Origin of the sequence: Streptomyces sp. JH002 (genome assembly GCF_050916115.1) — a bacterium.
GTDB lineage: Bacteria > Actinomycetota > Actinomycetes > Streptomycetales > Streptomycetaceae > Streptomyces > Streptomyces xiamenensis.
Map to the genome: position 1 here is coordinate 5,328,011 of NZ_CP087989.1, position 56,029 is coordinate 5,384,039.

The 56,029-nt window shown below is 71.8% G+C and carries 52 protein-coding genes and 2 pseudogenes (2 of these 54 cut by a window edge); 30 read left to right on the forward strand and 24 right to left on the reverse strand.

Annotated features, from left to right (window positions below):
* The 4 genes from araD to H7827_RS24435 form a co-directional block, all read left to right on the forward strand.
* Window positions 1-623, forward strand: the 3' portion of a protein-coding gene (araD, locus tag H7827_RS24420; RefSeq protein ID WP_432747351.1) for an L-arabinonate dehydratase. Its footprint begins 1,129 nt before the window's first position; only the last 623 of its 1,752 coding nucleotides appear in the window; the start codon falls outside the window, past its left edge; its stop codon occupies window positions 621-623.
* 10 nt (window positions 624-633) lie between these two features.
* On the forward strand, window positions 634-1,788 hold the full coding sequence (locus H7827_RS24425; RefSeq protein ID WP_386535176.1) for a Gfo/Idh/MocA family protein: 1,155 nt from the start codon (window positions 634-636) through the stop codon (window positions 1,786-1,788).
* Between the two features lie 89 nt (window positions 1,789-1,877).
* A complete protein-coding gene (locus tag H7827_RS24430) occupies window positions 1,878-3,209 on the forward strand; it encodes a pectate lyase family protein (protein ID WP_432747352.1) in 1,332 nt (443 codons plus the stop codon).
* A 100-nt stretch (window positions 3,210-3,309) separates the two neighbouring features.
* Window positions 3,310-4,455 (forward strand): serine hydrolase domain-containing protein, encoded by a 1,146-nt coding sequence (locus H7827_RS24435; RefSeq protein ID WP_432747353.1) that lies wholly within the window; start codon window positions 3,310-3,312, stop codon window positions 4,453-4,455.
* A gap of 267 nt (window positions 4,456-4,722) precedes the next feature.
* On the opposite strand, the gene H7827_RS24440 is transcribed toward H7827_RS24435, so the two are convergent.
* Window positions 4,723-5,406 carry an HAD family hydrolase gene (locus H7827_RS24440; protein WP_386535185.1) on the reverse strand — a complete coding sequence of 228 codons (684 nt, stop codon included), beginning with the start codon at window positions 5,404-5,406 and terminating at the stop codon, window positions 4,723-4,725.
* A 107-nt stretch (window positions 5,407-5,513) separates the two neighbouring features.
* On the opposite strand from H7827_RS24440, the gene H7827_RS24445 reads away from it, so the two are divergent.
* The 4 genes from H7827_RS24445 to H7827_RS24460 all read left to right on the forward strand — a co-directional run bounded on the left by H7827_RS24445 (window position 5,514) and on the right by H7827_RS24460 (window position 8,582).
* Complete coding sequence (locus H7827_RS24445; protein WP_432747354.1) at window positions 5,514-6,722, forward strand: helix-turn-helix domain-containing protein; 1,209 nt, start codon at window positions 5,514-5,516, stop codon at window positions 6,720-6,722.
* A 429-nt stretch (window positions 6,723-7,151) separates the two neighbouring features.
* Window positions 7,152-7,691: a hypothetical protein gene (locus H7827_RS24450; RefSeq protein WP_432747355.1), complete on the forward strand. Its 540-nt coding sequence runs from the start codon at window positions 7,152-7,154 to the stop codon at window positions 7,689-7,691.
* Entirely contained in the window at window positions 7,688-7,897 is a 210-nt protein-coding gene (locus H7827_RS24455) for a hypothetical protein (protein ID WP_386535192.1), read from the forward strand. Before H7827_RS24450 ends, H7827_RS24455 begins: the two co-directional genes overlap by 4 nt.
* A 415-nt stretch (window positions 7,898-8,312) precedes the next feature.
* Complete coding sequence (locus H7827_RS24460; RefSeq protein ID WP_432747356.1) at window positions 8,313-8,582, forward strand: hypothetical protein; 270 nt, start codon at window positions 8,313-8,315, stop codon at window positions 8,580-8,582.
* Window positions 8,583-8,750: 168 nt separating this feature from the next.
* On the opposite strand, the gene H7827_RS24465 is transcribed toward H7827_RS24460, so the two are convergent.
* Entirely contained in the window at window positions 8,751-9,620 is an 870-nt protein-coding gene (locus tag H7827_RS24465) for an NAD-dependent epimerase/dehydratase family protein (RefSeq protein WP_432747357.1), read from the reverse strand.
* 172 nt (window positions 9,621-9,792) lie between these two features.
* On the opposite strand from H7827_RS24465, the gene H7827_RS24470 reads away from it, so the two are divergent.
* The 3 genes from H7827_RS24470 to H7827_RS24480 all read left to right on the forward strand — a co-directional run bounded on the left by H7827_RS24470 (window position 9,793) and on the right by H7827_RS24480 (window position 13,454).
* Window positions 9,793-10,722: a 5-dehydro-4-deoxyglucarate dehydratase gene (locus tag H7827_RS24470; protein ID WP_432747358.1), complete on the forward strand. Its 930-nt coding sequence runs from the start codon at window positions 9,793-9,795 to the stop codon at window positions 10,720-10,722.
* Between the two features lie 10 nt (window positions 10,723-10,732).
* Window positions 10,733-11,905: a hypothetical protein gene (locus H7827_RS24475; protein WP_432748053.1), complete on the forward strand. Its 1,173-nt coding sequence runs from the start codon at window positions 10,733-10,735 to the stop codon at window positions 11,903-11,905.
* A 136-nt stretch (window positions 11,906-12,041) separates the two neighbouring features.
* Window positions 12,042-13,454 carry an NCS2 family permease gene (locus H7827_RS24480; RefSeq protein WP_386535202.1) on the forward strand — a complete coding sequence of 471 codons (1,413 nt, stop codon included), beginning with the start codon at window positions 12,042-12,044 and terminating at the stop codon, window positions 13,452-13,454.
* 77 nt (window positions 13,455-13,531) lie between these two features.
* On the opposite strand, the gene H7827_RS24485 is transcribed toward H7827_RS24480, so the two are convergent.
* The gene (locus tag H7827_RS24485) at window positions 13,532-14,302 is read right to left on the reverse strand and encodes an IclR family transcriptional regulator (protein WP_432747359.1); all 771 of its coding nucleotides are present in this window, start codon (window positions 14,300-14,302) and stop codon (window positions 13,532-13,534) included.
* A 123-nt stretch (window positions 14,303-14,425) separates the two neighbouring features.
* Here H7827_RS24485 and H7827_RS24490 point away from each other — a divergent pair.
* Window positions 14,426-15,947 (forward strand): annotated as a pseudogene (locus H7827_RS24490) (aldehyde dehydrogenase (NADP(+))).
* Window positions 15,948-16,339: 392 nt separating this feature from the next.
* Here H7827_RS24490 and H7827_RS24495 read toward each other — a convergent pair.
* Window positions 16,340-16,828, reverse strand: coding sequence for an Ig-like domain-containing protein (locus H7827_RS24495; RefSeq protein WP_432747360.1), 489 nt, complete (start codon window positions 16,826-16,828; stop codon window positions 16,340-16,342).
* Window positions 16,829-17,430: 602 nt separating this feature from the next.
* On the opposite strand from H7827_RS24495, the gene H7827_RS24500 reads away from it, so the two are divergent.
* From H7827_RS24500 to H7827_RS24510, 3 genes are all read left to right on the forward strand, one after another.
* Window positions 17,431-18,228, forward strand: coding sequence for an IPT/TIG domain-containing protein (locus H7827_RS24500; RefSeq protein WP_386535212.1), 798 nt, complete (start codon window positions 17,431-17,433; stop codon window positions 18,226-18,228).
* 128 nt (window positions 18,229-18,356) lie between these two features.
* The gene (locus H7827_RS24505) at window positions 18,357-20,324 is read left to right on the forward strand and encodes an IPT/TIG domain-containing protein (RefSeq protein WP_432747361.1); all 1,968 of its coding nucleotides are present in this window, start codon (window positions 18,357-18,359) and stop codon (window positions 20,322-20,324) included.
* A gap of 365 nt (window positions 20,325-20,689) precedes the next feature.
* Window positions 20,690-22,633: a PhoX family protein gene (locus H7827_RS24510; protein WP_432747362.1), complete on the forward strand. Its 1,944-nt coding sequence runs from the start codon at window positions 20,690-20,692 to the stop codon at window positions 22,631-22,633.
* A gap of 96 nt (window positions 22,634-22,729) precedes the next feature.
* Here the strand turns inward: H7827_RS24510 and H7827_RS24515 are convergent, their stop codons facing one another.
* Genes H7827_RS24515 through H7827_RS24535 form a run of 5 tightly spaced genes read right to left on the reverse strand, consistent with a single transcriptional unit; the run spans window position 22,730 to window position 27,442 of the window.
* Window positions 22,730-23,326, reverse strand: coding sequence for a DJ-1/PfpI family protein (locus H7827_RS24515; protein WP_432747363.1), 597 nt, complete (start codon window positions 23,324-23,326; stop codon window positions 22,730-22,732).
* A 12-nt stretch (window positions 23,327-23,338) separates the two neighbouring features.
* The gene (locus H7827_RS24520) at window positions 23,339-24,370 is read right to left on the reverse strand and encodes a LacI family DNA-binding transcriptional regulator (protein ID WP_432747364.1); all 1,032 of its coding nucleotides are present in this window, start codon (window positions 24,368-24,370) and stop codon (window positions 23,339-23,341) included.
* A complete protein-coding gene (locus H7827_RS24525) occupies window positions 24,367-25,227 on the reverse strand; it encodes a carbohydrate ABC transporter permease (protein ID WP_030733877.1) in 861 nt (286 codons plus the stop codon). Before H7827_RS24525 ends, H7827_RS24520 begins: the two co-directional genes overlap by 4 nt.
* Window positions 25,224-26,147 (reverse strand): carbohydrate ABC transporter permease, encoded by a 924-nt coding sequence (locus H7827_RS24530; RefSeq protein ID WP_030733875.1) that lies wholly within the window; start codon window positions 26,145-26,147, stop codon window positions 25,224-25,226. The genes H7827_RS24525 and H7827_RS24530 overlap by 4 nt, the downstream gene beginning before the upstream one ends.
* Window positions 26,144-27,442, reverse strand: coding sequence for an ABC transporter substrate-binding protein (locus tag H7827_RS24535; RefSeq protein ID WP_386535227.1), 1,299 nt, complete (start codon window positions 27,440-27,442; stop codon window positions 26,144-26,146). Before H7827_RS24535 ends, H7827_RS24530 begins: the two co-directional genes overlap by 4 nt.
* A gap of 142 nt (window positions 27,443-27,584) precedes the next feature.
* On the opposite strand from H7827_RS24535, the gene H7827_RS24540 reads away from it, so the two are divergent.
* Complete coding sequence (locus H7827_RS24540) at window positions 27,585-29,606, forward strand: beta-galactosidase (protein ID WP_432747365.1); 2,022 nt, start codon at window positions 27,585-27,587, stop codon at window positions 29,604-29,606.
* 215 nt (window positions 29,607-29,821) lie between these two features.
* A pseudogene (locus H7827_RS24545) lies at window positions 29,822-30,844 on the forward strand (glycoside hydrolase family 53 protein); the annotation flags it as partial.
* A gap of 83 nt (window positions 30,845-30,927) precedes the next feature.
* Here H7827_RS24545 and thpD read toward each other — a convergent pair.
* From thpD to H7827_RS24575, 6 genes are all read right to left on the reverse strand, one after another.
* Window positions 30,928-31,827 (reverse strand): ectoine hydroxylase, encoded by a 900-nt coding sequence (gene thpD, locus H7827_RS24550; RefSeq protein WP_386535235.1) that lies wholly within the window; start codon window positions 31,825-31,827, stop codon window positions 30,928-30,930.
* Between the two features lie 58 nt (window positions 31,828-31,885).
* Complete coding sequence (locus H7827_RS24555; protein WP_030733865.1) at window positions 31,886-32,290, reverse strand: ectoine synthase; 405 nt, start codon at window positions 32,288-32,290, stop codon at window positions 31,886-31,888.
* 110 nt (window positions 32,291-32,400) lie between these two features.
* The gene (gene ectB, locus H7827_RS24560) at window positions 32,401-33,669 is read right to left on the reverse strand and encodes a diaminobutyrate--2-oxoglutarate transaminase (protein ID WP_432747366.1); all 1,269 of its coding nucleotides are present in this window, start codon (window positions 33,667-33,669) and stop codon (window positions 32,401-32,403) included.
* 69 nt (window positions 33,670-33,738) lie between these two features.
* Window positions 33,739-34,299 (reverse strand): diaminobutyrate acetyltransferase, encoded by a 561-nt coding sequence (gene ectA / locus H7827_RS24565; protein ID WP_046722969.1) that lies wholly within the window; start codon window positions 34,297-34,299, stop codon window positions 33,739-33,741.
* Window positions 34,300-34,651: 352 nt separating this feature from the next.
* Window positions 34,652-35,347, reverse strand: coding sequence for a hypothetical protein (locus tag H7827_RS24570; RefSeq protein ID WP_432747367.1), 696 nt, complete (start codon window positions 35,345-35,347; stop codon window positions 34,652-34,654).
* Window positions 35,347-36,003 carry a SigE family RNA polymerase sigma factor gene (locus H7827_RS24575; protein WP_432747369.1) on the reverse strand — a complete coding sequence of 219 codons (657 nt, stop codon included), beginning with the start codon at window positions 36,001-36,003 and terminating at the stop codon, window positions 35,347-35,349. Before H7827_RS24575 ends, H7827_RS24570 begins: the two co-directional genes overlap by 1 nt.
* Before the next feature lie 64 nt (window positions 36,004-36,067).
* On the opposite strand from H7827_RS24575, the gene H7827_RS24580 reads away from it, so the two are divergent.
* Both H7827_RS24580 and H7827_RS24585 read left to right on the forward strand, forming a co-directional pair.
* Window positions 36,068-37,189, forward strand: a complete 1,122-nt coding sequence (locus tag H7827_RS24580; RefSeq protein ID WP_386535246.1) for an amidohydrolase family protein — start codon at window positions 36,068-36,070, stop codon at window positions 37,187-37,189.
* A 164-nt stretch (window positions 37,190-37,353) separates the two neighbouring features.
* Window positions 37,354-38,415, forward strand: coding sequence for an SCO1860 family LAETG-anchored protein (locus tag H7827_RS24585; protein ID WP_432747371.1), 1,062 nt, complete (start codon window positions 37,354-37,356; stop codon window positions 38,413-38,415).
* A 95-nt stretch (window positions 38,416-38,510) separates the two neighbouring features.
* Here the strand turns inward: H7827_RS24585 and H7827_RS24590 are convergent, their stop codons facing one another.
* Window positions 38,511-38,747, reverse strand: coding sequence for a hypothetical protein (locus H7827_RS24590; protein ID WP_200368056.1), 237 nt, complete (start codon window positions 38,745-38,747; stop codon window positions 38,511-38,513).
* Between the two features lie 10 nt (window positions 38,748-38,757).
* Window positions 38,758-40,032, reverse strand: coding sequence for an inorganic phosphate transporter (locus tag H7827_RS24595; protein ID WP_432747372.1), 1,275 nt, complete (start codon window positions 40,030-40,032; stop codon window positions 38,758-38,760).
* Between the two features lie 218 nt (window positions 40,033-40,250).
* On the opposite strand from H7827_RS24595, the gene H7827_RS24600 reads away from it, so the two are divergent.
* The 5 genes from H7827_RS24600 to H7827_RS24620 all read left to right on the forward strand — a co-directional run bounded on the left by H7827_RS24600 (window position 40,251) and on the right by H7827_RS24620 (window position 46,025).
* Window positions 40,251-41,399, forward strand: a complete 1,149-nt coding sequence (locus tag H7827_RS24600) for an alpha/beta hydrolase (protein WP_432747373.1) — start codon at window positions 40,251-40,253, stop codon at window positions 41,397-41,399.
* 53 nt (window positions 41,400-41,452) lie between these two features.
* Window positions 41,453-42,865 (forward strand): hypothetical protein, encoded by a 1,413-nt coding sequence (locus tag H7827_RS24605; RefSeq protein ID WP_432747374.1) that lies wholly within the window; start codon window positions 41,453-41,455, stop codon window positions 42,863-42,865.
* Between the two features lie 158 nt (window positions 42,866-43,023).
* The gene (gene abc-f, locus H7827_RS24610) at window positions 43,024-44,622 is read left to right on the forward strand and encodes a ribosomal protection-like ABC-F family protein (protein WP_200368059.1); all 1,599 of its coding nucleotides are present in this window, start codon (window positions 43,024-43,026) and stop codon (window positions 44,620-44,622) included.
* Between the two features lie 361 nt (window positions 44,623-44,983).
* Window positions 44,984-45,205: a helix-turn-helix domain-containing protein gene (locus H7827_RS24615; protein WP_030733842.1), complete on the forward strand. Its 222-nt coding sequence runs from the start codon at window positions 44,984-44,986 to the stop codon at window positions 45,203-45,205.
* Window positions 45,206-45,239: 34 nt separating this feature from the next.
* On the forward strand, window positions 45,240-46,025 hold the full coding sequence (locus H7827_RS24620) for an enoyl-CoA hydratase/isomerase family protein (protein WP_364244206.1): 786 nt from the start codon (window positions 45,240-45,242) through the stop codon (window positions 46,023-46,025).
* Window positions 46,026-46,116: 91 nt separating this feature from the next.
* Here H7827_RS24620 and H7827_RS24625 read toward each other — a convergent pair whose 3' ends face one another.
* Entirely contained in the window at window positions 46,117-46,842 is a 726-nt protein-coding gene (locus H7827_RS24625; RefSeq protein ID WP_432747375.1) for a hypothetical protein, read from the reverse strand.
* Window positions 46,843-47,016: 174 nt separating this feature from the next.
* Here H7827_RS24625 and H7827_RS24630 point away from each other — a divergent pair, with 174 nt between their 5' ends.
* The 5 genes from H7827_RS24630 (at window position 47,017) to amaP (ending at window position 49,446) form a co-directional block, all read left to right on the forward strand.
* Window positions 47,017-47,451, forward strand: a complete 435-nt coding sequence (locus tag H7827_RS24630) for an Asp23/Gls24 family envelope stress response protein (protein WP_046725418.1) — start codon at window positions 47,017-47,019, stop codon at window positions 47,449-47,451.
* 165 nt (window positions 47,452-47,616) lie between these two features.
* Window positions 47,617-47,814 carry a hypothetical protein gene (locus tag H7827_RS24635; RefSeq protein WP_046722961.1) on the forward strand — a complete coding sequence of 66 codons (198 nt, stop codon included), beginning with the start codon at window positions 47,617-47,619 and terminating at the stop codon, window positions 47,812-47,814.
* 6 nt (window positions 47,815-47,820) lie between these two features.
* Complete coding sequence (locus tag H7827_RS24640; RefSeq protein WP_432747376.1) at window positions 47,821-48,168, forward strand: hypothetical protein; 348 nt, start codon at window positions 47,821-47,823, stop codon at window positions 48,166-48,168.
* A gap of 80 nt (window positions 48,169-48,248) precedes the next feature.
* Window positions 48,249-48,842, forward strand: coding sequence for a DUF6286 domain-containing protein (locus H7827_RS24645; RefSeq protein WP_432748054.1), 594 nt, complete (start codon window positions 48,249-48,251; stop codon window positions 48,840-48,842).
* A gap of 7 nt (window positions 48,843-48,849) precedes the next feature.
* On the forward strand, window positions 48,850-49,446 hold the full coding sequence (gene amaP / locus H7827_RS24650) for an alkaline shock response membrane anchor protein AmaP (protein WP_030733828.1): 597 nt from the start codon (window positions 48,850-48,852) through the stop codon (window positions 49,444-49,446).
* A gap of 19 nt (window positions 49,447-49,465) precedes the next feature.
* Here the strand turns inward: amaP and H7827_RS24655 are convergent, their stop codons facing one another.
* Both H7827_RS24655 and H7827_RS24660 read right to left on the reverse strand, forming a co-directional pair.
* Complete coding sequence (locus tag H7827_RS24655; RefSeq protein ID WP_432747377.1) at window positions 49,466-50,296, reverse strand: SURF1 family cytochrome oxidase biogenesis protein; 831 nt, start codon at window positions 50,294-50,296, stop codon at window positions 49,466-49,468.
* 25 nt (window positions 50,297-50,321) lie between these two features.
* Entirely contained in the window at window positions 50,322-51,335 is a 1,014-nt protein-coding gene (locus tag H7827_RS24660; RefSeq protein ID WP_386535278.1) for a DEDDh family exonuclease, read from the reverse strand.
* Window positions 51,336-51,426: 91 nt separating this feature from the next.
* On the opposite strand from H7827_RS24660, the gene moaA reads away from it, so the two are divergent.
* Complete coding sequence (gene moaA / locus H7827_RS24665; protein WP_364244218.1) at window positions 51,427-52,416, forward strand: GTP 3',8-cyclase MoaA; 990 nt, start codon at window positions 51,427-51,429, stop codon at window positions 52,414-52,416.
* Between the two features lie 18 nt (window positions 52,417-52,434).
* Here the strand turns inward: moaA and H7827_RS24670 are convergent, their stop codons facing one another.
* The 4 genes from H7827_RS24670 to H7827_RS24685 form a co-directional block, all read right to left on the reverse strand.
* Complete coding sequence (locus tag H7827_RS24670) at window positions 52,435-52,686, reverse strand: hypothetical protein (protein WP_046722958.1); 252 nt, start codon at window positions 52,684-52,686, stop codon at window positions 52,435-52,437.
* A 182-nt stretch (window positions 52,687-52,868) separates the two neighbouring features.
* Entirely contained in the window at window positions 52,869-53,228 is a 360-nt protein-coding gene (locus H7827_RS24675) for a DUF3099 domain-containing protein (RefSeq protein WP_432747378.1), read from the reverse strand.
* A 39-nt stretch (window positions 53,229-53,267) separates the two neighbouring features.
* A complete protein-coding gene (gene tyrS, locus H7827_RS24680) occupies window positions 53,268-54,689 on the reverse strand; it encodes a tyrosine--tRNA ligase (protein ID WP_432747379.1) in 1,422 nt (473 codons plus the stop codon).
* Window positions 54,690-54,912: 223 nt separating this feature from the next.
* Window positions 54,913-56,029, reverse strand: the 3' portion of a protein-coding gene (locus tag H7827_RS24685; RefSeq protein ID WP_432747380.1) for a metallopeptidase TldD-related protein. It continues 302 nt past the right edge of the window; only the last 1,117 of its 1,419 coding nucleotides appear in the window; its start codon lies beyond the right edge, outside the window; it ends in the stop codon at window positions 54,913-54,915.

Sequence of the window (56,029 nt, forward strand, 5' to 3'; positions counted from 1 at the left end):
TGGACAACCCGCTCGCCCCCGAGGGCGGCGTCGCCGTGCTGCGCGGCAACCTCGCCCCCAACGGCGCCGTCATCAAGCACATCGCCGCCGAGCCGCACCTGCTCCAGCACACCGGCCCGGCCGTGGTCTTCGACGACTACAAGACCATGCAGAAGAACATCGACGACCCGGAGCTCGGCATCACCGCCGACAGCGTCCTGGTGCTGCGCGGCTCGGGCCCCCTCGGCGGCCCCGGCATGCCCGAGTACGGGATGCTGCCGATCCCCGACTACCTGCTCAAGGAGGGCGTCACCGACATGGTGCGGCTCTCCGACGCCCGGATGAGCGGCACCAGCTACGGCGCGTGCGTGCTGCACATCGCCCCCGAGTCGCACGTCGGCGGCCCGCTGGCGCTGGTGCGCACCGGTGACCTCATCACCCTGGACGTCGAGGGACGCCGCCTCCACCTCCACGTGGACGACGCGGAGCTGGAGCGCCGCCGCGCCGACTGGCAGGCGCCGCCGCTGCGGTACGGCCGCGGGTACGGCGTGCTGTACGAACAGCACATCACCCAGGCCGACACCGGCTGCGACTTCGCCTTCCTCTCCCAGCCGGGCGAGGTCCCCGAGCCGTACGCGGGCTGAAGGGCCACTCATGACAACGAACAGCAACAGCCCGCTTCCCGTGGTGCTCGTGGGCGCCCGGGGGCACGGCCGCTGGCATCTGCGCAATCTGCGCCGGCTGACGGCGAGCGGCGCGGTCACCCTCGCCGGGATCTGCGAACTCCAGCCGCTGACCGCCGAGGAGCTGGGCGAGGGGCTCGGCGCACCCGTCCAGTCGGCCGACCTCGCGGAGCTGCTGGAGCGCACGGGCGCGCGGATCGTCATCATCTGCACGCCCATCCACACCCACGCCGACCTCGCGCTGATCGCCGCCGGGGCGGGGGCGCACATCCTGCTGGAGAAGCCGCCGGCCCCCTCGCTGGCCGAGTTCCGGCGAATGGCGGACGGGATCGCGGCGGCCGGTGTGCGGTGCCAGATCGGCTTCCAGTCGCTCGGCTCGCACGCCCTGCCGTACCTGCGGGGGCTGATCGACGGCGGTGCGATCGGGCCCGTGAACGGGTACGGGGCCGCCGGCGCCTGGGTGCGGGAGGAGGCGTACTGGCAGCGCGCGCCGTGGGGCGGTCTGCGCCGCACCCCGGACGGCCGCGACGTGGTGGACGGGGTGCTCACCAACCCGCTCGCGCACGCGGTGGCCACCGCCCTCCACCTGGCCGGGGCCGACCGCGCGCAGGACGTCGACACGGTCGAGCTGGAGCTCTACCGGGTCAACGACATCGCCTCGGACGACACCTCCGCAGCCCGGATCACCACGCGGGACGGCACCCGCGTGGTCACCGCCGTCACCCTGGCCGCCGAGCAGCCGGGCGAGCCGTACGTCGAGGTGCACGGCGAACGGGGCCGCATCACCTTCTGGTACAAGCAGGACCGGGTACTGCTGGAACGCGAGGGCCACGAGCCGCAGTACAGCGACCACGGCCGGACCGATCTGCTGGAGAACCTGATCGCCCATCTGCGCGACCCGGCCACCGCGCTGCTGGTGCCCCCGGAGCGCACCGGCGCCTTCATGCGGCTGGTGGAGGCGGTACGTACCGCGCCCGAACCACGGGTGCTGCCGGACGCGGCCTGGCACACGGAGCCCGCCGTGCAGGGGCCGCGCCGCATCATCGACGGTGTCGACGCGCTGACCGCCGCCGGGGCGCGGCGGCTGGCGCTGTACTCCGAACTGGGGGCGCCCTGGGCCGGCTGACCCGGCCCGTACGCCACCCCTCGCCGTCGCCCCGCCGGGCCCGCTCGTCCGCATTCCCCTTTGTTCACCGCCGAATCGAAGGAGTCGCCATGCCCGTACGCCGTCTGAGAGCCGGTGCACTCGCCGGGTGCGCCGCGCTGGCCGTGGGCCTGCTGCCTCTGGGCGCGACCGCCCGGGCCGCCGGTCCCGCGGGCCCGCCGGACCCCTCCCGTACGGTCCTGGGGGCCGGTGACGGCTGGGGTGCGGCCGAGGGCGGGGTGACCGGGGGGTCGGACGCCGACCGGGCGCACACGTACACGGTCACCGACCGCGCCGGGCTGGTCGCCGCGCTCAACGACCAGGACCCCACCCCCAAGATCATCAAGATCAGGGGGACGGTCGACGTCAACACCGACGACGCGGGCCGGGTGCTCGGCTGCGCCGACTACGCGGTCGACGGCTACACCATCGAGGACTATCTCGCCGCCTACGACCCGCAGGTGTGGGGCTGGGAGAGCGAGCCGGAGGGGCCCCTCGAGGACGCCCGGCACGCCTCCCAGCTCGCTCAGCGCGAACGGGTGCGGCTGTCGGTCGGCTCCAACACCACCATCATCGGCGAGGGCCGCGACGCCCGCCTGCTGGGCGCCAGCCTGAGCGTGCAGAACGCCGAGAACGTCATCATCCGCAACCTCACCCTGGAGGACGCCGCCGACTGCTTCCCCTCCTGGGACCCCACCGACGGCCAGTACGGCAACTGGAACTCCGAGTACGACGCCATCGAGCTGCGCGGCGCACGGCACGTGTGGATCGACCACAACACCTTCACCGACGGCCGCAATCCCGACAGCGGGCTGCCGCACTACTTCGGGCGGCTGTACCAGCAGCACGACGGGCTGCTGGACATCGTGCGCGGCACGGACCTGGTGACGGTCAGCTGGAACGTCTTCCGCGAGCACGACAAGACCATGATCATCGGCAACGGTGACGGCGCGGGCGCCGACGACCGGGGCCGGCTGCGGATCACCCTGCACCACAACCTCTTCCACAACGTCAACGAGCGGGCGCCCCGGGTCCGTTTCGGCCAGGTGGACGTCTACAACAACCACTACCGGCAGGACGAGGGCGGCCGGTTCGGCTACAGCTGGGGTGTCGGCTTCGAGTCCCGTCTCGTCGCCGAGCACAACGCGTTCACGCTCGCCCGGGGGACCACCGCCGACCGGGTCATCCGGCCCTTCAACGACGGCCAGTCGCTGACCGCGGGCGACAACTGGTTCAACGGGCGCCCGGTGGACCTGATCGCCGCCTACCACGCCACCGGACCCGCGCGCCCGGTCGGCGAGGACGCCGGCTGGACCCCCGCGCTGCGCACCCGGGTCGACCACCCGGCGGCGGTGCCGGTCCTGGTGGGCCTGTACGCGGGCAGCGGCCGGCTCATCGGCTGATCCGCGCGCCGCTGCACAACGGTGCCCCGGCGGGCGCACGCCCGCCGGGGCACCGTCGCGCGGGCATACTTTCGGACAACGGAACGGATGAAAAGGCACAGTGTTGAGCGAGACGCACGGCCGCACGGCCCGGGGGTTCGAGCCGGTGCGGGAGGAACTGGCGGCGCTGCTCGCCGCCGACCCGGAACACTCGGCGCAGGTCGCGGCGTATCTGCACGGCCGCCCTGTCGTCGATCTGTGGGGTGGTCCCGGCCTCGGGGGCGAAGCGCTGATCGGTGTGTTCTCCTCCACCAAGGGCGCCGCCTATCTGACCGCCGCGCTGCTGGCACAGGAGGGCGTGCTGCACCTCGATCGCGAAGTGCGGCACTACTGGCCGCGGTTCGCCGCGGCCGGCAAGGAACGGGTCACCCTGCGGCAGCTGCTGACCCACCGGGCGGGCGCGATCGGCACCGAGGCCGGTTTCGGCCTCGCGGAGTTGGCGGACGACCGCGCGCTGGCCGAACTGCTGGCCCCGCACCCCCCGTACTGGAACCCGGACAGCGGGCTGTTCGGCTACCACACGGCGACCATCGGCGCGCTGCTCGGCGAGGTGGTGCGCCGGGCGACCGGACGCACGCTCCAGCAGGTGTACGAGGAGCGGATCCGCCGCCCGTACGGCATCGAGATGTTCCTGGGACTGCCGCAGGAGTACGAGGAGCGGGTGGCCACCGTGCTGCCGCCGCGGCCGCTGCCGGAGAACCCGTTCGCACCCGACCGCCTCGGCGGCATCGCGGGCAACGAACACCGCCCGGACGCGGGGCCGCTGTGGGAGTGGCCCAACTCCCGGTCGTTCCGGGCCGGTGGCCAGGCGTCGGCCGGGGGAGTGGGCAGCGCGCGCGGCCTGGCCCGGCTCTACGCGGCGGCGGTGCACGGTACGGCGGACGAGGACGGCACCCGCCGGCCGCCGCTGCTGCGCCCGGACACCTACGGCGGCTGGGCGCTGCCGCAGGTGGCGGGCCAGGACCTGGTGCTGGACATCCACCGCCCGTACGGCGTCGGCTTCATGATCGGGCTGCCGTTCCTGGGCGCCGGGTCCTTCGGACACGACGGGGCGGGCGGCTCGATGGCCTTCGCGGATCCGCGTTCCGGCCTCACCTTCGGCTATGTGCGCCGCCGTTTCCCGGTACCGGGCGGTGCCGGGCCCGACGCGGAACGGCTGGCCCGCACGGCGCGGGCCTGTGCGCTGGCCGTGTCCACCAGCGGGTGAACGGGGCGCCGCGCACCGGAAGGATGCTGTTGGCCGATCCAGCGGCATCCCCATGGGGCGGGGCGTCTTGTCGTTCCAGAATGTCCGTGGCGAAGGCCGCCCCAGACGGAGTCCCGGTCCTCGGGTGCGGCTGGGCAGCCGGTGGTGGTGGGCCCGGTACAGGCGCTCACCTCGCGGGCGTCGGGTACCCCGCCAGATGCGGTGGAAGGTGCTGGCCCCGCGGCGCCGCTGGTGCGTCCGCCCGTGACCGGATTCCGCAGTGCTGAACTAGTCCTTCACCCGACGGCCGATGGCGTCCAGGAGGAGGTCGATGTTGGTGAGGTCGGGCAGGGTTACGGATGCCCCGGCCGCGCGCAATCGGTCCTCGGTGCTCTTGCCGGAGGCGATGCCCACCGCGAGGATCTCGTTGGCGGTGGCGCCGTCGATGTCGGCCGGAGTGTCACCGATGACCACGATATCGCTCGGTTGACAGCCGCTGCGTAGCCGGGCAACGCGCACAAGGTCGGGTCGGTTGTCGGCGTCGTCTCCGAAGGCGCCGGTTGCCCAGTCCATTTCGGTGTCGAGACCGAAGGCGGCGAGCTTGATCCTGGAGGTGGCTGCGATGTTGCCCGTCGCGACGCTCTGGCGGATGCCAAGGGCAGCGAAGGCGGCGATGGCGGAGGCGGCACCGGGGAGGGCGTGGCCGCGTTCGCGGATCTGAGGGATGTGGGCGAGGTGCACCTCGGCGAGTGCTGCGGCGAATCGGGCGAAATCCGCGCTGCTCACCGCGATTCCGTGTTCGTGGGCGGTGGCCGCGAAGATGGTCTGATCGGTCATCCCGTCGATGAGGGCCTGCCGCTTCATGGGAACGCCGAGTGTCTGTTCGAAGGCCATGCCGAACAGTTGGCTGCCGATGCCGCGCATGGCGATGAGCGTGTGGTCGATGTCCCACAGCACGAGCAGTGTTGTCACCGGTTCCCCAGGGCACTGGCGGGTGAGTTCTGTCCGTCACAGGGTCCCACGGGTGGAGTTGAACTTAGACTGCAACGGAAAGTCATCATCCGATCGCAGGGGGCACCGTGGGTGCGCCGAAGCTCATCATTGGAAGGCGCGTCCGGGAGGTCAGGGAGCGGTCAGGCCGGACACAGGCGGCCATCGCCGGTTTGTGCGCGATCACGGTGGACTACTTGTCCCAGATCGAGCGTGGGTTGAAAACCCCTTCGGTCGATGTGCTGTGGGCTATCAGCCGAGAACTGGGCGTGCCGCTCACTCATCTCCTTGAGCAGGAGGACAATCGCCAAGCGCCAACCGAACCGTTGATTGCGCCCGGCGTTGCTGCCGCGCTGCTTGGGTATCAGGCCGTACTCGGCGATGATGCTCCGGTCGATGCGGTCCGGCTGCGTGAGCGGGTGGAGTCGGCTTGGGCATCGTGGCAGTCGGAGCCGGCGCGGTTCACTGCGGCGGCCAAGGTGCTGCCGCAGCTGATCGTGGATGTGGAGCAGGCGCTGCGTGCCTCGCGAGCGCCGGGGGAGGCAGCACTTCGCCGGGACGTTCTGCGGTGTGCGGCGGACCTGTACGGCCTGCTCCGCTCCTACTGTCGGCGGGCAGGCCGAACCGATCTGTCGCTCATGGTTGCCGACCGCGCGCTACGGGCCGCTGAGGACGCGGCAGATCCGATCCGCACGGCCACGGCTCACTGGAACCTGGGACACATTCTGATCGGCGACGGCCAGCCCGAAGCCGCCGGCGAGGTCGCACGGCAAGGAGTGGCGCGGCTCGGTCACGTGCCCGCGACGCGGGATTCAGTGGCGATGAAAGGCGCGTTGGAGCTGGTGGCCGTGGTGGCGCTTGGACGCCGGCGCCGTCATCACCAGGCACGCGAGCATCTGTTGTCTGTTGCCGGACCGCTGGCGGACCAGGCTGGCGAGACCAACGCGGGACGGACGGTGTTCGGGCCCACCAACGTGGGGCTGCACCTGTTGAGCATCGAGATGGAGGCCGGTGAGACCGGCGAGGCCCTGCGAGTAGCTGATCAGCTCATCATGGACCACATCCCGAGTCTGGAGCGCCGGTTCACGTTCGACCTCGATGTGGCCCGTTGTCATTTCCAGCGCAGGGAAGATGCCGCTGTACTGCTGCGTCTGATCGATCTGGAGGCCGAGGCGCCACAGGACTTGGCCCGCTCCCCGGTGGCACGGGAGATGGCCCGGGAACTGGTGAGCCGAGTGAGGCCCACCCTGCGGCGCCAGGCAACCGGGCTGGCCGACCGAATCGGCGTGGTCTGCTGACCCGAGCCTGTGGCACACCCGAACTGAGAGTTCGGGTAGGGGCGCCACCCGGCCTCTACGTTCGCGGCATCACCTCACAGGAGGAACGATGTCGACACCGTTGTCCCCGTGGGCTGCCGTCCGCGCGCCCAGACTTCTCGGAGCCCAGGCCCTGTCCCGGCTGCGGACCGAACCCGGCCCCATCCTCGTACACCCTGCTGAGCGCATGCTGTACATCCTCGTGTCGGCCTCCGCCGCGAGCGCATGGCGCCAGGCCGACACGGAGGTCGTACTGGCGGAAGAACTGATCCTGCCAGCGCCACACCGGGTGACACCCCCGGGCTCGTACTGGTTGATCTCCCCATGCCACCGGGGCAAGCAGATCAGGCTGACGGATGCTCCCGACCTGTGCGCCGCGATGAAGCCACGTGCCCGGTCCCGAGGGCCCCGATGACGTTGCCCAGCTGGATTCCGGCCGCCGGGTCCGGGGCGACCCGGGTGCCGTGCGGACGCTGGTTCAACGCCGTGCCTGTGCCGCGGGCAACGGGCGAACTGCTGCTGGCCCTCGTGCCCTCGCGGGGCGTCGTAGCCGACCAGACCAGCGACACCATGGTCTGGTTCATCCCCGCTGGCGTGCCCGCCACGTTCCCTGAAGGCGTGCAGTTGCTGGGCCACACAGACGCCACCTACGTCCCGTCGGCGGACAGGGGGCCCGAGCGGGGCGGGGTGTGGCGGTGGGTGGTGCTGCCGCGTGGTGACTGCCTCACCGACGCGGTCCCGTTGCTCACCTCGCTCGCGGCGGTGGCCGGGCGCGTGGCGGAGCGCTGCGTGTGGTGCGGAGGTGTGGCGTATCCGCCGGCGGTCATCACGGCGGCCGGGCCGCGCGGCCGACGGGTGACGGTGACGGCCTGCCAGCGGCACGCGGACGACGTGAGCGTCTTACTCCGTTACACCTCGGGGATTTCCGACACGGGGGGAGGGCCGGCATGAGAGCGATGTGCGCGCTCGGTTCGGAGGCCTGCGGGACGGTGCCCGAGCGGCTGCTGGTGACGGTCGCCGTCACTGCGGCCGGGGTGGTGCGTGTCTGCCCCCTGTGCGTGGAGCGGTACGCGCTGGTGCCGGTGGCCGAGCAACCGCCGGGCATGGCGGACCTGATACGGCGCACGGCGGGCGGTGGCGGCCGATGGAACAACTGATCATGGTCACCGCGATGTGCCAAGCGGCCGACGACGGCCGGTTGTGGCCATGGGCCCACTGGATGTGTCTGGACGCGCCCCACCCGGATACACCGTCCTGGCTGCGGACGGACTGTACATGCTGGTGCCATACGCCGAAAGCGGAGACCGCTCTGCGGCCAGTGCCGGGTGAGTACCTGGTGCAGGTGCCCGCGCACCGGCGTCCTGCCGCCGAGCGTGGGGCACGGCGGAGGGAGACGGCGTCATGACGCTCTCCCCGCGCGAGAAGCCGGCCGCCCCGTCCGCCCGATGACCGCCCGCCATGTCCCGGCGGTCGGCCCTCCGGGGCCGGGCAGGGGCCTCGTTCCTCCTGCCCTCGACCACCCGAGGGCAGGACAGTCCACCCTTCTTGCCCACTCACCTTGTTGAGACACCCATGAATCCCCGACCGCCCACATCGGCTCAAGACCTGCGTGCGAGCCGCTGGTGGCACGCCGGAACCTGCACGCGATGCCACCGGCGGGCCCTCGTCACCTGGGCCGGCCCGCCCGCCCACGGCGGCCGGTATCGGCCGGTGCTGCTGTGCGCGGACTGCGCGCCCGGCGCCCGGCCACGGCGCGTGCTGTACGTCCTGGGCACCGCAGGACTGCTGCTCACCGCTGCTTCTTCCCTGGCAGCCGTGGTGAACGCCTGGCGCTCGCCATGATCAACCCTGCGGGGACAAGCCCCTGATGAGCCGCGCGACAACCACCCCGTACGACGTGACTGCCCCTCGGCCTCACTTTGCCGGGGAACCGGGCGAGAGCGCCGCCGCGCGCACCCGCCGGGACCGGGCGGGCCCAGACCGGTCCCGCCCGGCGTCCCGCCGCCGCGCTCAGTCCGCCTCGGGGGTCGGGTGCGGCCGGTGCCCGACCGGCCACTGGGGCGGGCTGGTGACGAAGTGCCCGCCCAGGTGCGCCTGATCGGGGTTGGCCAGGTCCAGCTCGCCCTGTTCGGCGATCAGCTTCTCCGCGAACTTCTCGGAGTCGTCCTGCGGCGCGTAGCCGAGCCCGCGCGCGGTGGCCAGGTCCCACACCAGGCGGGTGTTGGCCGAGGAGCCGTAGACCACGGTGTGGCCGACCTCCCGCGCCGTCAGCGCGGCGTGGAAGAGCCGGGCCCCGTCCTCCGGGCTCAGCCACATCGACAGCATCCGCACCGAGTTGGGTTCGGGGAACAGCGACCCGATCCGGACGGACACCGTCTCCATGCCGTGCTTGTCCCAGTACAGCTGGGCCAGGTCCTCGCCGAAGCACTTGGACAGGCCGTAGAAGGTGTCGGGCCGGTGCGGGGCGTCGGCCGGCAGCAGCGGGGTGTCCGCGCCGGCGGCGGGCCACGGGTGGTAGCCCATCGCGTGGTTGCTGGAGGCGAAGACGACCCGGCGCACACCTTCCTCGCGGGCGGCCTCGTAGAGGTTGTAGGTGCCCTCGATATTGGCGCGCAGGATCTTCTCGAAGGAGGACTCCAGGGAGATCCCCGCGAGATGGAGAATGGCGTCGGTCCCGCGCACCGCCTCACGCAGTGCGTCCCGGTCACCGAGGTCGGCGATGATGGCCTCGGGGGCGCCGGGCACGGGGACCACATCGAGCAGCCGCAGCGTATAGCCGTAAGCGGGGAGCAGTTCCCGCATCAGGGTGCCCACGCCGCCGGCGGCTCCGGTGAGCAGAACCGTGGATCCGGTACGACCTGTGGGCTCAGCGGCACTCATCGAGTCTCCATCCATAAATATCGTTCATATATCGGGACACGCTAAGTGGTCGCCGTGTGCCCGTCAACGTGCTGTCAATGACCTGTTGACCATTGATTCCGTACTCATCTAGCGTGGTCGTTCAGGTATATGGACGATAGTCATCATCCTGTACGAGTCCCTGGGGGCCCGCATGACGACCACCTCACTCGCCACCCGGCTGGCGGGTCCGCTCTTCTTCCCCGTGACCGCCTACGGACCGGACGGCGCCCTCGCCACCGACACCTACCGTGCCCATCTGCGCGCCGGGATCGAAGCGGGCGCCGGAGCCATCTTCGCCTGTTGCGGGACCGGGGAGTTCCACGCCCTGACCCCCCACGAGTTCCGCACCTGTGTCGCCGCCGCCGTCGAGGAGGCCGCCGGACGCGTCCCCGTGGTCGCCGGCACCGGCTACGGCACCGCACTCGCCGTGGACTTCGCGCGCAGCGCGGAGGCCGCCGGCGCCGACGGACTGCTCGCCCTGCCGCCCTACCTGGTGCGCGCCGAACAGCACGGCCTGCTCGACCACTACACCCGGATCGCCGCCGCCACCAGCCTGGACGTCATCGTCTACCAGCGCGACAACGCGGTCTTCACCCCCGCCACCGTCGTCGAACTCGCCCGCGTCCCCGGCATCACCGGCTTCAAGGACGGCCTGGGCGACCTCGACCTGCTCCAGCGCGTCATCAGCGCGGTGCGCACCGAAGCCCCCGGCGAGGAGTTCCGCTACTTCAACGGACTGCCCACCGCCGAACTCACCCAGAGCGCCTACCGCGCCCTGGGCGTGGACCTCTACTCCTCCGCCGTCTTCTGCTTCGCCCCCGAGATCGCCCTCGCCTTCCACACCGCGCTCGCCACCGGCGACCGGGACACCGCCGACCGGCTCCTGGACGGCTTCTACCGGCCCCTGGTCGAGCTGCGCGACCGGGGCAAGGGCTACGCCGTCTCCCTGGTCAAGGCCGGGGTACGGCTGCGCGGCCTGGACGTCGGCCCGGTGCGCGCCCCGCTCACCGAGCCCGCCCCCGCCCATGTCACCGAACTCGCCGCGCTCATCGAGCGCGGCCTCACCCTGCTAGGACGCTGACCCGATGCCGATGCGCACCGCCGCCTTCCTCTACCCCTGGGACGTCACCGGCGACCCCGCCGCCCCCGAGCTGATCGCCGGCCTCGGCGTCCAGCAGGTCACCCTCGCCGCCGCGTACCACGCCACCCGCGCCCTCACCCCGCGCCACCCCGGCCACCGCATCGTCACGGCCCGGCACTCCGCCGTGTACTACCCGGCCGACCCCGCGCACTGGGCGGGATCCGCGCTGCGCCCCGCCGCCCAGACCTGGCTGCCGGGCGACGACCCGTACGGCGAGGCCGCCGGCGCGCTCACCGCCGCCGGGCTCGACGTCCACTCGTGGGTGATCCTGGCCCACAACTCCCGGCTCGGCCGCGAGCACCCCGACAGCACGGTGCGCAACGCGCACGGCGACCACTACCCGTGGGCGCCGTGCGTCGCGCGCCCCGAAGTGCGCGCGTACGCGGTCCGGCTGGCCGCCGAGGCCGCGGTGCGCCCCGGCACCACCGGCACCGAGCTGGAGTCCTGCGGCTGGTACGGCCTGGAGCACCCGCACGCGCACGACAAGATCGCCGGGGCCCCGCTGGGGGAGTACGGGCGGTGGCTGATGTCCCTGTGCTTCTGCGCCGTGTGCGAGCGGGGGTACGCGGAGCACGGCGCGGAACCGCGGGGTCTGTGCGCCCGGGTGCGGGAGCTGCTGGCCCCCGCCTGGGAGGGGCGGGCCGTCGAGGGCGAGCTGAGCGACCAGGACGCGGCGGCGGTGGCCGGCTGGCGCGGCGCCGCGGCCGACACCTTCCAGCGGGAGACGGTGGCCGCCGTACAGGAGCGGGCCCGCGAACGCGGACTGCCGGACTTCCGGGTGCTGCTGCACGCCCACCCGGCGCCCCGCGCCCTGGGCGCCAACGCCGGCGTCGACCCGAAGGCGGTGCTGGACCACGCGGACGGGGTGGTGCTGCCGTGCACCGGCGACGAGCGGGCCCGTACCGCCGTGCTGCCGCCGTTCGCCGCGCACCGCCGGGCCGGCACCGTGCTGGCGGCCAACTTCCAGGTCGTCGCGGGAATGGGGGGCAGCCCCGGTACCCTGGTGGACGACGCCGCACACGCCGCCTCTCTGGGCGCCACCGAACTGCGGCTCTACCACGCCGGCCTGGCCACCGCCGATGATCTGGCCCTGGTCCGGCACGCTCTCGCCCGGCTGCCCTGAGCGGTGCCCCGAGAACGCGATTCCGTAACGGTGCGGCATCGTGTTACACCGCGTAAACCTTTCCGGCTGGCTTGGCAGGCAGAATCCCCCGGTCGCACACCTTCGTGCCACCCGGACCACATCACCGAGGAAGCCCATGCCGTCCCGCCCCGCGCTCATCGAACGTGCCGACACCTTCTTCCAGATATCGGCGCGCGGCTCCACCCTGGGCCGGGAGGTGCGCGGCGGGCTCGCCACGTTCTTCGCCATGGCCTACATCCTGGTGCTGAACCCGATCATCCTCAGCGGCGCCGAGGACGCCTACGGCAACCAGCTGGACTTCCAGCAGGTGGTCACCGCCACCGCGCTGGTGGCGGCGATCATGACCGTGCTGATGGGCATCACCGCGAACCTGCCGCTGGCGCTGGCCGCCGGGCTCGGCATCAACGCGATGGTCGCCTACCAGATCGCGCCCCGGATGAGCTGGCCCGACGCCATGGGCCTGGTGGTGATCGAAGGGCTCATCCTGTGCGCCCTGGCGGCCACCGGGCTGCGGCAGAAGGTGATGGACGCGATCCCGATGGCGCTCAAGCAGGCCATCGGGGTCGGCATCGGCATGTTCATCGCCCTGATCGGCTTCGTGAACGCCGGCTTCACCGCCCCCGGCGACGGCACCCCGCTGTCCCTGGGCGCCACCGGCGAGCTGACCGGCTGGCCGGTGCTGGTGTTCTGCCTGGGCCTGCTGCTGACGCTGGCGCTGATGGCCCGCAGGACCAAGGGCGCCATCCTCATCTCGATCGCCGTCACCACCGTCGTGGCGATCATCATCAACTCCATCGCCGACATCGACGACCTGGCCTGGGGCCTGACCGTGCCCCAGCTGCCGGACGACATCGTCGGCACCCCCGACTTCGGCCTGCTCGGCCAGTTCAGCCTGCTGGGCGCGTTCGGTGAGATCACCTGGATCACCGTGCTGCTCATCACCTTCACGCTGTTCCTGACCGACTTCTTCGACAGCATGGGCACCGCGGTCGCCGTCTCCGGCGAGGCCGGGCTGCTGGATGAGAAGGGCCGGGTGCCGCGCCTGGGCCGGCTGCTGTTCGTGGACGGCATGGCGGCTGTCGCGGGCGGGGCGGCCTCCGCCTCCTCGGGCACCTCGTACATCGAGTCGGCGGCCGGCGTCGGTGAGGGCGCCCGTACCGGCTTCGCCAACCTGATCACCGGCGCGCTGTTCGCGCTGGCGCTGCTGTTCGCCCCGCTGGCGGCGGTGGTCCCGGCCCAGGCGGCGGCGCCCGCCCTGGTGGCGGTCGGCTTCCTGATGATGACGCAGGTGGCCCGGATCGACTGGAACGACTACACCCTGGCCGTCCCGGCGTTCGTCACCATCGCCGTGATGCCCTTCACCTACTCGATCACCAACGGCATCGGCGCCGGCTTCGTCACCTACGTGCTGATGAAGATCGCGACCGGCCGGATCCGCGAGATCAACTGGATGCTGTGGCTGACCGGCGCCCTGTTCGTGATCTACTTCGCGATCGACCCGGTGCAGCAGGTGCTCGGCGTCAGCTGACGCCCGGGAGAACGGCACGACGACGCCCCCCCGGCCCGTCATCACGGGCCGGGGGGCGTCGCGCGTCGGGCTCTGCGTCACAGGTGACGGGTGGCCAGCGTGAGCCGGTCCCGCGCGTGCAGCATCGCCTCCCTGATCTGCTGCTCGTGAGAGGGGGTCAGCCGGGCCACCGGGACCGAGCAGCTGATCGCGTCGCGCGCCGGGGTCCGGTACGGGATGGCCACCCCGTAGCAGGTCAGCCCCACGGTGTTCTCCTCGCGGTCGATCGCGTAACCGCGCTCGCGCACCGTCCCCAGCTCCTCGATCAGCTGCTCCCGGTCCGTGACGGTGTGCTCGGTCAGCGCCTCCAGCTCCGGCGGCAGCAGCTCCCGGATCCGCTCGTCCGGATACGTGGCCAGCAGCGCCTTGCCCAGCGAGGTGGAGTGCGCCGGCAGCCGGCGGCCGACCCGGGTGAACGGGCGCAGATAGTGGTCCGACTGCCGGGTGGCCAGATAGACCACACTGGTGCCGTCCAGGCGGGCCAGGTGGATGGTCTCGGTGGTCTCGTCCGAGAGCCGGTCCAGCGTCGTGCGCGCCGCGGCCACCACCTCGTCGCCGTCGATGTACGAGGTGCCCACCAGCAGTGCCCGCACCCCGATGCCGTACCGGGTGCCGGTCGGGTCGGTCTCCACCCAGCCGAGCTCCACCAGGGTGCGCAGCAGCATGTACAGACTCGACTTCGGGTAGCCGACCGCCGACTGCACGTCGGCGAGCGAGTGCATACCGGGACGTCCCGCGAAGAACTCCAGCAGTTCCACGGTCCGCACCGCGGATTTGACCGGGGATGCGCCTGTCTCACCGGCTGCCATCGACCTTGACCCCTTTGTTCGAACCGCTATAGAGTCACTGCACGTTCCCTATTCACATACAGGGACGGTGTTCAGCATATCGAACGTTCAGTGCGGGAGGAACGACCGGTGCCAGCAGAACCAGTGTGGAGCGTGGACCCCCGGACCGGAAAGCGGCGGGAACAGGTCACCACCGAGGCCACCGCCGCCGACGTGGACCAGGCCGTCCGCGCCGCGCACGCCACGGTGGGGCGGCTCGCCGACCGTGACACCCGGATCGCCCTGCTGCGGGCCGCCGCGGACGAGCTGGAGGCCGACCGCGAAGCCATCATTGCCGCGGCCGACGCCGAGACCGCCCTGGGCCTGCCCCGGCTGACCGGCGAGCTGGGCCGCACCACCGGCCAGCTGCGCGCCTTCGCCGACGAGGTCGAGGACGGCGCCTACCTCGGCGTCATCATCGACCACGCCGACGCCTCCCTCACCCCGCCCCGGCCCGATCTGCGCCGCTACAAGATCCCGCTGGGCGTGGTCGCGGTCTACTCCGCCTCCAACTTCCCGCTCGCCTTCTCCGTGCCCGGCGGCGACACCGCCTCCGCGCTCGCCGCCGGCTGCCCCGTCGTCGTCAAGGCCCACCCCGACCACCCCGCCACCTCCGCCCTGACCGGCGCCGCGCTGCGCCGCGCCGCCGCCCGGGTGGGGCTGCCGGAGGACGTCGTCTCGGTGGTGCACGGCTTCGAGGCCGGCATCGAGCTGATCAAGCACCCGCTGGTCTCGGCGGCCGGTTTCACCGGCTCGGTACGCGGCGGACGCGCGCTGTTCGACGCCGCCGCCGCCCGGCCCACCCCCATCCCCTTCCACGGCGAGCTGGGCAGCCTCAACCCGGTCGTCATCACCGAGGCCGCCGCCGCCGAGCGCGCCGAGGAGATCGGCGAGGGCCTGGCCGGCTCGGTCACCCTGGGCACCGGCCAGTTCTGCGTGAAGCCCGGACTCGTCCTCGCCCCGCAGGGCGAGGCGGGCGACCGGCTGGTGGCCACCCTCGGCGAGAAGCTCGCCGCCGCCGCCCCCCGGGGTCCTGCTGGACACCCGGATGCGCGACAACTTCATCAACGGCGTCGCCGCCCGTACGGAGCTGGCGGAGGTCACCACCAGCACCGCCGCCGGCGGCGGCGAGGAGCAGACGGTCGTTCCCGGCTTCCTCACGGTGCCCGCCGCCCGGCTCGCGGAGGACGGCAGCGCCCACGAACTCCTGATCGAGGAGTGCTTCGGGCCGGTCACCGTGATCGCCCGCTACAGCGACAGCCAGGAGGTCAGCCAGGTCCTCGACCGGCTGCCCGGCAACCTCACCGCCACGGTGCAGCTGAGCACGGCCGAGGCGGCGGGGGAGAGCGGCGAAGGCGCCGCGCTCGTCGCCGAGCTGACCCCGCTGGCCGGCCGGGTCCTGGTCAACGGCTGGCCCACCGGCGTCGCGGTCACCACCGCGCAGCACCACGGTGGCCCGTACCCCGCCACCACCTCCACCTCCACCTCGGTGGGCGCCACGGCCATCGAACGCTGGCTGCGCCCGGTCGCCTACCAGTCCACCCCCCAGGCCCTGCTCCCGCAGGAACTGAAGGACGCCAACCCGCTGGGCCTGCCCCGCCGGGTGAACGGCAAGCGCGAGGGATAGGTGTACTGACCGCAGAGGTTGGCCACGGAGTTCACGGTTGGCTGATCTCGACATGGGTGAGGGCCTTCCGGCCTGGTGCGGATCGCGACATCCGTACCGGCGCCGGCAAGGCCCTCATCCCGTTGTGCGCGCCCGTTCCAGCCTCCGGACGCGGGTTCACCCGCCCGCCGTTCGGCTGCGGGGCCATCGGCGCGCGGTCCCTGCCCGGCTCGACGAGATGGTCGAGCCCGCCGGTTCCCCCCGGCCACGGGCGGTCCGACGGGGGCGGAACGGCATCGCGCCGTGACGTGGTTCGCCCTCCCACGGCCCTGTGGCCGCCGGGACGTGACAGCGCTTCGGTGCTGTACGGTCCAGCGGCCACGGCGAGCGATGAGCGATCACCGGACGACTGTTCAGCGCACCACGATCACGTTGTTGATGTCGCCGACGGTGAAGTTGATCAGACTGCCGCAGACGAGGGCGCACCAGCCGAAGGGCGGAGTGGGGGGAACGGGCGCGGCGGACACCACGACCGTGGTCTCGTCGTTCGAGGCGGCACACACATCATTGCCGTTGTAGGCGGCGGTGATGGTGTGGGCGCCTTCGGTGGCGAAGGTCGTGCTGTACGTCGCCACGCCGTCCGATCCGACCGGCACCGTGGCGAGGAGGTCGGGCCCGTCGAAGAACGTCACGCCCAGACCGCCGCTCGGGTCCTGGGAGCAGCTGACCGTCGCGGTCAGGGTCACGGGCGAGCCGACGGTCGCGGTCGCGGGTGACGCCGTGACGGTGGTGCTCGAGGGCTCCAGGGCCGCTGCCGGGGTGCCCAGCGCGAATACCATGACGAGCGCCGAGAAGAACGCCGTCCTCCAGAATTTCAATCCCTGCCAATGTGTCACCGACATGACTCCTTGAACTGTAGGTCTTCCGGGCCTTTCCAACTCCCCGGATAAGCAAGGACCGTAGCTGCGGTCATATCGATGAAGTGGAAGGCGCTCGCGAAAGCGGACCACTTGGGTCACGTGGAATCACTCGCAGGGATCCACGCCGTCATTTTCGGATTATCGGCGTTTCCGGATCCTTTGCTGCCGGACCTTTCCCGAGTGATCGAAAAAGGTCCGTTGAATCGATTCCGCCGCTATTCCCCTGTCGCTGAATAGCGCCTGCCCTGGAAGATCCATTGAATTCCACGGGACGTCACACATCTATCTGTAGGCCGCACTGGAAACATGAATGTAACTCCTTCGAGTGATGTGTTGTTCCTTTCTCTTGCTGCCTTTCACACCCGAATGGCTCACTTGCTGATGTCCAAACAGGTGGGCCGCCGCCCATCCACCCGCCGGGGAGATCGGCGGCAGTGCTGCGACTCCCATGACGCCTCCGCTCGGCAGCCCGGTGACGAAGTCCCGGAGGTGCGATCGGACGCACCGCCGGGTGCCTGCTTCCGCGGGGCGCAGGTACGGAAAGCGGCGGCACAACCACCACGCGACCGCACAGGAGGATTCGGATGGCACCCGTCATCACTTCCATCACTCCCACCCAAGGCACGGCCGGCACCGTAGTGACCATCACCGGCACCGGGTTCGGCGCACTCGCCACGACGCCGACCGTCCACTTCGGCAACACGAACGTGACCGGCACGGTCACCACGGCCAACACCCAGATCACCGTGACCGCCCCCGGCGGGTGCGCCGGGCAGGTCAACGTCACCGTGACGGTGGGCGCCTCCACCAGCAACGGCAAGCCGTTCTTCTACGTCGCCGCGCCCACGATCGCGGGCGTGAACCCCAACGTCGGCCCCGACACCTCGCCGCCCTCCATCACCCTCTACGGCAGCGGGTTCGCCACCGCCACGGTGGTCACCTTCGGCGCCGCGGGCCCCGGAACGCTCGGTCCCGTCGTCAGTGACTCCCAGCGCACTGCCACCCCGCCCTCCTTCCCCGTCACGGGCGCACCGGTCACGGTCAATGTCACGGTGACCAACCCGGGCGGGGCCAGCCCCATCACCGGCGCCTCCGGTCAGTACACCTACTACGACCAGCCGACGGTTCTCTCCATCTCCCCCTCCACCGGGTCGCCCGGCGACACGGGTGTCCTCATCACGGGCACCGGTTTCTACGACGTCAGCGCCGTCACCTTCACCGACCCCGCCGGCCCGACGGACTACCCCGCCGACTTCGTCGCGCTCAGCGCAACCCAGCTGATCGTGACGGTTCCCCCCACCGCCCCGGTGGGAACGGCGCTCAACGTGACCGTCACCAACCCCGGCGGCACCACCACTCCCCCCGTGGTCTTCACCACCTGACCTCCGCAAGCCGTGTGTGCCCTGGGCGACCAGGGCACACACGCCCATCCAACGGACGGGAGCCGACGGCTCCCCCTGCGGAAAGCGACCCCTCGCCGGAACGAGGGACGAGTAAGGAAGGCCGTTTCATGCCACCGGTGATCAGTGCACTCAACCCCGCTCAGGGGCCCGAAGCGGGCGGTAACCCGGTCGTTATCTCAGGCGTCGGCTTCGTCGGCGTCACCTCCGTACGCTTCGGCGCGAACAACGCCACCTACACCGTCCTCAGCACCTCCTCCATCAGGGCCGTCGCCCCTCCGGGTGTCGGGCAGGCGATCGTCAGGGTGACTGCGCCGAGCGGGTCAAGCAATGGTTTGCCGTATGTGTATGTGGCGGCGCCGGTGTTGACGGCGTTGTCGCCTTCGCAGGGTCCTGCGGTGGGTGGGAATCAGGTGGTGCTCACCGGTTCGGGGTTCACCGGTGCGAGTGTGGTGCGTTTTGGTGCGGTGTCGGCTGTTTTTACGGTGAACAGTGCGACGCAGATTACTGCTACGGCCCCGGCGGGGTCGGGTTCGGTGTCGGTGACGGTGACGACGCCGGGCGGGACGAGTAATGGTTTGCCGTATGTGTATGTGGCGGCGCCGGTATTGACGGCGTTGTCGCCTTCGCAGGGTCCTGCGGTGGGTGGGAATCAGGTGGTGCTCACCGGTTCGGGGTTCACCGGTGCGAGTGTGGTGCGTTTTGGTGCGGTGTCGGCTGTTTTTACGGTGAACAGTGCGACGCAGATTACTGCTACGGCCCCGGCGGGGTCGGGTTCGGTGTCGGTGACGGTGACGACGCCGGGCGGGACGAGTAATGGTTTGCCGTATGTGTATGTGGCGGCGCCGGTATTGACGGCGTTGTCGCCTTCGCAGGGTCCTGCGGTGGGTGGGAATCAGGTGGTGCTCACGGGCACGGGGTTCACCGGTGCCACTGTGGTGCGTTTTGGTGCGGTGCCGGCCGTCTTCACGGTGAACAGCGCCACACAGATCACCGCTACGGCCCCGGCGGGGTCGGGTTCGGTGTCGGTGACGGTGACGACGCCGGGCGGAACCAGCAACGGTTTGCCGTATGTGTATGTGGCGGCGCCGGTATTGACGGCGTTGTCCCCACCGCAGGGTCCCGAGGCCGGTGGGAATCAGGTGGTGCTCACCGGTACGGGGTTCACGGGCGCCACTGTGGTGCGTTTTGGTGCGGTGCCGGCCGTCTTCACGGTGAACAGCGCCACACAGATCACCGCTACGGCCCCGGCGGGGTCGGGTTCGGTGTCGGTGACGGTGACGACGCCGGGCGGAACCAGCAACGGTTTGCCGTATGTGTATGTGGCGGCGCCGGTCCTGTACTCGCTCGTACCAGGCCAGGGTCCCGAGGCCGGTGGGAATCAGGTGGTGCTCACCGGTACGGGATTCACGGGCGCTACCGTGGTGCGTTTTGGTGCGGTGCCGGCCGTCTTCACGGTGAACAGCGCCACACAGATCACCGCTACCGCCCCGGCGGGCGTGGGCTCCGTAGCGGTGACCGTGACGACACCCAGTGGCACCAGCAACAGCGTGACCTACGCCTACACCGTGACGCCGGCGCCCACACTCACCGACCTCGACCCCCATTTCGGGCCCACCGGCGGAGGCAACACCGTCACCATCTTCGGCACCAATCTGACCGGTACCACCGCCGTCAACTTCGACGGCCAGCTCGCCGGCTCCGTCGTGGTCGTGAGCGCCAATCAGGTCACGGCGACAGCGCCGCCCGGCACCGGCACCGTGGTGGTGACCGTCACCAACCCGGGGGGGACCAGCGACCCGAACATCGGCAACCCGTACTACACGTACGTCGCGCAGCCCGCCCTGACCAGCCTCGTCCCCGACACCGGCCCCGCCACCGGCGGCACCGGCGTCACCATCACCGGCACGGAGCTCACTTACACGGAACAGGTCTTCTTCGGCGCCACGCCGGCCAGCTTCGCCGCTGTCTCCGACAACATCGTCCTCGCCACCTCGCCGCCCGGCGCCGGAAGCGTCCCCGTCACCGTGCAAACCCCCGGCGGCACCAGCAACTCACTGACGTTCACCTATCAGTGACCGAACCGTCCCGGGGTCGAAGTCCGGCCCCTCGCCCCGGGACACCGGAGCTGGCCGCCCGCAGGGCCACAGCCGTCCTGCTCCGGCCCGCGCGGCGGTGGGCGGAGGCGGGACGGGCTCGCGGTGATCGTCGCCATGGCGCAGGGGCCGGTGGCCCCCCCCACGCCATGGCGCCTCCTTGGCCAGGGAGCCGTGAGCCGGCCAGGGGGACAGAACATCTCGGAGGGGGAACCGGCGGCCGGGGCCGTCCGCCGCTGCGCTGTCCGGCGAAAACTGGTCGTGTTGTCACCTTTGATGCTTCACGTGACCCCTGATCGCTCCTAACCTCTCGGAAATGTCCTGTTTCCGGAAGTAAGGATCAGCGGATGTCCGTCCAGCGTCGCCCGGTCTTCCCTGAGTTCGACCCGGACGAGGTGAGTTCCAACCCCTCGGCCAACCGGCCCTTCCACGAGGTCGCCGCCGCCCGGTTCAGCCGGCGGTCCGTGCTCGCCTCCGGCGCCGTCGCCGCCGCGGCCGGGTTTCTCACCGGGAGTACCGGTACCGCCCAGGCCACCCCGGGCCCCGCGCCGGCGGGGCCCACCGGCCGCCGGCCCACCCTCGGCTTCACCCCGGTCCCCACCTCCGACGCCGATGGGATCACCCTCCCCGCCGGGTACGAGGCACAGGTCATCATCCCCTGGGGCACCCCGATCCGCCCCGGCGGACCCGCCTGGCGCAAGGACGCCTCCAACTCCGCCGCGGACCAGGCCGAGCAGGTCGGCATGAACCACGACGGCATGCACTTCTTCCCACTCGGCAAGGGCGCCGAGGGCAGCCGCCGCGGCATGCTCGTCCTCAACCACGAGTACATCGACCAGCAACTCCTCTTCCCCGACGGGGACGCCGAGATGACCCGCGAGAAGGTCGCCAAGGCCCTCGCCGCGCACGGCGTCAGCATCGTCGAACTCGTCCGCACCGACGACCACGGCTGGCAGGTCGCCGACTCCCCGCGCGCCCGGCGCGTCACCACCGACACCCCTGTCACCTTCTCCGGACCGGTGGGCCCGCGGCACCCCGCGCTGCGCGCCGACGGCCCGCCCCGGGGCACCATCAACAACTGCTCGCACGGCGTGACCCCCTGGGGCACCTACCTCGCCTGCGAGGAGAACTTCAACGCCTACTTCGGCACCGAGCGCCCCGGTTGGGAACCCACCCCCGAGCAGGCCCGGTACGGCATCGACCACGAGGGCTTCGGCTACCGCTGGCACGAGGCGGACCCCCGCTTCGACATCGCCGTCAACCCGCACGAGGCCAACCGGTTCGGCTGGGTCGTGGAGATCGACCCCATGGATCCCGACGCCGTCCCCGTCAAACGCACCGCGCTGGGCCGCATCAAGCACGAGGGCTGCGTCACCACCGAGGCGCGCGGCCGGATCGTCGCCTACACCGGGGACGACCAGGACGGCGACTACCTCTACAAGTTCATCGGCGAGGGCACCTGGCGCGACCAGCGCGCCCGGGGCCGCAGCCCCCTGGACCACGGCACGCTGTACGTCGCCCGGTTCGAGGACGACGGCACGGGCCGCTGGCTGCCGCTCACCCACGGCACCGGGCCGCTGACCCGCGCGGGCGGCTGGGCGGATCAGGCCGATGTGCTGCTGCGCACCCGCGAGGCCGCCGACGCGCTCGGCGCCACCCCGATGGACCGACCCGAGTGGATCGCCGTCAACCCCGGCAACCAGGACGTGTACTGCTCGCTCACCAACGGCAGCGGCCGGGGCGGCGCCGCCAACCCCCGTACGCCCAACCCGTACGGGCACATCATCCGCTGGCGCGAGTCCCGAGGTGACAACACGGCCACCACGTTCACCTGGGACATCTTCCTGCTGGCCGGCGATCCGGCGTACGACGAGCGCACCGATCTCAGCGAGGACACCCGCTTCGGATCGCCCGACGGCCTGTGGTTCGACCCGGACGGCCGGCTGTGGATCCTCACCGATGTCTCCAACTCCTCCCAGAACCTGCCGGAGAAGGGTTACGACCGCATCGGCAACAACCAGATGCTCGCCGCCGACCCGCACACGGGCGAGATCCGGCGCTTCCTCACCGGGCCGCGCGGCTGCGAGATCACGGGGGTGATCACCACCCCCGACCAGCGCACCCTGTTCGTCAACGTCCAGCACCCCGGCGAGGCCACCCCCGCCTGGGGCGAGCCGACCCCCGGCAACCCCCGGGCGGTCAGCAACTGGCCCGACTTCGACCCCCAGGGCCGCCCGCGCTCCGCGACCCTCGCCATCCGCCGCACGGACGGCGGCGTCATCGGCGCCTAGCGACCGGCCCGTGAGCCCGAGCTCGATCCCGAGCCCGATCCCGCCCCCGTACCGGCAGCCGGTACGGGGGCGGCCCGTCGGCGCTGGCGGCACGGCTCACACGGGCGGTTCCGGGTCGTACTGGATGCCCCGGCGCACCGTCCGGGCGCGTTCCTCACCCGCCAGCCGGGCCACCAGATGCAGCGCCATGTCGATGCCCGCCGAGACCCCGGCCGAGGTGATCAGGTCGCCGTCGTCGACGAAGCGGGTCTCGCGGCGCACCTCGATGGTGGGGTCCAGTTCCGCGAGCCGCTCCAGCGAACCCCAGTGGGTGGTGGCGGGGCGCTCCCTCAACAGGCCGGCCGCCGCGTACACCAGGGAGCCGGTGCACACACTGGTCAGCAGTGGAACCCGGTCCCGCTGGGCGCGCAGCCACGCCAGGTGCTCGGCGTCCGTCAGCTGCGGCCGGGTGCCCTGCCCGCCCGGGTGCAGGAGAACGTCGAGGGCGGGCATCGTGTCCCGTGCGTGATGGGCCGCGACCGTCAGACCCTTGGCGCACTCCACGGGCGCGCCGTCGGCGGAGAAGGTGAACACCTCCCAGCCGTCGCCGGGGAAGTTCCGCGTCCAGTACGCGAGCACCTCCCACGGGCCGATCGCGTCCAACTCCTCGACCTGGGGGAACAGCGCGATGCCGATCCTTCTCATCTCGTCCATGCGGTCATCCCACTACGTGGACTGACGGCGCACCAACTCGGTGGGCAGAATCACCGCCGAGGTGTCCTCCCCGCTGATCCGGGCGAGCAGCAGCCGCACCATCTCCTGGCTGATCCGGTCCCACGGCTGCCGGATCGTGGTCAGCGCGGGCCGTGAGGCCACCGCCGCCGAGGAGTCGTCGAAGCCGCCGACCGCCACGTCCTGCGGCACCCGCCGGCCCGCCGCCGTCAGCGCGGCCAGCGCGCCCTGCGCCATCAGGTCCGAGGCGACGAACAGGGCGTCCAGATCGGGTCGGCGCGCCAGCAGCGCGGTCGCCGCGGCCTCGCCGCCCTCCCTGCTGTAGTCCCCGGTGGCGATCAGCTCCTCCGCGACCGGCAGCCCCGATTCGGTCAGCACCTCCCGGTAGCCTGCCAGCCGTTCCACCCCGCCCGGGGTGTCCAGCGGGCCGGTGACCGTGCCGATCCGGCGCCGGCCAAGACCCACCAGATGGCGCACCATCTCCCGGGCGCCGTCCCGGTCGTCCGCCGCCACGTGCGCCATCCGCCCGCCGGGGCCCATCGGTTTGCCGCACAGCACCACCGGCACCCCTGCCTCGGCCAGCTGTTCGGCCACCGGATCACCGGTGTGGCTGGAGACCAGCAGCACCCCGTCCACGTGCCCGGAGGTCACGTAGCGCAGCAGCCGCCGCTGTTCCTCCCGGGTGCCCGCGATCATCATCAGCAGCGGGATGTCGTGCGCGGCCAGCGCCTGGGTGCAACCGCGCAGCAGCACATTGAAGTTCGGGTCCTCGAAGAACTTCTCCTGCGGCTCCGTCAGCAGGAACGCCGCCGACCCCGACCGGCCGGTGATCAGTGAACGCGCATGCCGGTTTACGACGTAACCGGTCTTGCGGATGGCCTCCTCCACCGCCTTGGCCGAGACGGCCGAGACGTTGTGGCCGCCGTTGAGGAACCGGGAGACGGTGCCCCGGGAGACACCGGCCTCCCGGGCCACGTCGTGGATCGTCGGCGCCCGCCGGCGCCGCGCTGGTACGGACATGGTCATGACTTTACGGCGCCCGAGAGCAGGTCAAGGCTCCAGAAGCGCTGGATGAACAGGAACAGCGCGATGAGCGGGAGCACCGCGAGCAGCGCGCCGATGATCACCAGGGTGTACAGCGCCGGGGTGTTGGCGCCCTGGTTGAGGAGCGTGAAAAGACCCAGCGTCAGCGGGAACTTCTCGTCGTCGCTGAGCATGATGTACGGCAGCAGGAAGTTGTTCCAGATGGCCACGAACTGGAAGAGGAAGATCGTCACCAGCCCCGGTGCCATCATCGGCAGCGCCACGGTACGGAAGATCCGCCACTCCCCGGCCCCGTCCATCCGGCCCGCCTCCACCACATCCGGCGGCACGGCCGCCGCCGCGTAGATCCGCGCCAGATAGATGCCGTACGGGGAGAGGATCACCGGCAGCAGCACCGACAGATGACTGTCGGTCAGCGACACCTCGGCCATCAGCAGATACTGCGGCACCGCCAGGATGACCGGCGGCATCAGCACACCGGCCAGCAGGATGTTGAAGATGGTCTCCCGGCCCCGGAAGCGGTACTGCGCCAGCGCGTATCCGCTGACCGCCGACACGGCGGCGGACAGCAGCGCGCCCAGCCCCGCGTACAGCGCCGAGTTGGCCATCCACGTCCAGTAGACGCCGTCCCGGTACGCCGACAGATCGCTCAGGTTCTCCGCGAAGCCGGTGCCGGGCCAGAAGGTGAAGGTGGAGAACAGCTCGCTGCCGGACTTGGTGGCGGCCATCACCACCCACACCACGGGGAGCAGACAGTAGGCCGCGCCCAGGAACAGCGCCGCCGTGGGCAGCCAGCCGCCCCGGCGCCGGGCACGGAGGGTGGTGGTCGGGGCGGTCATCGGTTCTCCTCCCGCCGGGAACGGGCGTTGGCCACCCGCAGAAAGCCGAAGGACAGCGCGAACGTCACCGCGGCGATGATCACGGCGGTGGCCGAGGCGGAGTGGATGTCGCCGCCCACGAAGGCGTCCTGGTACACCTTCATCAGCGGACTCCAGTTGGTGGACAGGCTGTTGGTGAGCGGCCGCAGCGTGGTCGGCTCGTTGTAGACCTGGAGGGTGGCGATGACCGAGAAGAAGAAGGTCAGCACCAGTGAGGGCGCCACCATGGGGATCTTGATCCGCCAGGCGATCTGCCACTGCGAGCAGCCGTCCAGCCGGGCCGCCTCGTACACCTCGGCCGGGATGGCGCGCAGCGCCGTGTAGATGACGATCATGTTGAAGCCGGTGCCGCCCCACACCGCGATGTTGGCGAGCGCGATGTACAGGGCGCCGCCGCTGAGCAGGTCGGGCTGCGGCAGCCCGAAGGAGTCCAGCAGGTAGTGCAGCGGGCTGACCGAGGGCAGGTAGAGGAAGCCCCACAGCAGCGCCGCGATCACCCCGGGGATGGCGTACGGCAGGAAGATCGCCAGCCGGGTGAAGGCCCGGCCGCGGACCCGGTCGGAGTCCAGCATCAGCGCGAACACCAGGGCCAGGCCCAGCATCACCGGGACCACGATCAGGCCGTAGATCAGCACCCGCAGGGCACCGTCCAGCAGCACCGGGTCGCTCAGCGCCGCGGTGTAGTTGGAGAACCCGGCCCACACCTCGGAGCGGGCGCCGCTGCCCAGGCCCAGGCCCTTGACCTCGATCTTGCGCAGCGACAGGTAGATCGCGTAGCCGATGGGGAGCGCGAAGAACAGCGCGAACAGGACCCCGGCGGGAAGGAGGAACGCGTACGGGGCGCGCCGCGGCGCCCCGTACGACGTGCGGTGCTTCTTCATTCGGTGACCTGGAAGCCGTGGCCGGCGAGGTCGTCGACGGTGGCGCGCTGCATGAGGGTCAGCGCGGCGCCGAAGTCGCTCCGGTCGCGGGCGGCCTGGGCGAACACGTCGTTGAACGTGGAGTACGCGACGTTGGTGTTGGGGCCCCAGGCGGCGGGCGCGGTGCCCTCGGCCACCTCGGCGGCGACGGTGTAGAAGTCGGGCTGGTTGGCGAAGAACTCGGGAGCCTCGGCGAGCGCCTCACCGGTCTGGGCGGCGGTGGCGGCCGGGTAGATCCCGCCGTGGGTGACCAGCGCCGACAGCGCCTCGGGGTCGGTGTTCAGCCAGGTGGCGAACCGCGCGGCCGCGTCCTTGTCGCTCGCGTCGTTGGTGACGGCGGTGGTGGAGCCGCCCCAGGTACCGGTGATGTTCTCGCCGGCGTTCCACTGGGGGAGCGGGGCCATGGCCCACTTGCCGGCCGTGTCGGGGGCCGCGGTGGTGAGGGTGCCGGGGGCCCACACGGCGCTCACCCAGGCGATCTGCTCGCCGGTGTTGAGGGCGTTGTTCCAGGCCGGGGTGTACATGGGCTGGTTGTCGATGGCGCCCTCGGCGACCAGGCCGCCCCAGAAGTCGGCGACCTTCCCGGTGGCCTCGTCGTCGATGGCGACCTTCCACTGATCGCCCTCGGTGGTCCACCACTGGGCGCCGGCCTGCTGGGCGAGCCCGGCGAACAGGCCCGCGTCGTTGGCGGAGAAGGTGGTGAGGGCCTTGTCCGGCTGCTGCTCCTTGAGGTCGCGGGCGGTGTCGGCGAACTCGTCCCAGGTGGTGGGGACGGTCAGCCCGTACTCCTCGAAGAGGTCGGCCCGGTAGTAGAACATCAGCGGACCGGAGTCCTGGGGGATCGCGTACACGGCGTCGGTGCCGAGGGTGACCTGCTGCCACAGTCCCGGGGCGAAGGCGTCCTCGGCGTCGCCGGCCTGCCCGGATATGTCGGCGAGGACATCGTTGCTGACCAGGGTGGGCAGCGCCTGGTACTCGGCCTGCATCAGGTCGGGGGCGTTGCCCGCCTTGGCGGCGGTGATGGTCTTGGTGACCAGGTCGTCGCCGCTGGCCTGCTTCTTCACCGTGACCTGGATGTCGGGGTTGGCGTCGTTCCACAGCTTGACGACTTCGTCCATGCCCGGGGCCCAGGCCCAGTAGGTGAGCTTGACGGGGCCGGATGACGAGGAGGAGTCGTCCGAGGAGCCGCCGCAGCCGGTGAGGGCGAGGGACGAGACGACGGTGGCGGCCAGTACCGCGACGGTGCGGTGATTCATGATGCCTCCCTGGCAGGGACTGTGAGCGTTCACAGTAGAGAAACAGAACAGACACTTGTCAATGGTTGATGCTGTGCGGTTATGTTGGTGTGATGCAGCCGACGGAGGCTGTGCACGTTCCCAGCGATGCCCAGGAGTTTCCATGCCGCACGCCGCCCCCCAGGGCCTGGACCGCCTCGCCTACGGCGGTGACTACAACCCCGAGCAGTGGCCCGAGGAGACCTGGGAAGAGGACATCGCGCTCATGCGCGAGGCCGGTGTGACCATGGTCAGCGTCGGGATCTTCTCCTGGGCCAAGCTGGAGCCGAGCCCGGGGGTGTACGACTTCGGCTGGCTGGACCGGCTGCTCGCCCTGCTGCACGACGCCGGCATCCGGGCCGACCTGGCCACCCCCACCGTGGTCCCGCCCGCCTGGTTCTACCGCGCCCACCCCGACGCGCTGCCGGTCAGCCGCGAGGGCGTGCGCTGGGAATTCGGCTCCCGGGGCGCCATCTGCCACAGCTCGCCCGCCTACCACGAGGCCGCCGCCGGCATCACCCGCGCCCTGGGCGAGCGCTACGGCAGCCACCCCGCCGTCGCCATGTGGCACGTCCACAACGAGTACGGGGTCCCCGTCCTGGAGTGCTACTGCGAGACCTCCGCCGCGCACTTCCGCCGCTGGCTCGCCGAGCGCTACACCACCCTGGACGCGCTGAACGCCGCCTGGGGCACCGCCTTCTGGGGCCAGGCGTACGGCGACTGGGAGGAGATCCAGCCGCCCCGGGCCACCCCCACCACCTGCAACCCCGCCCAGCGGCTCGACTTCGCCCGGTTCGCCAGCGACAGCGCCCTGGAGAACTTCCGCCGCGAGCGCGACCTGCTGCACCAGCTGTCCCCGGGCATCCCCGTCACCACCAACTTCATGGTCTCGCCCACCCAGTGCGACACCATCGACTACTGGAAGTGGGCCCAGGAGGTCGACATCGTCACCAACGACCACTACCTGGTGGCCGAGGACGACCGCAACCACATCAATCTGTCGATGGCCGCCGACCTGACCCGCTCGGTCGGCGGCGGCAAGCCCTGGCTGCTGCTCGAACACTCCACCAGCGGCGTCAACTGGCAGACCCGCGGCATCAGCAAGCGCCCCGGCGAGATGGCCCGCAACAGCCTCGCCCACGTCGCGCGCGGCTCCGAGGGCGCCATGTTCTTCCAGTGGCGCGCCTCCCGCTCCGGCGCCGAGAAGTTCCACTCGGCGATGGTGCCGCACGCCGGCACCGACAGCCGGATCTGGCGCGAGGTGGTGGCGCTGGGCGCCGACCTCGGCTCCCTGTCCCCGCTGCGCGGCACCCGCACCGTGGCGGACGCCGCGATCGTGTGGGACTGGCAGTCCTGGTGGGCGCAGAAGCTGGAATGGCGCCCCAGCGAGGACCTCGACACCCGCGAGCGCGCCGAGGCCGTGTACGCGGCCCTCTTCGACCGCCATCTGACGGTCGACTTCGCGCACCCCGAGGCCGATCTCAGTGCCTACCCGCTGGTGGTCGTGCCCGCCCTGTACCTGATGACGCAGGCGGCGGGCCGCAATCTGCGCGCCTACGTCGAGGGCGGCGGCACCCTGGTCGTCGGCCACTTCTCCGGCATCGTCGACGAGCACGACGCCGTGCACCCCGGCCCGCACCCGGGCGCGCTGCGGGATGTCCTGGGGCTGACCGTGGAGGAGTTCCAGCCCCTGCGCCAGCACGAGCGGGTCACCCTGGAAGGCCCCGACGGCCACCGCCTGTCCGCCGATGTGTGGGCCGAGACGGTGGTGGCGCGCGGCGCCGAGCCGGTGTGGACCTACACGGACGGCCCGGCCGCCGGATGCCCCGCCGTGACCCGGCACGAGCTGGGCGAGGGCAGCGCCTGGTACCTCTCCACCCGGCTGGACGCGGAGGGTCTGGACACCGTGCTGGCCGCCGCCGGGATGGATGCCCGGATCGCCCCCCGCGAGGACCTGCCGCGCGATGTCGAGGTGGTGCGCCGTGAAGGCGCCGCCGGCCGCTACGTGTTCGTCATCAACCACACCGCCGCCGACGCCGAGGTGCCGGTGGGCGGCGCCGGGCGCGAGCTGTTCGGCGGCCGGCGGGTGGAGGGCGACCTGTCCGTACCGGCGGGCGCAGTCCGCGTACTGCACCTCGACGACTGACCCGGGCGTCCCCCGGCACCGCACCGCCGGCGCCGGGGGACCCCGTAGCCACGCACCACCGGGCCACCAGGAACAGCGCCACCCCCCACCGTTCAGGCACCATTCCAAGGAAGGGACCCTTGACGATGCGCCGACGCAGTGTGCTCCGCCTGGGCACGGCGGCTCTCGCCACCCCCGCCGTGCTCGCCGCCCTCCCCGTATCCGGCGCGCAGGCCGCCGCGCTGAACATCCGGGGCGTCGACCTGTCCTCGCTCCCCAAGGGCGAGGACAAGGGAGCCGTCTTCCGCTACGCGGACGGCACCCGGGGCGACGCCGTCCGGATCCTGCGCGAGGCCGGCGCCAACTGGGCCCGGATCAAGGTCTGGGTCGACTCCGCCGACGGCTACCACGGCAAGCGGCAGCTGCTGGCCATGGCCCGCCGGATCCAGGCCCAGGGCATGCGACTCCTCGTGGACTTCCACTACTCCGACACCTGGGCCGATCCCGGCAAGCAGTTCAAGCCCGCCGCCTGGAACAGCCTCACCGGCACGGCGCTGGAGACGGCGGTACGGGACCACACCGCCGACATCCTCGGCTCCCTCGTCCGGCAGGGCACCCCCGCCGCCATGGCGCAGATCGGCAACGAGATCAACGGCGGCATGCTGTGGCCCGACGGCCGCTCCACCGACTGGGACAAGCTGGCGGGACTGCTGAACGCCGGGGCCCAGGGCGCCCGTTCCGCCTCACCCGGCACCCGGATCGCCCTGCACCTGGCGGAGGGCGGTGACAACGGCGGTACCCGCTGGTGGTTCGACAACGCCACCTCGCGCGGGGTCCCCTTCGATGTGATCGCCCTGTCCTTCTACGGCTACTGGCACGGGACACTGGCCCAGCTCCGCACCAACCTGCACGACGCGGCGAGCCGTTACGGCAAGGACGTGCTGGTGGCGGAGACGGCGTACCCGTTCCGGCTCGGCAGCAAGGACAACCACGAGGACATCATCGCCACTCCCTCGCAGCTGGTCCCCGGCTACCCGGCCACCCCGCAGGGGCAGACCGCCTGGATGCGGGACATCGGCCAGGTGGTGGCCTCGGTGCCGCGCGGCCGCGGGCTGGGGATCTTCTACTGGGAACCGGCCTGGACGGCGGTGCCGGGCAACGGCTGGGACGAGACCGACCCGTCCTCGGGCAACGGCTGGGAGAACCAGGCGCTGTTCGACTACGACGACCGCGCGCTGCCCGCCATGTGGTGGGCGTAACGGGGCACAAGACAGGACAGGGGAGGGCCCCGGCGCCGCTGGCGGGGCGCCGGGGCCCTCCCCGGCCGTACCACTGATCCCGGTTACCGCACCGGGGTGAAGTCCCGGGCCCCGATGTAGTCGGGGCGCGGGACCGGCGCGGCGAACGGCTCCACGGCCGTGTTCTCCACGCTGTTGAACACGATGAACACATTGCTGCGCGGGTACGGGGTGATGTTGTCCCCCGACCCGTGCATGCAGTTGCAGTCGAACCAGGTGGCGGAACCGGCCGCACCGGTGAACAGCTTGATGCCGTGCTCCTGCGCGAACCGGGTGAGCGCCTCGTCGGACGGGGTCCCGGCGTCCTGCATCTGCAGCGACTTCTTGTAGTTGTCCCTGGGCGTCTCACCGGCGCAGCCCAGGAACGTCCGGTGCGACCCCGGCATGATCATCAGGCCGCCGTTGGTGTCGTAGTTCTCGGTCAGCGCGATCGACACCGAGATCGTGCGCATCCGTGGCAGCCCGTCCTCCGCGTGCCAGGTCTCGAAGTCCGAGTGCCAGTAGAAGCCACTGGCGCCGAACCCCGGCTTGACGTTGATCCGCGACTGGTGGACGTACACCTCGGAGCCCAGTATCTGGCGCGCCATCCCCACCACCCGGGGGTCGCGCACCAGATCGGCGAAGACCTGGCTGAGCTTGTGCACTTCGAACACCGAACGGATCTCCTGCGACTGCGGCTCGATGATCGAGCGCTCGTTCGCCCGGATGTCCGGGTCCGCGATCAGCCGGTCGAGTTCGGCGCGGTACACCGCCACCTCGTCCGCGGTGATGAGCTGATCGACGGCCAGGAAACCGTCCCGCTCCAGACCGGCCAGCTGCTGCGCGCCGACCGGCCCGGCGGTGCCGGGCGGGGACCACACCACCGGATCCTGCCGCGGGGTGGACACCTCGGTGGCGCCACGGGTCGGGTACAGGTCAGCGGTGCGTTCGCGGGCGATGGTCATGGTGCGTGCCTTCCCTTTCCGGTTCCGGGTGGTGGTGCCGCCGGCGGCGGCTGTGCGCTCAGCTCACCTCGGGTTCGGTGAGCAGCGGGTAGACGCCGTTCTCGTCGTGGTCCTCACGGCCGGTGACCGGCGGGTTGAAGACGCAGAGCACCTTGAAGTCGGTGACCGGCCGGACGGTGTGCTTCTCGTGGCCGTCCAGCAGATACATCGTCCCCGGGGTGATCCGGTGCTTCTCGCCGGTGTTGTCGTTGGTGAGCTCGGCCTCGCCCGACACGCAGAAGACCGCTTCCACGTGGTTGGCGTACCACATCGAGGTCTCGGTGCCGGCGTACAGCACCGTCTCGTGGAGGGAGAACCCGACGCGCTCCTTGGCCAGGATGATGCGCTTGCTGCGCCAGGTGCCCGACGCGGATTCGATGTCCCGGTCGGTGCCCTCGATGTCGCTGATGGATCGGACGATCACGGTGTTCGACTTCCCTTCTCGTGGCTGTCTCGGTGCTGATCGGTCGGATGGTCGGTGGACCGGACGCGACGGTGGGCCCGCCTCCGGCCGGAGGCGGGCCCACCGGCCGGTCAGTCGGTGTCGCGGATGGCGCGGGTGACGATGCGCAGGCCCTCGTCCAGCTCCTCCGGGGTGATGGTCAGGGCCGGAAGGAACTTGACGACCTCGCTCTGCGGGCCGGAGGTCTCCAGCAGCAGGCCGAGTTCGAAGGCGCGCTTGCACACGGCGGTGGCGCGCTCCGGGTCCTGGAACTCCAGTCCCCAGACCAGACCGCGGCCGCGGTAGGAGGCCCCGGCGTGCGCGTGTTCGGCGACGATCTGGCGCAGCGCCTGCTCCACCCGCTCACCGCGGGCCAGGGTCTGCTTCTCCATCTGGCCGTCGCTCCAGTAGGTGTTGAGCGCGGCGGCGGCGGTGACGAAGGCCGGGTTGTTGCCGCGGAAGGTGCCGTTGTGCTCGCCCGGCTCCCAGACGTCCAGCTCGGGACGGAAGAGGGTCAGCGCCAGCGGCAGCCCGTAGCCGCTGATCGACTTCGACACGGTGATGATGTCCGGGACGACGCCCGACTCCTCGAAGGAGAAGAACGCCCCGGTGCGGCCGCAGCCCATCTGGATGTCGTCGACGATCAGCAGCATGTCGTGGCGCCGGCACAGATCGGCCAGCGCGCGCAGCCACTCGGGGCGCGCCACGTTGATGCCGCCCTCGCCCTGGACGGTCTCCACGATCACGGCGGCGGGCTGGTTCAGCCCGGACCCGGAGTCCTCCAGCAGCCGCTCGAACCAGATGAAGTCCGGGGTCTGCCCATCCAGGTAGTCGTCGAAGGGCATCGGGGTGCCGTGCACCAGCGGGATGCCGGCGCCGGCCCGCTTGAAGGCGTTGCCGGTGACCGCGAGCGAGCCGAGCGACATGCCGTGGAAGGCGTTGGTGAAGGAGACGATCGACTCGCGGCCCTTCACCTTGCGGGCCAGCTTGAGGGCGGACTCCACCGCGTTGGTGCCGGTGGGGCCGGGGAACATCACCTTGTGGTCCATGTCCCTGGGGCGCAGCACGATGTCGCGGAAGGTCTCCAGGAACGCCCGCTTGGCGGTGGTGGACATGTCCAGTCCGTGGGTGATGCCGTCGCGCTCCAGGTAGTCGATGAGGGCGCGTTTGAGGACGGGGTTGTTGTGCCCGTAGTTCAGCGACCCCGCCCCGGCGAAGAAGTCGAGGTAGGTGCGGCCGTCCTCGTCGTACAGGTAGCTGCCGTGGGCCCGGTCGAAGATGGTGGGCCAGGAACGGCAGTAGCTGCGGACTTCGGACTCCACGGCCTCGAAGACGCTCAGATCGGGCTGGGTGATGGTCACGGCGTTCTCCCTGGGGGATGCGGTACGCGAGTGGCTTGGGGAAGTGGGGTGGGGGAGGGGAGCGCGGGCCTAGGGCCCGCCGGGTGCCGGGACGGGGCCGATCCGGTAGAGCACCTCCGGCTCGTGTCCGTTCTCGGGGAAGGCCCCGGAGTCGAACAGGACCTCCCGTTCGAGCCCGGCGCCGTGACGCTCGGCGAAGGAGGCGAACAGCCGGTTGGAGGCGGTGTTGTCCGGTGTGATGGTGGTCTCCACCGTGTCCACCCCCCACTCGCGGCCGGTGCGCAGGACCAGGCCGTCCAGCATCGCCGCGGCGAGTCCCTTGCCGCGCTGTGCCGCGTCGACGGCCACCTGCCAGATGAGCAGGGTGCGCGGGGCCTCGGGGCGGGTGTAGCCGGTGATGAACCCGACCGGTTCACCGGTACGGTCCCTCGCCACGATCGAGGTGCCCGCGTAGTCGCGGCACCACAGAAGGTAGCTGTAGGAGGAGTTCAGGTCGAGGGCCTTGGAGTCACGGGCGATGCGCCACAATGCTGCTCCATCCTCAAGACGCGGGCTTTCCAGTCGTAGTCCGCCGGCTATTTCGATGAATTCCTGGTCGGCACGTGCATGGTCTGCTTGTGCGGGGGTCATGCCCATCGAATTTACCGAGCATGGGCGGAAATCGCATCGCGAGAGGGGGTTACCCCGGCGGTGGGCGATATGTTATGGGGGCGGCCCCATGATCGCCTGAAGGCATGGTGTCTTGCCCGGATATGTCGGTTAGTTACCGTGACAAATGGGGCGACGATGCGCCGTTTGTCACGGATGCGTAACGAAGCTGTGACCTCTTCACGGGGTTGTGGGGTGCATTACATCCACCACAATGCGCGCGTTTGAGGTCCGGAAAACGGGGCAGGAGCTCCTTGATATGTCGGCCAAAATATTCACCCGGAAAGAGCAGTCCGCGCGATGGTTGAAAAGGCACTGAATTGACGCGTGCCATTCACCGGAAAGCACCTTCGGCGGACAACGGGCCGCCCGCCCCCGTCGCCCGGACGAGGTAACGGTCGCGCCCGGGTTCCCGTTCGCCCGCCGGATGGTCGTACTGCGCGGCGAACACATGCGTCCCGGCCGGCACCTCGGCCCCGGCCCGCAGCTCCCACCGGTGGACCAGCTGCCCCGCCTCCTGGCTCACGGTGAGCTTGAAGTCCTCGCCGGGCAGCGTCCGCCAGGCCCCCGTCGAGCGCACCCCCTCCCCGCCGGTCACCCGCAGTTCCAGCGTGAACACCGTCAGCGGCTCCTCCGTGCGCACCGTGACATTGCTCTGCGACCAGAAGGCGTGCGAGCCCGGATCCACCTCGCCCAGCGCGCTGAGCGGCCCGGCCGTCACCGCCGCGGGCGGCGGCGCCTCACCCGCCGGCGGCACCGGGTCGGGGCCCGCGGCCGGGCCCCACCAGGCCACCGCCCCCGCCACAGCGCCCGCCGCCACCGCGAGTACCGCCGCGGCACCGACGGCCCGCGCCCGGGCGGGCAGCGCGGCAGGCCACGGCACGCGGCGCGGCGTACGCTCCCGGAGCCCGCCGCCGTCCGCGATGCCCGCGCTCACCCGCGCCCGCATCCGCTCCCGGTCCGGCCGGTGCGCGCCGGCCGCCTCGCGCAGCGCGCCGGTCACCCCGGACGGCTCTGTGCGCTCCGCCATCAGCTACTCCGTTCCACCGGTCCGGTGCGCAGCACCCGCAGGGGCGGGCCACCGCCCTGGCCGCGGCCGGCCTCACCCGGCGTCAGCAACCGCTCCAGCTCGGCGATGCCGCGCGAGGTCTGGCTCTTCACCGTACCGACCGAGATGCCCAGCGTGCGGGCGGTCTCGCGTTCGGACAGGTCGAAGGCGTGCCGCAGCACCACACAGGCGCGCTTGCGGTAGGGCAGCCGTCCCAGCGCGGCCCGTACATCGAGCACCGCGGGGACGTCCGGGCCGTTGGTGTGGGTGCTGTGCTGCGACCAGAACAGCGCGATCCTGCGCCGCTCGCGGGTTCTGCTGCGGATCCGGGAGCGCGCCATATTGGCCACCACGCCCCGGGCGTACGCGATGGGGCGGTCGGCGGCCCGTACCCGCTCCCAGCGGTGCCAGATGGCGACCAGCGCGTCCGCGGCCAGGTCGTCGGCGCTCTCGGCGCTGTCCGGCCCGCCGAGCAGCAGGTGGGCGAGCCTGGCGAGTTCGGCGTGGTGCCGTTCGAAGAACGCGTCGAACTCCGCGCTGAAATCCTCGCTGGGGTCGGCCACGCCGGCCTCCTTGGTGTTGCGGACCCGGTTCTCCCGTCGAACCCCACCGTCCTGGTCCGACACGTCGTGCAACATGCCGACCAACGCCCGGACCCCCGGCGACCCTGGAGACTAGCAGTCAATTTGTAGGCTGCCGAGCATGATTGACGACACACCGGCGATGCACATCAAGGGACGGGTCCTGCTGGGCCCGGCCGCGGTGGACGGTGCGCGGGCCGAATGGCGGGTGCGGGACGAACTGTGGGTCGTCGGCGGCCGGATCACCTTCCGGCGCCCCGTGGGGGTGCGGGAGATGACCACGGTCAGCGGCTGGGTGCTGCCCGGCCTGGTGGACGCGCACTGCCATGTCGGACTGGACGCGCACGGCGCCGTGGACCGGGCCACCACGGAACGGCAGGCGCTGACGGAGCGGGACGCGGGCGCCCTGCTGCTGCGGGACGCGGGCTCGCCCGCCGACACCCGCTGGATCGATGACCGCGCCGACCTCCCGCACCTCATCAGGGCCGGCCGGCACATCGCCCGCCCCCGGCGCTACATCCGCAACTACGCCGAGGAGGTCGAGCCCGCCGTGCTGGCCGCGACGGTACGGGAGCAGGCCCGGCGCGGCGACGGCTGGGTGAAGCTGGTCGGCGACTGGATCGACCGCGAGCGCGGCGACCTGACGCCGTGCTGGCCCGCCACGGCACTGCGCGAGGCCGTCGCGGCGGCGCACGAGGAGGGCGCGCGGGTCACCGCGCACTGCTTCGCGGAGGACTCGCTGCGCGACCTGGTGGAGGCGGGCATCGACTGCGTGGAGCACGCCACCGGGCTGACCCGGGAGTTGATCCCGCTGTTCGCGGAGCGCGGGGTGGCGATCGTGCCGACGCTGGTGAACATCGCCACCTTCCCCCGGCTCGCGGAGGGCGGGGAGGCGAAGTTCCCGCGCTGGGCGGACCACATGCGGCGGCTGCACGCCCGCCGGTACGACACGGTGCGGGCGGCGTACGACGCGGGGATCGCGGTCTTCGCCGGAACCGACGCCGGGGGCTCGCTGGGGCACGGGCTGATCGCCCAGGAAGTGGCCGAACTGCGGGCGGCCGGGCTGCCGGTGCACGCGGCGCTGGGCGCGGCGTCCTGGCGGGCGCGACAGTGGCTGGGTCGTCCGGGTCTGACAGAGGGCGCCCCGGCCGATCTGGTGGTGTACGGGGAGGACCCGCGGGCCGAACTCGCGGTGCTGGCCCGCCCGCGCCGGGTGGTTCTGCGGGGGCGTGTGGTGGCCTGAGGGGGCGCGCGTCCGGGTGAAAACGGGGACGTGGGGGAACAGGAGTGGCCCAGGATTCGCATGCCTGAGCGACTTTGCCCCGTTCGGGTGAAGTGCCCGAAGACTGCTGACGTTTCCATGTTTGAACGTCAAGGATGGCGGAGTCCCAGTCGCCAACGCGTGTGATGTCCCCCATCGGCACGCGTGGCGGCGCCAACTTTTCTGTGGGGGTTCCACACGTGTACAACTCTGCCTTCCGCCGGTCAGCCGTCCTGCTGGCCACCGCAGCGCTGCTGGGGGCCGCGGGCCCCGCGTACGCGACGACCGGCGGGGACAGCACCGGTGAGGAGCACGACGGCCGCGGCTCGGCCCGCGCCACCGTGCTCCGCACCGGCCTGGACGTCGGCCTGCTCAACCGCACCGTCCAGCTGCCGCTCGAACTCACGCTCAACGAGGTGAACGCCCCCGAGACCGAGGGCACCGCGGACAAGACCGCCCTCAGCGCCACCCTCGACGGGGTGGACGGCGGCCGCCCCTTCCAGGTGCTGCGCGCCGATGTCGCCTCCGCCTCCGCGTCCGCCACCGCGGACGGCACCGAGGCCGAGGTCTCGCTCGCCGAGGCGAAGATCCACGTCCCGGGCCTGCCGCTGCTGTCCGTGGTCGAACTGGAGGCCGTCACCGCCCGCGCCGTCTGCGCCACCGGGGCCGCCCCCGTCGCCGAGGCCAACCTCGGCGCGAGCGTCACGGTGCTCGGCAAGGAGATCACCCTCACCACCGGCGGCAGCACCACGGTGAACGTGCCCGGGGTCGGCTCCGTCCAGCTGGACCTGTCCAGGACCGAGACCACCACCGACACCGCCGCCGCCAGCGCGCTGGACCTCCAGATCTCCGTCAACCCGCTCAAGCTCAACGTCGCGGAGGTCGAGGGCCGCATCACGCTGGCCGAGGTCGGCTGCACCACCCCGGACGGCACGCGGGACCCGGGCGAGGAGGAGGAGCCCGAGCGCGAGGAGCCCGAGCCGCCGGCCGAGGAGGAGCAGCCGGAGCCGCAGGGCCCCAGCACCCAGACCGGTGACCGCAGCGAGGTCGACCAGCGCACCCCGGACCTGGCCGCCACCGGAGGCGACCCCCGCACGCCGTACCTCGCGGGCAGCGCCATCGCCCTGCTGGGCGGCGGCGGCATCCTCCTGGTCGCCCGGCGCCGCGCCATGGCGGCGGCAGCCGCCCGCAGGACCGCCGAGGGCTGATCCCGCTCTGATCGCCCTCGTTCCGTAGCGGTGCCCCCGGCCCTTGTCCCGGGCCGGGGGCACCCCGGAGGAGGACGCCCGACCGGGCGCGCGATTCAGAACGCGATCAGATAGATCCCGAAGACGACCGCCGCGGCACACAGGGCGAAGCAGGTGTAGGCGATCAGCTTGCTCAGCGTCACGGCCAGCCGCGGCCGGGCGGCGGCGGTCGCCGTGCCGCCGCCCTGGGCGGATCCGGTGACGATGCCGACCGTGAACAGGCCGACCAGCGCCACCGTCATCAGGATGGAGACCAGGACGACCTCGCCCAGTACGGACCACTCGATGTTCATCGCTGTTACCTCAGACCGTCGTGGTGGGCTTGTCGGGTACGGACGGCTCATCGCCGGCCCGGGCGGCGGAGGCCGCCTGCGGAATCGTCACCTGGAGCGGTATCGCGACCGCCCCGGGGATCGCGGCCGGCTCCCCGTCCGCACGGACGGCGCCACCGCCGGCCACCGGCTCGTTCACGTCGTTCACGTCGTTCACGTTCGAGTGGTCCACCGGGTCGCGCCGCGACCGCAGGAAGATGGCGGTGCTCACCACGACCAGCAGCGCCAGCACCGCGCTGACACCCCAGGTGCCCTGCTCGGCCAGCAGCGCGCCCAGCGCGCCGATGATGCCGGCGGCCGGCAGCGTCAGCCCCCACGCCACCACCATCTTGCGCGCCGTGGACCAGTGCACCACGCCGCCCTTGCGGCCCAGGCCGCAGCCCATGACCGCGCCCGAGCACACCTGGGTGGTGGAGAGCGCGAAGCCCATGTGGGAGGAGGCCAGGATCGTGGTCGCCGCGCTGGTCTGGGCCGCGAAGCCCTGCGGCGGCTGAATGTCGGTGAGGCCCTTGCCCAGGGTGCGGATGATGCGCCAGCCGCCCAGGTAGGTACCGAGCGCGATCGCGATCCCGGCCGAGGCGATCACCCACATGGGCGGATCCGAGTCCGGGGCCAGCGCCCCGCCCGCGATCAGCGCCAGGGTCATCACGCCCATCGTCTTCTGCGCGTCATTGGTGCCGTGTGCCAGGGAGACCAGCGCGGCCGAGCCGATCTGGCCCGCCCGGTACCCCTTGGAGGTGGCCCGCTCATCCGCGTTGCGCGCCACCCGGTACGTCAGCCGGGTCGCCCACATCGCGGCGAACCCCGCCACCAGCGGTGCCACCAGCGCCGGGACGATCACCTTCATCACCACGGCGTCACCGTGGATGGCGTCCAGGCCCACCGAGGCGATGGTCGCCCCGATCAGCCCGCCGAACAGGGCGTGCGAGGAACTGGAGGGCAGCCCCACCAGCCAGGTGAGCAGGTTCCAGATGATGGCGCCCACCAGACCGGCGAAGATCACCTCGGGCCGGACACCCGCCGACTCATCGATGATCCCGCCCGAGATGGTCCGCGCCACCTCGACCGACAGAAAGGCGCCGACCAGGTTGAGGACGGCCGACATGGCCACCGCCGCCTTGGGCTTCATGGCCCCGGTGGAGATGGTGGTGGCCATGGCATTGGCCGTGTCATGGAAGCCATTGGTGAAGTCAAATACCAAAGCCGTGACGATCACGATCGCGATCAACAGCGTGATGTGTTCCATCCACCGGACAATCAGTTCGACGGGGTAAGGCCGCGGTGAACGTAAAAGAAACAGATGAACGGAAAGTGAACTGCTGGCAGCCACCTGGTGCTGTGTCCCAAGGACCCTTGTCAGAACGGTGAATGCGCAGGTGAACGAGGCGCATCACACCCCCTTCGCACACCCTCTTCACCCCGCCCCGAGTGGCCGCGCTCCACGTCCCCCCGCATGCTGGAGCCATGGTTCGGCGCACTACGGCGGCGATGACCGCCACAGCCCTCCTGGGAGCCACCGCCGCGGCAGCCGTGGCGGCGGTACGCAGCGGCAGACGAGCCACCACCCCGGTCGGCTTCACCGGCGTCCCGCTGACGGTGCACGCCACCGCCGCCGGACGCATCACCCTCACCCGCACGCTGGAAACCCTGCGCCCGGGCACGTACGCGCTGGAGGCGAGCCACGGCGACCCGCCCGCCCGGGCCGTCGTCGGTGACCTGCTCGACGTACCGGCCGGCGACCGCACCGTCGTGCGCCGCCTGATCGGCACCACCCCGGAGGAGGGCCCACGGCTCACCCCCGGCACCCACGTCACCGTCACCCCGCAGCTCTACCGGGGCGACCCGCTCACGGCGCTCGGCATCCCGTACACCGACATCACGGTCCCCGGTGAACTGGGCGCACTGCCGACCTGGTGGGTCCCCGGGGACCGCGACACCTGGATCATCGCCCTGCACGGCGGACTCGGGGCCACCCGCGAACAGGCGCTCAACCTGCTGCCCCGCTGGCAGCGGGACCAGTTCCCGGTGCTGATCCCCCGTTATCGCGGCGATCCGGGCGGTCCCGGCGCCCCCCGCACCCGCCAGGACATGAACCGGTTCGGCGCCGCCGAATGGCACGACGCCGACGCCGCCATCCGGCACGCCCTGCACCTGGGCGCCCGTCGGGTGATCCTGCACGGCTGGTCCACCGGCGCCACCATGGCCCTGTACGCCGCCGCGCACTCCCCGCTCGCCCCTCACGTGGCCGGACTCGTCCTCGATTCACCCGTCCTGGACCGGGCCGCCACCCGGCGCGCCCTGGCCGCCCGGCGCGGTGTCCCCACTCCGCTGCTGCCGCTGGCCGTCGCCGGCGCCCAGGGCGGGCTCCTGCCGCACGACGCCGACCCGCCGCCGCTGGTCACCGGGCCGCACGGCAAGCCGCTGCCGGTGCTCATCCTGCACGGCCCCGGCGACACCGTGGCCCCCTGGGACGCCTCCCGGGACCTGGCCGCACGGCACCCCGAGGCCGTCGTCCTGCACACCGTCCGGCAGGCCGAGCACGCCGCCATGTGGAACGCCGACCCGGCCGACTACGAGGACGTCCTGCGGCGCTTTGTCACCCCCCTCATGTGAGCGCGGACGACCGCCGTTTGGGCTTTCGAGCCCTCAGCGGTGAAACTGCTCGGGTGACGTCCCGAACTCCGCGCGAGCCCCGGTTGCACCTGGTCCCCGAAGTGCCCGCCCAGCCCGGCGCCGCGGGCCGGCGAACCCGAACCCGCCCCGCCGCACGACGCACCCCCACCCCGCCCCGCGGCATCCCGCCGCGCGCCGAACTCGCCCGGCAGGCCCGCGACCGGCTGGCCGACGCCGTACGCGTGGCCCGCTGGGCCCAGCTCACCGGCAGCGCCCCGGACGCCGCCACCGACCGGGCCGCCGCGGCGCTGCGGCTCAGCCCCGCCCAACTGCGCGAACTGTGGGGCAACGCCCGTCTCGCCGGCCTCGTCGAACAGGCCGACCCCGGACCCGGCAGCACCGCCGGAGAGGTACGCGGCGGCTGGCGGCTGCGCGCCTGGGACAGCGACGACACCGCCGTGCTGCGCGGCTGGGTCGCCCTCTTCGACGCCTGGTCCCTGGCCCGCCCCGCCCCCGGCGACGCGGACACCACCCTGGTGGCCGAGATCATCACCGCCGTCCCGCAGCTGCTCGCCTTCATGCAGCTGTCCGACGGCCCCGTCACCGCCGTGGAACTCCTGGACCTGCTGCGCCAGCGCGTCACCGAGCTGCGCGAGGGCCGGCCGGGCACCGGCCCCGCCCCGGCCGCCGCCGCCTCGATAACCCCCGACCCCGAACTCGTACGGCTGCTGGGCTGGGCCCTGGACGCACTCGCCGCCGTCGGCGCCCTCACCCTGCACGCCCGCTACGGCGACACCCCCGCCCGGGCCCGGCTCACCCCGCTCGGCGGCTGGGCGATGTGGACCAAGCTGGAACAGATCTGCATCGCCGCCCAGAGCCCGGCCGGCAACATCGAACAGTCCGCGGTGGGCATGCTGCGCGGCTGCGCCGGACTCACCCCCGGCCCCGCCCGCGCCGAGTACCGCGCCTGGCTGGCCGCCCGCCCCACCGGGCCCGCCGTCGACGAGCTGCTGGAGGCCGCGCGCGGCGAGGACGCCCTCATCCGCGGCCTGGCCTTCGACGCGCTGCGGGTGGTCGGCGCCCCCGCCCGCGCCGCCGTACGCGCCGCCGCCGTGGAGGCCGGGCTGCGGCCCTACGCGCTGCTGTGGCTGGCCGAGCACGAGGGGGAGGGCGCGGACGCCGACCCGGAGGAGGCGCCGCTGACCGTCCTCACCCGGCAGGAGGCCACCTGGCTGTGGGTGGACACCGCCTCGGCGGCCCACGAGCACGGCTCGGGACAGCTGCTGCTGGACCACCTCGACTCGGCCGTCCAGCCCTCCATCCCCGAACTGCTCACCGAGATCCGCACCTGCGGCCACCCGCACACCGTGCAGGTCCTGCTCGCGCTGGCCGCCGCCCACCCCGACCCCGCCACCGCCAAACGCGTCCGCCGGGCGGCCTTCCAGGTCCACAACGGCGGCGTCTGAGGGGAGTCCCGGGGGTTTCCGGGGGCGGGTGGGGCGCGAAAAAGGTTTGCGAGCCCCCGGTAAACTACCCCGTATGGACATCTCGCTCCTCGTTGCTTAGCGGACGTACCCGCTCCCCAAGAAGCTTCTGCCCGTACGTCCTCACCTGGAGTGTTCCTGTGATTACCGCAACCGGTGTCGAGCTGCGCGCCGGCGCCCGCGTTCTGATCGAATCCGCGTCCTTCCGCATCGCCCGGGGCGACCGGATCGGTCTGGTGGGCCGCAACGGCGCCGGCAAGACCACCTTGACCAAGTGCCTGGCCGGCGAGGGCATCCCGGCCGGCGGCACCATCACCCGCGGCGGCGAGACCGGCTATCTGCCGCAGGACCCGCGCACCGGCGACCTCGACGTGCTCGCCCGCGACCGGGTGCTCTCCGCCCGCGGCCTGGACACCGTGCTGCGCGGCATGCGCGAGAACGAGCAGCGGATGGCCACCGGCAAGGGCGCCACCCGCGAGCGCGCCATGAAGAAGTACGAGCGCCTGGAGACCGAGTTCCTCACCAAGGGCGGGTACGCCGCCGAGGCCGAGGCGGCCACCATCGCCGCCAGCCTCGGCCTGCCCGACCGGGTGCTCGGCCAGCCCCTGCACACCCTCTCCGGCGGCCAGCGGCGCCGCGTCGAACTGGCCCGCATCCTCTTCTCGGACGCCGACACCCTGCTGCTCGACGAGCCCACCAACCACCTGGACGCCGACTCCATCGGGTGGCTGCGGGACTTCCTGAAGACCTACCGGGGCGGGCTCGTGGTCATCTCCCACGACATCGAGCTGGTGGAGACCGTCGTCAACAAGGTCTTCTACCTCGACGCCACCCGCTCCCAGATCGACATCTACAACATGGGCTGGAAGCAGTACCTGGCCCAGCGCGAGGCGGACGAGCGGCGCCGCAAGCGCGAGCGCGCCAACGCCGAGAAGAAGGCCGCCGCCCTCAACGCCCAGGCCGACAAGATGCGCGCCAAGGCCACCAAGACCGTCGCGGCCCAGAACATGGCCCGCCGCGCCGAGCGGCTGCTGTCCGGCCTGGAGGAGGCACGGCAGCAGGACAAGGTCGCCAAGCTGCGCTTCCCCGACCCCGCCCCGTGCGGCAAGACCCCCCTGATGGCCGAGGGCCTGTCCAAGTCGTACGGCTCGCTGGAGATCTTCACCGATGTCTCGCTCGCCATCGACAAGGGCTCCCGGGTGGTGATCCTGGGCCTCAACGGCGCGGGCAAGACCACCTTGCTGCGGCTGCTGGGCGGCGTGGAGAAGCCCGACACCGGCCAGGTCACCCCTGGCCACGGGCTCAAGCTCGGCTACTACGCCCAGGAGCACGAGACGCTGGACCCCGAGCGCACCGTGCTGGAGAACATGCGCACGGCCGCCCCCGACATGGACCTGGTCGCCATCCGCAAGACGCTGGGCTCCTTCCTGTTCTCCGGCGACGACGTGGACAAGCCGGCCGGGGTGCTCTCCGGCGGCGAGAAGACCCGGCTGGCCCTGGCCACCCTGGTCGTCTCCTCCGCCAATGTGCTGCTGCTGGACGAGCCCACCAACAACCTCGACCCGGCCAGCCGCGAGGAGATCCTGGGCGCGCTGCGCACCTTCACCGGCGCGGTGGTCCTGGTGACCCACGACGAGGGCGCCGTGCAGGCGCTCGAACCGGAGCGGATCATCCTGCTGCCGGACGGCGTGGAGGACCTGTGGGGCAAGGACTACCTGGACCTGGTGGCGCTCGCCTGATGACGGCCCGATCCACCGGATGTGATCATCCGGGATGGATCATTCGGCCCAGTCTTGATCCTTCATATGAGTGAGGGCGGCTCGTACCGCGGCGTGTCAGTGCGCCGGTCGTACGACCGCCCTCCTCGCATGCGCACGCCCGCCGCGCCACCTCGCTGACCAGCGGATTCGGACCTGGCCCCGCCGTAACCGCGCGGCCCGCGGCGCGAGAGCCCACCGCCGTACGGACGCGACGCGCCGGGAAGCCGTTGTCCGCTTGTCGTACGGACATCGTCGAATGGGTGGCCAGGAAGCGGGATAGGGGTGATCATGAGAGTCAGTTCGGAGAGTCCAACAGCGCACTTCCCACGAGGAGGCACGGGTGGCCGAGACTCTGAAGAAGGGCAGCCGGGTAACCGGCGCCGCACGCGAGAAGCTCGCGGCGGACCTCAAGCGTAAATACGAATCCGGCGCGAGTATCCGGGCCCTGGCCGAGGAGACCGGCAGGTCCTACGGCTTCGTGCACCGCATGCTCAGCGAAGCCGACGTCACCCTGCGTGGCCGCGGCGGAGCGACCAGAGGAAAAAAGTCTCCGGCGGCCTGATCACACCGCTGCCGGGGGCGGATAACCTGACCCGATGACGCTGCTGGAGAAGGACGGTGTACGGGTCACCGTCGACGCCGACGGTGCCCTGGCGACCGTCACCCTGACCAACCCGGCCAAGCGCAACGCCCAGACCCCTGCCCTGTGGCGGGCGCTGGCCGAGGCCGGGCGGCGTCTGGACGGCGCCGTACGGGTCGTCGTGCTGCGTGCCGAAGGGGTTTCCTTCTCCGCCGGTCTCGACCGGCGGGCGTTCACCCCCGAGGGCATCGACGGTGAGGTGTCCTTCCCCGCCCTGGCCCGCCGCCCGGACGGGGAGATCGACGCCGTCATCGCCGAGTACCAGGAGGCGTTCACCTGGTGGCGCCGCAGCGACCTGATCAGCGTCGCCGCCGTGCAGGGGCACGCCATCGGCGCGGGCTTCCAGCTCGCCCTCGCCTGCGATCTGCGGATCTGCGCCGACGACGTCGCTTTCGCAATGCCCGAGACCACCCTGGGACTGGTGCCCGACCTCGGTGGCACCAAGCCGCTGGTCGAACTGCTGGGCTATCCGCGTGCGCTGGAGGTGTGTGCCACCGGCCGCACCCTCCACGCCGAGGAGGCCGAGCGCACCGGCCTGGCCAATCTGGTGGTTCCGGCGGCGGAACTGGCCGCCGCCATCGAGGACCTGACCACCGCGCTGCTCGCCGCACCGCGCGCGGCGGTGACCGAGACCAAGGCCCTGCTGGCGGCGGCCGCCGCCCACACCCCCGAGGAACAGCGCGAGGCCGAACGCGCCGCCCAGACCCGCCGGCTGCGGGACCTGACCGGCCTGGGCGAGTGAGCGCACGGTCCGAGCCGGCGGCCTCCGGTGGGGCACCTCCCGGTGCCGGCCGGGGGAGCGGCCCGACCCGCGAAGACCCGCGAGCGACGCCCTACTCGGCGGACGGCCGCTGACCGTCCGGCACCACGTCGGTCACCACGGCGGACACCCGCACCGGGCCCGGCGCCTCGTCGTCCAGCGCGGCGGCGGCGGCCAGCCGGGCCTCCCGGACCACGTCCAGCACCCGGCGGCCGTCCGTCACCGCAAGCACCAGCCGGACCAGCCGGCACGGCGGCTTCGTGCTGTCGGTGATCTCGACGCGGTGCGGCAACGCGTACACCCCGGGCACCACCCGCACCGCAGCGGCCACCGCGCCCCCGCCCGCGCGGTCCGCCGGCCCAGGCTCCGTCGCGGTCACCTCCGGCCCGCCGGCCTCCCCGGCATCCTCGATCAGCCCGGCCACCCGCAGATCGATGGTGGCCACCGCGAGCCCCAGCCGGTCGCGGGCCCCCTGGGCCAGCGCCAGCCGCAGCGTGTTGGCGTACTCGGGCAGCGGCTGGTGCACCGGGGCCGCCACGGTGGCCGTCATGGCCAGCGGACCGGGCGGCAGCGCACTGGCCGGCGGGGGTACCGCCGCGGGTGCCGGCTCCGGCTCGGCGACCGCGAGCCGCAACTCCTCGATACGCGCCGCGGGTACCGCCGCCGCCACCGCCCGGCGCAGCGCCCCGGCGGCCGCCCGCTCCGCCAGCCACGCACCGTCGGCCGCCGAACCGAGCGGCACCAGCCGCCCCAGTTCCACCTGCTGACGTACCGCGTGCAACAGCCGCTCGTCGCTCATCGTCCGCATCCCTTCGCCGCGACCAGCATGCGTCATGCGTGGAGCGCCGTGTCAGCGGGCACGCGTAGGGTTGCCGGCGGACGGTGATTTGACCACCGTTCGGATGCTGTGGATGTCGAAGTGGGGTGAGGTTCCGTGTCCGATACCGAAACCGAGGTCGGGACGACGACCGAGCTGCCCGGCAAGTCCCTCGCGGGGCGCCGTGGCACCGGCGATCCCGCCACCCGGGGGCGCACCACCATCGCCGACGGCGTGGTGGCCAAGATCGCCGGGATGGCGGCCCGGGACGTGGTGGGCGTGCACGCGATGGGCAGCGGCCTCGCCCGCACGTTCGGCGCCGTACGGGACCGGGTGCCGGGCAGCGGCAAGTCCGCCACCCGGGGCGTCAAGGCCGAGGTCGGGGAGGTGCAGACGGCGCTCGATCTGGAGATCGTCGTCGAGTACGGCGTCTCCATCGGCGATGTGGCGCGCACCGTGCGGGAGAATGTGATCACCGCGGTGGAGCGCATGACCGGACTGGAAGTGGTCGAGGTCAATATCGCCGTGGTGGATGTGAAGTTGCCCGACAGCGAGGAAGATGACGAGGACTCCCGCCCGGCGTTGCACTAGGGCTGGTCCGACGGTTAGCGCCGTCAAGGCCCGCGATGTCTGGTGCCGGAGGCACCTCCCGGCCGCCAGGCCGGGGGAGCGGCGCGGGCCGGGCGGGATCCGTCGGACAAGCCCTGGGACAGCACCAGGGGTTACCGGGTCGTCGCGCGGCGAAGGAGCGGACGGATGAGCATGGCGGTGGTCGGCATGGTGGCCGGCATGGCACTGGGATTCGCCGGGTATTTCGGCGGATTCGGGGCCTTCTTGCTGGTCGCGGCGTTGGGAGCGATCGGGTTCGTGGCCGGCCGGTTCGCCGACGGCGACCTGGAGCCCGGGGACTTCTTCCGGGTCAGGGACCGCGGCGAGCGGGATCGGCGGAGGTGAGATCCGATGACATCGGTGGTGCCCGCCGCTGAGCGCGGCGCGACCCGGATCACCGAGCGCGTGGTGGCCAAGCTCGCGGCCCAGGCCGCGCGCGAGGCACTCGGCCGCCCCGCGCCCGGCGCGCGGCCCTCCGCCACGGCGGTGCTGCGCCCCACCCGGGGCCCGGCCAGGATCCGGGTCGCCGTGGAACTGTCCTACCCCTCCGACATCGGCGCCCAGTGCGGCGCGGTGCGCCGGCAGATCGTCTCGCGCATGAAGGAACTGGCCGACCTCGACGCACCGGAGGTGGCCGTCGACGTGGAACGGCTGCACTCGGCGGAGTCGCGCGGCGCGCGTGCGGGGAGAGTCCGGTGAGTGAGGAGCGCCCCGTCTCCCTGGCCAAGGAGCCCGAGCGGGAGCCGCAGCCGCAGCCGGACGTCACCCCCGCCGGAGGCATGGCCGTGTCCTCCTCGGCGGCGCGCTACGAACCGGAGGGCGTCGGCGGCCAGGAGCCGGCCGGCCGCTTCTGGTCGGTGCGCCGCAGCCCGGCGGCGTTCGTGGCCCTCGTCCTGCTCCTGGCCGCCGCCCTGCTGCTGTACGACGTCGCCTCGGTGCGCGCCGACCGCCCGGTCGGTGCCTGGCGCCGACGGCTCGCCGACGAGTTCGCCACCCGCCCCCTGGACGACCCGTGGGTGATCGCGGGGGCCGGGTCCGCCGTGGTCCTCGGGCTGGTGCTGATCGTGCTGGCCCTGACCCCGGGGCTGCGCGGGCTGCTGCCCATGCGCCGGGACAGCGCGGTGCTGCGTGCCGGCATAGAGCGCCGGGCGGCGGCCGTGGTGCTGCGTGACCGGGGGCTCCAGGTGCCGGGGGTGCGGACGGTACACGTCCGGGTCGGCCGGCGCCGGGTCCGGGTCCGGGCGCAGGCACACTTCCGGGATCTGCACGAGGTGCGGGCCGATCTCGACGAGGTCCTGGAGGACGGCATCGCCGGGCTCGGCCTGGCCAGACAACCGGCGCTGACCGTCCAGGTCCGCCGGCCGAAGGGATGAGACCACGATGCTGCGGATCACCAACCGGATCCTGCTGGCCCTGACCGGTCTCGGTCTGCTGACCGTCGGCCTCGCCGTGCTGTTCGCGGCCCTCGACCTGCCCGGCCGCTGGGGCATCACCCTGCCGTCCGGCTACACCTGGCGCGGCCCGGGCAACGTCCTGCTGGGCGCGGACGGCCGGACCCGCTGGCACGAGGCGGGCTGGTTCTGGCCGGTGGTCCTGGGCCTGCTCGGCCTGCTGGTGCTGCTGGCCCTGTGGTGGCTGCTCGCCCAACTGCGCCGCCGGCGGCTGAGCGAGATCCTGGTGGACAGCGAGGACGGGGTGGGCGCGCTGCTGCGCGGGCAGGCGATGGAGGAGGTCGTGAGGGCCGAGGCGGAGTCGCTGCCGGGCATCGACCACGCGACGGTCACCCTCACCGGCCGCCGCACCGAGCCCCGGGCCCGGGTGGGCCTGCTGCTCTCCCCGCAGGCCGAACCGGCGGACGTGGTCCGGCGGCTGGAGGCCGAGGCGCTCGCCCACGCCGGCCGCTCGGCCGGTCTGGAATCCCTGCCCACGGAGGTCCGGCTGCGCGCGGCGAAGCATCCGCCGGAGCGCGTCAGCTGACCTGTGCCGTACGGGCGGCTCAACCGCCGGTGGCGGTCGCCGGTTCCCGGTGCGGGGCGGGGGAGGGAGCGGGTGTCCGGTGCTGCTTCCCGGCCTCCGCCTCGCGGTCCTTGACCTCGCGGCGCAGCAGGATGATCCATCCCGCCGGGACACCGGCGGCGAAGATCCACCACTGGATGGCGTAGGCGAAGTGCGCGCCGATCCCGGTGTGGTCGGGGGCTTCGCGCGGCAGCGGCGCGCCCTCCGCCTCGTCGGCGGGGGAGCTGTCCGTCAGGTCGATGAACCCGGCGAGCATCGGCGTGCCCAGCGCCTCGGCGCGCTGTTCGCTGTTGACCAGCATCACCATGCGCTCCGGCAGGCCGGGCCGGTCCTTGATGCCGGTGTTCGCGGTGGTCTCGTCCACCATCAGCCGCCCGGTCACCGTGACCTCGCCGGCCGGCGGGGCCGGCACCTCAGGCGCCACCGTCACATCGCCACCGGCCGGCACCCAGCCGCGGTTGACCAGCACCGCCGTGCCGTCGTCCTGGAGCAGCGGGGTCAGCACCAGATAGCCGACCTCGTCGTTCGGCCCGGTTCTGGAGCGGGTCAGTACCTCGTGACCGGCGTCGTACACGCCGGTGGCGGTCACCGGCCGGAAGCGGTCGTCCGGGTCCGGGCCGGTGCCCACCGAGGTCAGCTCGGTCATCGGCACCACGGGTGCCGCCAGGCTCTGGGAGATCAGATCGTTCCGGGCGACCCGCTGCTCGTGCCGGTGCAGCTGCCAGAAGCCCAGCCAGACGAAGGCCGGGATCAGCGCGAGTGCGACCAGCGTGAGAGTCACCCACTGCCGCGTCAGCAGAAAGCGGTACACGGCTGACGACGTTACCCGAACGTGGTCAGACCTCCGGCGCCGGGGCCACCTCCCGCAGCAGATGCGTGAACGCCGCCTCGTCCAGCACCGGGGTGCCGTACGCCCTGGCCTTCGCCACCTTGCTGGTGGGCGCCTGCGGGTCGTTGGTGACCAGCACACTGGTCAGCCGGGACACGCTGGTGGCGATGTGCAGACCGGCCTCGAACGCCTGGTCCTCCAGCAGTTCCCGGTCCACCGAGGTGTCCCCGGAGAACGCGACCCGCATGCCCTGGGTCAGCCGCCCGCCCGGCTCGTAGCGGCCCGGGTTGGGGTACGGGCACGGCGGGCGCCGCTTCGCCGCCCGCCATCCGGGCTGCCAGCCCGCTCCGCTGCCCCCGGACGCCCGTGCCGCGCCGCCCGACGCGGCCTGCGGCCAGTCGGTGACCGGCAGACATGCCAGCAGCGGCAGCGGCAGCCGCAGCCGCGCGGCCCGCTCCAGGCTGGGCCGGAACGCCTCCGCCAGCACCCGTGCGTCGTCCAGCGCGTGGTGTGCGCGCCGCTGCTCCACCCCGAAGTGGGCGGCGAGCGTCTCCAGACGGTGGTTGGCCAGCGGCAGGCCCAGCGCCTTGGACAGCTGGATGGTGCACAGCCGCTGCTCCACCGGCGCCACGCGCTTGGCCCGCGCGTACTCGCGGGCGATCATCTTCCAGTCGAAGACGGCGTTGTGGGCGACGAGCACCCGTCCTTCGAGGCGTTGCGCGAAATCGCCGGCGATCTCGGCGAACAGCGGCGCGTCGGCCAGCATGTCGCTGGTCAGCCCGTGAATCCAGGTCGGGCCCGGGTCACGCTCCGGGTTGACCGGCGTGTACCAGTGATCCTCCACCTCCCCCCTGGCGGTCAGTCGGTAGACCGCCGCCGATACGATCCGGTCATCCGGTGCGAGCCCCGTGGTCTCCACATCCACCACCGCGTACCCGCCGGGGTATCCGGTGGGCCAGGGCACGCCCGCCGACTGCTGTGCGGGAACCTCAACTGTGGTTGCCTGGTGGTCTTCGAGCATGGTCCCTGAGGATACGGGCCGCCACCGACAGCGCCCCCACCGCCGCCGGGAGTTGACGGCCCTGTCACAGGGGTGACGTACGCTGCCAGACATGTTGTCGGACACCTACGGCCGCGTCGCCACCGATCTGCGGGTCTCCCTGACCGACCGCTGCAATCTGCGGTGCACCTATTGCATGCCGGAAGAGGGCCTGCGCTGGCTGCCCAAGCCCGAACTGCTGACCGACGACGAGATCGTCCGCCTGGTGACCGTCGCCGTGCGGGAACTGGGCGTCACCGAGGTCAGGTTCACCGGCGGTGAGCCGCTGCTGCGCCCGGGTCTGGTGTCCATCGTGGAGCGGTGCGCCGCGCTGTCGCCCCGCCCCCGGCTCTCGGTGACCACCAACGGCATCGGCCTGGAACGGGTGGCGGGCGCGCTGCGCGCCGCGGGCCTGGACCGGGTCAATGTGTCCCTGGACACCCTCGACGCGGACACCTTCCGCACCCTCACCCGCCGCGACCGGCACGCCGACGTGCTGCGCGGTCTCGCCGCCGCCCGCGCCGCCGGGCTCGACCCGGTCAAGGTCAACACCGTGCTCATGCCCGGCGTCAACGACACCGAGGCCGCGGACCTGCTGGCCTGGGCCATCGCGCACGACTACGAACTGCGCTTCATCGAACAGATGCCCCTGGACCCGCAGCACGGCTGGCAGCGCGACACCATGGTCACCGCGCAGGACATCCTGCGCGACCTCGCCGCCCGCTTCACCCTCGTCCCCGAGAGCGAGGCGGCACGCGGCGCCGCGCCCGCCGAACGCTGGGTGGTGGACGGCGGACCGCACCGGGTCGGGGTGATCGCCTCCGTCACCCGGCCGTTCTGCCGCACCTGCGACCGCACGCGGCTGACGGCCGACGGGCAGGTACGTACCTGCCTGTTCGCCCGTGAGGAGTCCGATCTGCGCGGTGCGCTGCGCGACGGCGCCGACGACGCGGAGCTGGCCGCGCGCTGGCGCACCGCGATGTGGGGCAAGAAGGCCGGCTCCGGGCTCGATGACCCGTCCTTCCTCCAGCCGCAGCGCCCCATGTCCGCCATCGGCGGCTGAGGCACCCGCGTCCGCCGCTCAGCCCTCTCCGGAGCGCTCGGCCGCCTGCCACTGTGCGAGCGGCACCACGTCCTTCAAGAACCCGCGCACGCTCAGGAACTGCGCGAGATGCTCACGGTGTTCCTCGCACGCCAGCCAGGTCTTGCGGCGCTCGGGGGTGTGGAGTTTCGGGTTGTTCCAGGCCACGACCCAGGCGGCGGGCGCACGGCAGCCCTTGGCGGAACAGATCAGCGGATCATCGCTGGTGGGTTCATCGGACACGGAATCCATCCAACACCCTTACTCCGGACATGGCGACGCCGGGCAGCCACGGGGGGAGCCGCCCGGCGTCGGTCCGTCGCTCCGACGGGGGATACGGAGCGCTCTTGAAGTATGACATGCAATGCACGCCGGTGTGCAGCCGAACAGCCCAATTTCCGTTGAGCTTTTCTTGAGCTTCGCAACTGAATACATCAAGGAGCTTGTTCGCGCTGTCTGTTGGTCTCCGGTGCGGAATCCGTCACCGGCGGCAGCGCCGATCGGGAAGCACTGGTGATGAAGGTGGACGGCATGGCCGGAGAGTTTTCCCGGCCCGCATTCGCGATCACCACCGCGATGTACGGCATGACCGTTCCCACCGCCAGAGTTGCGACCGCAAGCGGCCTGCTGAGGTCCCACAGCACGAATGTGAGAAGGACCGCAGCCGTACGGATCAACATGGAAATGACATAACGTCGCTGCCGGCCGCGCACATCCTCCGCAAGCCCGCGCCGGGCCCCGGTGATCCGGTAAACGGACGCATCCGGGGCCCCGCTCCGCCGCCACCGCGTCATGCCGCACACTCCTCACTCGGAGCCGGCCGCCGCCCTGGATCAGCGGCGCACCAGCAGTGCGAGCTTACGCCCGGCCTTCAGGTACACCCCGGCCGGCCGCTCCCCGGTGTCCTGCGCGGCGGTCGCCTCCTCGGCCACCTCCGCCAGCGACCGGGTCACCGCCGCCTCGCCCAGCACCTGGGCGCGCTGCTCGCCGTCGCCGTACTCCAGCACCAGCCGCAGCGCGTTCTGCTTGGCCAGCCGACGCGCCGCCGACGAGGACGCGGTGAACTCCAGCACCTTCGTCAGCACCGTGTCCACGCGCTCCGCGCCGTGCTCGGCCAGCTCGACCTCGGGCAGCGCGGCCACCTCGGTGAAGCTCTTCTTCGAGAACTGCGCGGTGAATCCGGCCCGCGCCGTCATCGCCGCCTCCACCCCGTACAGCGCGGCCACCATCTCCCCGGCCAGCACCTTCTTCAGGTCCATCGGGTGCAGCGAACCGTCCGCCACCCGGGCCAGCGCCCCGGTGATCTCCGGATCGGTCCACTCGGTCCACGCGCGCAGGTAGGGCTCCATCAGCCGGTCGGGCACCGACATGATCTTGCCGAACACATCGTCGGCCGGCGCCGAGAGCCCCACGTAGTTGCCCTTGGACTTCGACATCTTGGCCCCGGTGCCGTCGGTGCCCTCCACCAGCGGCATCGTCACCACCAGCTGCGGCTTCAGCCCGTAGATCTCCATCACGCGGCGGCCCATCTGCATGTTCAGCAGCTGGTCCACCCCGCCCAGCTCGATGTCCGCGTCGATCTCGGCCGAGTCGATCGCCATCGCCACCGGGTAGATCAGCTCCGACATGGTCAGCCCGTGGCCGCCCTCCAGGCGGGTGCGGAAGTCCTCGCGCTGGAGCAGCGAGGACGCCGGCACCTGGGCCAGCACCCCGATCAGCTTCGGCAGCGTGATCCCGGTCAGCCACTCGCTGTTGTGCCGGAACTCCACCCGCTCGAAGTCGAAGAACGGCTTCACCTGCCCCCGGTAGCCGGCCAGGTTCGCCGCGATGTCCTCGTCCGACAGCGGCGGGCGCTCAGCGGAACGCCCCGACGGGTCGCCGATCTTCGCCGTGATGTCGCCGATGATCAGCGTCACCCGGTGACCCATCCGCTGGAAGCGGCTGAGCACGATCACCGGCACGGCGTGCCCCAGGTGCACATCGGCCGCCGTCGGGTCGATGCCGAGCTTCACGTGCAGCCCGCGCCCCTCGGCCCGCGCCGCCTCGATGTCCGCCGCCAGCTTGTCCACCGACGGCAGCACCTCGACCGCGCGCGCCGCGATCAGCTCCGCCTGTTCCCTCGCCGGCAGATCGGTCAGGTCCAGATAACGCCGCGATCCCGTCTCCTCCAGCAGCTGCCGCACGGTGGTGTCGGAGGAGAGGTCCTGCGCGAGCAGCGCGGATGCGCGCTGCACGGAGTCGCCGAGGCGTGTCACGTTCAGTCCTGAAGGTCGACGTCGGAAAGGGAAAACAGAAGAACAGGCAGAGTCTAAGGGCTGTCCCGTCCTCCGCGCCGGGCCCGCGCACGGTGTCAGACGCGGTGCGTGGCAAGGCGCTGGACGGCCCTCGTGCCGGGCCGTACTCGGGCTGTCCGGCACCACGGCGAGGTGCCGTGGCCGGCGCCGTGCCCCGGCGGGGAGGACGGGACCGCCCTTGTGGTCACACCCCGGGGCTCACCGAGCTCATGTTGAAGCCCGGCACCCGCAGCGCGGGCATCGCGGTCCGCGGGAAGTAGTCACCCCACTCCCGCGACCGGGTCACCTCGGTGCGCCCTGCCTCGGTGGCCCGGGCCAGGATGTCCACCGGGGACTCGTTGAAGCGGAAGTTGTTCACCACCCCCGCCACCTCCCCGTTCTCCACCAGGTACACCCCGTCGCGGGTCAGTCCGGTCAGCAGCAGGGTGGCCGGATCGACCTCGCGGATGTACCACAGCGAGCTGATCAGCAGGCCCCGCTCGGTGTCCGCCACCAGCTCGTCGAGGGAACGGGTCCCCCCGGCCTCCAGCAGCAGGTTGTCGGTCAGCGGCGCCACCGGCAGCCCGGTCACCTCCGCCGAGTCCCGGGTGGTCGGCAACTGCCGCAGCACCCCGTCCCGCACCCAGTCGGTACGCCCCAGCGGCAGCCCGTTGTCGAACACCGACACCTCGGGGGTCAGACCACCCCCCGAGGCGTGCGCGATCAGGAACGGCGCCGCCTCCACCCCGGCCGCCGCCGGATCGCTGTACAGGTCCACCGGCAGCCCGGACAGCTTCTCGCCCACCCGGGTGCCGCCGCCCGCGCGGCTGAACACCGTACGGCCGTCGTGGGACCGTCGCGCGTCCGCCGTCCAGTACAGGTAGATCAGCAGATCGGCCACCGAGGACGGCGGCAGCAGCGTCTCGTACCGCCCGGCGGGCAGGTCCACCCGCCGCTCCGCCCAGCCCAGCCGCCGCGCCAGGTCCGCCTCCAGGGCGGCCACGTCCACGTCCGAGAAGTCGGCGGTGGGCACCGTCACATAGGAGGAGCGGGTACGGTCCGGGGACTTCGCGTTGATCTCCACGTGCCCGGCCCGCTGGTCGTGCCGCAGCCGCAGCCCGCCCGAGGTGCCCAGGTAGGTGGAGGTGATGTCGTGACTGGCGAAACCGAACAGCTCCCGGTCCGCCGCCCGCGAGCGCGCGAAGCTCTCGCCGAGCGCCGGCGCGAACTCCGCGAAGATCTCCGGCGAGGTGACCTGCGGCTCCTCCGCGAAGCCGCCGCCCGCGCCCGCCGGCGCGCCGTCGCCGGTCAGCAGCGGCCGG

Bases quoted from the DNA above. Each gene is read 5' to 3' on its own strand.
- H7827_RS24505 (WP_432747361.1), top strand. From the start codon at position 18,357: ATGCCACCGGTGATCAGTGCACTCAACCCCGCTCAGGGGCCCGAAGCG.
- H7827_RS24645 (WP_432748054.1), top strand. From the start codon at position 48,249: ATGGCCGTGTCCTCCTCGGCGGCGCGCTACGAACCGGAGGGCGTCGGC.
- H7827_RS24530 (WP_030733875.1), bottom strand. From the start codon at position 26,147: ATGAAGAAGCACCGCACGTCGTACGGGGCGCCGCGGCGCGCCCCGTAC.
- H7827_RS24480 (WP_386535202.1), top strand. From the start codon at position 12,042: ATGCCGTCCCGCCCCGCGCTCATCGAACGTGCCGACACCTTCTTCCAG.
- H7827_RS24520 (WP_432747364.1), bottom strand. From the start codon at position 24,370: ATGACCATGTCCGTACCAGCGCGGCGCCGGCGGGCGCCGACGATCCAC.
- H7827_RS24570 (WP_432747367.1), bottom strand. From the start codon at position 35,347: ATGGCGGAGCGCACAGAGCCGTCCGGGGTGACCGGCGCGCTGCGCGAG.
- ectA (WP_046722969.1), bottom strand. From the start codon at position 34,299: ATGACCCCCGCACAAGCAGACCATGCACGTGCCGACCAGGAATTCATC.
- H7827_RS24425 (WP_386535176.1), top strand. From the start codon at position 634: ATGACAACGAACAGCAACAGCCCGCTTCCCGTGGTGCTCGTGGGCGCC.
- H7827_RS24670 (WP_046722958.1), bottom strand. From the start codon at position 52,686: ATGGATTCCGTGTCCGATGAACCCACCAGCGATGATCCGCTGATCTGT.
- moaA (WP_364244218.1), top strand. From the start codon at position 51,427: ATGTTGTCGGACACCTACGGCCGCGTCGCCACCGATCTGCGGGTCTCC.
- H7827_RS24495 (WP_432747360.1), bottom strand. From the start codon at position 16,828: ATGTCGGTGACACATTGGCAGGGATTGAAATTCTGGAGGACGGCGTTC.
- H7827_RS24580 (WP_386535246.1), top strand. From the start codon at position 36,068: ATGATTGACGACACACCGGCGATGCACATCAAGGGACGGGTCCTGCTG.
- amaP (WP_030733828.1), top strand. From the start codon at position 48,850: ATGCTGCGGATCACCAACCGGATCCTGCTGGCCCTGACCGGTCTCGGT.
- H7827_RS24635 (WP_046722961.1), top strand. From the start codon at position 47,617: ATGAGCATGGCGGTGGTCGGCATGGTGGCCGGCATGGCACTGGGATTC.
- H7827_RS24660 (WP_386535278.1), bottom strand. From the start codon at position 51,335: ATGCTCGAAGACCACCAGGCAACCACAGTTGAGGTTCCCGCACAGCAG.
- H7827_RS24475 (WP_432748053.1), top strand. From the start codon at position 10,733: ATGCGCACCGCCGCCTTCCTCTACCCCTGGGACGTCACCGGCGACCCC.
- H7827_RS24450 (WP_432747355.1), top strand. From the start codon at position 7,152: ATGACGTTGCCCAGCTGGATTCCGGCCGCCGGGTCCGGGGCGACCCGG.
- H7827_RS24675 (WP_432747378.1), bottom strand. From the start codon at position 53,228: ATGACGCGGTGGCGGCGGAGCGGGGCCCCGGATGCGTCCGTTTACCGG.
- H7827_RS24585 (WP_432747371.1), top strand. From the start codon at position 37,354: ATGTCCCCCATCGGCACGCGTGGCGGCGCCAACTTTTCTGTGGGGGTT.
- H7827_RS24535 (WP_386535227.1), bottom strand. From the start codon at position 27,442: ATGAATCACCGCACCGTCGCGGTACTGGCCGCCACCGTCGTCTCGTCC.
- H7827_RS24640 (WP_432747376.1), top strand. From the start codon at position 47,821: ATGACATCGGTGGTGCCCGCCGCTGAGCGCGGCGCGACCCGGATCACC.
- H7827_RS24430 (WP_432747352.1), top strand. From the start codon at position 1,878: ATGCCCGTACGCCGTCTGAGAGCCGGTGCACTCGCCGGGTGCGCCGCG.
- H7827_RS24590 (WP_200368056.1), bottom strand. From the start codon at position 38,747: ATGAACATCGAGTGGTCCGTACTGGGCGAGGTCGTCCTGGTCTCCATC.
- H7827_RS24595 (WP_432747372.1), bottom strand. From the start codon at position 40,032: ATGGAACACATCACGCTGTTGATCGCGATCGTGATCGTCACGGCTTTG.
- H7827_RS24485 (WP_432747359.1), bottom strand. From the start codon at position 14,302: ATGGCAGCCGGTGAGACAGGCGCATCCCCGGTCAAATCCGCGGTGCGG.
- H7827_RS24600 (WP_432747373.1), top strand. From the start codon at position 40,251: ATGGTTCGGCGCACTACGGCGGCGATGACCGCCACAGCCCTCCTGGGA.
- H7827_RS24460 (WP_432747356.1), top strand. From the start codon at position 8,313: ATGAATCCCCGACCGCCCACATCGGCTCAAGACCTGCGTGCGAGCCGC.
- H7827_RS24515 (WP_432747363.1), bottom strand. From the start codon at position 23,326: ATGGACGAGATGAGAAGGATCGGCATCGCGCTGTTCCCCCAGGTCGAG.
- H7827_RS24465 (WP_432747357.1), bottom strand. From the start codon at position 9,620: ATGAGTGCCGCTGAGCCCACAGGTCGTACCGGATCCACGGTTCTGCTC.
- H7827_RS24620 (WP_364244206.1), top strand. From the start codon at position 45,240: ATGACGCTGCTGGAGAAGGACGGTGTACGGGTCACCGTCGACGCCGAC.
- H7827_RS24540 (WP_432747365.1), top strand. From the start codon at position 27,585: ATGCCGCACGCCGCCCCCCAGGGCCTGGACCGCCTCGCCTACGGCGGT.
- H7827_RS24470 (WP_432747358.1), top strand. From the start codon at position 9,793: ATGACGACCACCTCACTCGCCACCCGGCTGGCGGGTCCGCTCTTCTTC.
- H7827_RS24625 (WP_432747375.1), bottom strand. From the start codon at position 46,842: ATGAGCGACGAGCGGCTGTTGCACGCGGTACGTCAGCAGGTGGAACTG.
- H7827_RS24525 (WP_030733877.1), bottom strand. From the start codon at position 25,227: ATGACCGCCCCGACCACCACCCTCCGTGCCCGGCGCCGGGGCGGCTGG.
- H7827_RS24500 (WP_386535212.1), top strand. From the start codon at position 17,431: ATGGCACCCGTCATCACTTCCATCACTCCCACCCAAGGCACGGCCGGC.
- H7827_RS24575 (WP_432747369.1), bottom strand. From the start codon at position 36,003: ATGTTGCACGACGTGTCGGACCAGGACGGTGGGGTTCGACGGGAGAAC.
- H7827_RS24510 (WP_432747362.1), top strand. From the start codon at position 20,690: ATGTCCGTCCAGCGTCGCCCGGTCTTCCCTGAGTTCGACCCGGACGAG.
- thpD (WP_386535235.1), bottom strand. From the start codon at position 31,827: ATGACCATCGCCCGCGAACGCACCGCTGACCTGTACCCGACCCGTGGC.
- H7827_RS24455 (WP_386535192.1), top strand. From the start codon at position 7,688: ATGAGAGCGATGTGCGCGCTCGGTTCGGAGGCCTGCGGGACGGTGCCC.